This is a genomic window from Pseudomonas sp. B22(2017) (genome assembly GCF_002113105.1).
GTDB lineage: Bacteria > Pseudomonadota > Gammaproteobacteria > Pseudomonadales > Pseudomonadaceae > Aquipseudomonas > Aquipseudomonas asiatica.
In genome coordinates, this window is record NZ_NEJN01000007.1 from 170,865 (window position 1) to 226,691 (window position 55,827).

The window sequence follows — 55,827 nt, forward strand, 5'->3', positions numbered from 1 at the left end:
GTGCCGCGCAGAACCGTCTGACCAGCACCATCAACAACCTGCAAAACATCAACGAAAACGCCGAAGCTGCTCGTGGCCGTGTACAGGACACCGACTTCGCTGCTGAAACTGCCCAGCTGACCAAGCAGCAGACCCTGCAGCAAGCTTCCACCTCGGTTCTGGCCCAGGCCAACCAGCTGCCGTCGGCAGTACTGAAGCTGCTGGGCTAATCTGCCTGGTTGCTGGCGGGGAAGTGCTGGTAAGGCACTTCCCCGCCTTTTCATTGCGAGGTGGTGGGCATGGACATGAGCGTCAAGCTGAACCTGTCTTATCCGGCCGCACGTCCGGCCGAGCAGGTTGCCGAAAAACCGGTTGCCCGGTCGACGGAAAACGTAAAACCCGAAGACGACAAGAAAGACGCCAAGGCGGTGCAGGATGCCGACAAGGTCAAACATGCCGTTTCGGAGATCGAAAAGTTCCTGAAGGCGTCGCAGCGTAATCTGGAATTTTCCACGGATGAAGAATCCGGCAAGATCGTGGTCAAGGTCATCGCGACCGACAGTGGTGAACTGATTCGCCAGTTGCCCTCGGAAGAGGCCCTGCGGATCGCTCACAGCCTGAGCGATGTCAAAAGTGTTCTGTTCGACGCCAAGGTATAGTTGGCGGCGAACACCAATGAAGTGATGCATGTCTGTCCCGCAGGAGCGGGTTGACGCGTTGATGAGAGGGACTACAGCATGGCAAGCCCGATTACTTCCAGTACAGGCCTAGGTTCTGGTCTCAACATTACCGAGATCGTGACCGCGTTGGTCAAGGCCGATACATCCGCCAAGCAGGCGCAGATCACTCGGCAAACCAGCAACAACACTGCGATGATTTCGGGTATCGGCTCGCTGCGCAGTGCCCTCACGGCATTCCAGGACGCCATGAAGGCGCTCAACAACAAGGATGCACCGTCGTTCAACGCCTATGCAGCGACCTCGGCCAACGAGTCGGTGGTCAAGATCAAGTCGAGCAACTCGGCGGTAGCGGGTAGCTATGACATCGTGGTAGACAAGCTGGCCACCAGCTCGAAAGTGGCCAGCCAGCAGTTCAGCGGTGGGGCCACCAGCCCGATCAGTGCTGGCCAGCTGACCATCAGCCAGAACGGCAAGACCTACAACCTGGACGTGGCCAGTGGTGCGACGCTGCAAAGTGTGCGCGACCAGATCAACAAGGAAATGAGCGCGAACGGCATTTCCGCCAACATCGTCAACGAGGAAGGCGGCTCGCGCCTGGTGCTCAGCTCTACCACCACAGGTGCGGGGACTGACATCTCCCTGAGCGGTATCGCCGAGCTGGCAATCGATGGCACCACGCAGATGTCCGGGACCGGTGCGGGCTTCATCACTGCCAAGGCCCAGGATGCCGAACTGACCATCGATGGCTTGAAGGTCAAGAGTGCCTCCAACACGCTCGATAGCGCCATCAGCGGCATGACCCTGGAGTTGACCGGGGTCAGCCCCAAGGCCAGCGGAGCTACCACTGGTACGCCGACTGCGGTCACCGTTGCAGCGGACAACGATGGCCTGAAGAAGTCGGTGCAGAGCTTCGTCGATGCCTACAATACGCTGCAGAAGGCGATCACTTCGCTGACGTCGACCAGCCGTGATGACGATGACAAGCTGGTGCTCGGCCCGCTCACCAACGACCCTACCACCCGCTCTTTGCTGGGTGATGTGCGCAAGGTACTGAGTGAGGTAGGGGCCGGCGACCAGCTGACCACGCTGAGCCAGTTGGGTATCAACACCCAGAAGGATGGCACGCTCGAATTCAACAGCAGCAAGTTCACCGCCGCGATGAACGACAAGAAGCTCGGCCCGGAAGTGCAGGAGCTGTTCACCGGTACCGACGGCATCTTCGAGCGCATGAACAAGGCCATCGATCCTTACAACAAGACCGATGGCAGCCTTGCAACGCGCAAGTCGAACCTCGACAAGGCGATCTCGGAGCTGGCGAACCAGCAGGCCGCGCTTGATCGCCGCACCGAGTCCCTGACCGAATCGCTGACCAAGAAGTACGTGGCCCTGGACACCGCCCTGGGCAAGATGAAAGCCCAGGCCGACCAGATCACCTCGATCTTCGAAGCGATCAACGCCCAGGCCAAGAAATCCTGATCGGCTGAGCATGCCAAAAGCCCGGCGGCGTCCGCGAGACGCCCCGGGCTTTTTGCTTTTCCCCTAAAGTTTTTTGACGTACAGGCGATACAGCAGGTACAAGCAACTTTTTACCGCAGCAACGAGGCAGATCCATGAACCCGATGTTGGCCCTTCGGCAGTACCAGAAAGTCAACGGCGCAGCGCAGACGTCCGAAGCCAGCCCGCACCGCCTGGTGCAGATGCTCATGCAGGGCGGCCTTGATCGCATGGCGCAGGCCAAGGGAGCCATTGCCCGCAACGACATCGCGCAAAGAGGCATCCTCATCGGCAAGGCCATCGACATCATCGGTGGCCTGCGTGAAGGCCTGGACCTGGAAAACCATGCCGATAGCCTGGCTGAGCTGGACAGCTTGTACATGTACATGAGCCGTCGCCTGATCGAGGCCAACGTCAAGGGTGACCCGGCCATCATCGACGAGGTCGCGCGCCTGCTGATCACTGTGAAGGAAGGTTGGGACGCAATCGGCGATCAGTCGTCGGCTTCCTGATAAAGGAGGATGACATGAGCGAAGTAATCGCCCGGATCGAGCAGACCCGGGAAATGCTGCTGGCGGCGCTGGCCGAGCGCAACTGGGAAGCGGTGGGGGAGCTGGACCTGGAATGCCGCTTGCGCATCGGTGACATGGTCAGTGAGGCGAAGGGCAACGAGGCCGATGTCAGTGCCAGCCTTGAGCAGTTGTTGGCCGTATACCGTCAACTAATCGAAGTTGCAAGTGGCGAACGTCAATCCTTGGTGGATGAAATGACGAAAATCCGTCAGGCGAAGAACGCGGCAAAGGTATACCATTTGTTCACCTGACCACAGATGTTGCCAAAAGCCATGCGCCATTAATTTGACTGGCTGGTGTTTTTTGACTTTACTAGTGGCTGTTTTCGAATTTCAGACGTCCGAACACTGACCATTCAGTCGGAATGATGTCGAGCACGCCCTCGGGCGCCGATATGACTAGGGAAGTTGCTATTGCATGTGGCGTGAAACCAAGATTCTGCTGATCGACGACGACAGCGCACGCCGCCGCGACCTGGCGGTGGTGCTTAACTTCCTCGGCGAAGAAAACCTCGCTTGCTCCAGCCAGGACTGGCAGCAAGTGGTCGAGCCGTTGTCTTCGAGTCGCGAAGTGCTGTGCGTGCTTATTGGCACTGTAAATGCCCCGGGCAGTGTGCTTGGGCTCGTTAAGACAGTGACTGGGTGGGATGAGTTCCTTCCGGTTCTGCTTTTAGGTGAAATTTCTTCTGCGGAGTTCCCGGAAGACCTTCGCCGCCGGGTGCTTTCCAACCTGGAAATGCCGCCAAGCTACAGCCAGCTGCTGGATTCGCTGCACCGTGCCCAGGTCTATCGCGAGATGTACGACCAGGCGCGCGAGCGTGGTCGCCAGCGCGAACCCAACCTGTTCCGCAGCCTGGTCGGCACCAGCCGTGCCATTCAGCACGTGCGGCAGATGATGCAGCAAGTGGCCGATACCGATGCCAGCGTGCTGATCCTGGGTGAGTCCGGCACCGGCAAGGAAGTGGTCGCGCGCAACCTGCACTACCATTCCAAACGCCGCGAGGCGCCGTTCGTGCCGGTCAACTGCGGTGCGATCCCGGCCGAGCTGCTGGAAAGCGAACTGTTCGGCCACGAGAAGGGTGCCTTCACCGGGGCGATCACCAGCCGTGCCGGGCGTTTCGAGCTGGCCAACGGCGGTACCCTGTTCCTCGACGAAATCGGCGACATGCCGTTGCCGATGCAGGTCAAGCTGTTGCGCGTGCTGCAGGAGCGTACCTTCGAGCGCGTGGGCAGCAACAAGACCCAGAGCATCGATGTGCGCATCATTGCCGCGACTCACAAGAACCTCGAGACCATGATCGAGGAGGGTACGTTCCGCGAAGACCTGTACTACCGCCTGAACGTGTTCCCTATCGAGATGGCGCCGCTGCGTGAGCGGGTGGAAGACATCCCGCTGCTGATGAACGAGCTGATCTCGCGTATGGAGCACGAGAAGCGCGGGTCCATCCGCTTCAACTCCGCGTCGATCATGTCGCTGTGTCGCCACGGCTGGCCGGGTAACGTGCGCGAGCTGGCCAACCTAGTCGAGCGTATGGCGATCATGCACCCGTACGGGGTGATTGGCGTTTCCGAGCTGCCGAAGAAATTCCGTTACGTCGATGACGAAGACGAGCAGATGGTCGACAGCCTGCGCAGCGACCTGGAAGAGCGCGTGGCGATCAATGGCCATACGCCGAACTTCAGCAACCACGCCATGCTGCCACCTGAAGGCCTGGACCTGAAGGACTATCTGGGCAGCCTGGAGCAGGGCCTGATCCAGCAAGCGCTGGACGATGCCAACGGTATCGTTGCGCGTGCGGCTGAACGTTTGCGCATTCGCCGCACCACCTTGGTCGAGAAGATGCGCAAGTATGGCATGAGCCGCCAGGGCGGCGAGGAACAGGCGGAGGATTGACGGCTGGGGCGGGGTGTTCGGCTTGGCGTTGATGGTGTCTGTTAGGTCGAGCGCCGCCCGCGCGGCGGTTCTCGAGTGTTTGCCGTTGTACTTTCTGCGCCTGTGAGACCGAGCGCCGCCCGCGCGGCGCTTCGCGGGACAAGCCCGCTCCCACATTTGTTGCAACGTGCCGAACCTGTCAGGCCATGGTTGTCAGCCTTGTTGCCTTGACGCGGTTTCCCGGCTGGCGCTACCGCCGTCTCTCCAGTCTCAAACTCTCCGCCAAAGCGGGCAACGCCTCTCCCACAGGCATGGCCACGTTGCAACAAATGTGGGAGCGGGCTTGTCCCGCGAAGCGCCGCGCGGGCGGCGCTCGGTCTCACAGGCGCAGAAAGTGTCAAGGCGAATACCCGCGAAGCGCCGCGCGGGCGGCGCTCGGCCTCACAGGCGCAGAAAGCGTCAAGGCGAATACCCGCGAAGCGCCGCACGGGCGGCGCTCGATCGCACCCCATACACTCCACATTCCGCAATACTTTTCAATGCTCCAATCCGTCGCATGCGCCTATGTTTCCTGAGCCTTTGTGCGAGGAAACCACATGGAGCGTGCTCAATCCCATCTCTTGCGCCGTGGCCGCTTCTCCATACCCGGCGGCCTGTATCTGTTAACAACCGTAACGAATAATCGAAAGCGAATGTTCACGGATTTTTGGCTGGCCCGAGCGGTGATTCAGCAACTTCGGCAGGCTGAGCGCGAAGGTGCGTGTCAGTCATTGGCCTGGGTTGTGATGCCGGACCATCTCCATTGGTTGATTCAGCTGAACGACTCGACATTATGTAGCTTGATGCGACGATTTAAGTCGCGCAGCAGTCATGCGCTGTATCACCGAGGAATGCGGCGCGAAAAAGTGTGGCAAGCGGGCTATCAGGACCATGCCATTCGGCGAGAGGAAGACATTCGCAGGGTGGCGAAATATGTAATTTGCAACCCATTGCGGGCGGGGTTGGCAAGCAGGGTCGGTGATTATCCACATTGGGACGCCGTATGGGTCTGAGTCATCTGGAAGCGGTGAGCGCCGTCCGCGCGGCGCTTCGCGAGTGTTTGCCGTTGTACTTTCTGCGCCTGTGAGATCGAGCGCCGCCCGCGCGGCGCTTCGCGGGGCAAGCCCGCTCCCACATTTGTTGCAACGTGCCGAACCTGTCAGGCCATGGTTGTCAGCCTTGGTGGGATGGCTGTATTTCTGGGTTGGCACTACTGCCGCCCCATTGCCTCAAGCCTTGCACCAAGGCTGGCAACGCCTCTCCCACAGGCATGGCCACATTGCAACAAATGTGGGAGCGGGCTTGTCCCGCGAAGCGCCGCGCGGGCGGCGCTCGATCTCACAGGCGCAGAAAGTGTCAAGGCGTATATACCCGCGGCGGCGCACGATATGCGCCCCACCAAAATCTCAAACCCTGCATTAAACCCCATCTCCGGCACGGCTATTGCTACACCGCTGGCAACACACCGTTTTTATGACGGTCAGCCATGCGAGAGAGCAACATGCCCCAGGCCGCCCACATATCCCTAGCCCCCGGTCCGCAGGGGCAGCCCCCGATCGAGCAGGACAGCCGCCAGGGTGTCGAGCAGGCCTTCGCTCTGTTCAATCAGGTCTCGAGCCAGCTGAGCCAGTCCTATAGCCTGCTGGAAGCCCGGGTCAGCGAACTCAAAGGCGAGCTGGCGGTGGTCAGCGCCCAGCGCATCGATGAACTGAGCGAAAAGGAACGCCTGGCCAACCGCCTGCAGAACCTGCTGGACCTGCTGCCCGGCGGGGTGATCGTGATCGATGGCCAGGGCCTGGTACGCGAAGCCAACCCGGCCGCCTGCGAATTGCTCGGCGAGCCGCTGGTCGGCCAGCTGTGGCGCCAGGTGATCGCTCGCAGCTTTGCCCCGCGCAAGGATGACGGTCACGAAGTCTCGCTGCGCGACGGCCGCCGTCTGTCCATTGCCACTCGCTCGCTGGATGCCGAGCCTGGCCAGTTGGTGTTGCTCAACGACCTGACCGAAACCCGTCGCCTGCAAGACCAGCTGGCTCGCCACGAGCGCCTGTCTTCGCTGGGGCGCATGGTCGCCTCGCTGGCGCACCAGATCCGCACGCCACTGTCGGCGGCGATGCTCTACGCCAGCCACCTGGCTGATCCCGAACAAGACCTGAGCGCGGAAACCCGCCAGCGCTTTGCCGGGGCCCTGAAAGAGCGCCTGCACGAATTGGAACACCAGGTGCGCGACATGCTGGTATTCGCTCGGGGTGAGCTGCCGCTGAATGATCGAGTCACGCCAAAAGCCTTGTTCCAGGCCCTGCAGCAGGCTGCCCAGGCGCATGTGCAAGGGCACGCCGTGCGCTGGCAGTGCGACAGCCACCTGGGTGAGCTGCTGTGCAACCGCGACACCCTGGTTGGTGCATTGCTCAACCTGATCGAAAATGCGCTGCAAGCCAGCGACGGCCCGGCGCGACTGAAGGTGCACCTGTTCCGTCGCGAGCGCAGCCTGCACCTGTGTGTAAGCGACGCCGGCAGTGGCATCGATGGCGACCTGCTCGGCCGCCTGGGCGAGCCGTTCCTGACCACCAAGGCCACTGGCACCGGCCTGGGCCTGGCCGTGGTCAAGGCCGTGGTGCGCGCGCACCAAGGTGCGCTGCGCCTGCGCTCCAGGGTTGGCCGTGGCACCTGTGTGCGGGTGGAGCTGCCGTTGATCGACGGGCAGCTGGCGGAGGGCATGTAATGACGATCAAGGTGCTGCTGGTCGAGGACGACCGCGTATTGCGCCAGGCGCTGGGCGATACCCTGGAAATCGGCGGCTTCGCCTACCAGGCGGTGGGCAGTGCCGAAGAAGCGCTGGAAGCGGTGCTGGAGGAGGCCTTCAGCCTGGTAGTCAGCGATGTGAACATGCCAGGCATGGATGGGCACCAACTGCTAGCCCAGCTGCGCCGCCAGCAACCGCAACTGCCCGTGTTGCTGATGACGGCGCATGCCGCGGTGGAGCGTGCCGTCGAGGCGATGCGCCAAGGCGCCGCCGACTATCTGGTCAAGCCGTTCGAGCCCAAGGCGTTGCTCAGCCTGGTCGAGCGGCATGCCGCCGGGCGCGTGGCTGAAGAAGAAGGCCCGGTGGCCTGCGAACCAGCCAGTCGACAGTTGCTGGAGCTGGCCGCGCGGGTGGCGCGCAGTGACTCGACCGTGCTGATTTCGGGCGAGTCCGGCACCGGCAAGGAAGTGCTGGCGCGCTTCATTCATCAGCAATCGTCGCGGGCGGCGCAGCCCTTCGTGGCGATCAATTGTGCTGCCATCCCCGACAACATGCTCGAGGCCACGCTGTTCGGCCACGAAAAGGGTGCCTTCACTGGCGCCATTGCCGCCCAGGCCGGCAAGTTCGAGCAGGCCGAGGGTGGCACCTTGCTGCTTGATGAGATCTCGGAGATGCCGATGGCCTTGCAGGCCAAGCTGCTGCGGGTGCTGCAGGAGCGCGAGGTGGAGCGGGTGGGTGGGCGCAAGCCGATCAGCCTGGATATCCGTGTGCTGGCTACTACCAACCGTGACCTGGCTGGCGAAGTGGCGGCCGGGCGTTTCCGTGAAGACCTCTACTACCGCCTTTCGGTGTTCCCCCTGGCCTGGCGCCCACTGCGCGAACGCCCGGGTGACATCCTGCAACTGGCCGAGCGCCTGTTGGCGCGTCACGTGGCCAAGATGAAGCACGCCCCGGTGCACCTGTCGCCCCAGGCCCGGGCCTGCCTGCAGGCGTATGCCTGGCCGGGCAACGTACGCGAACTGGACAACGCCCTGCAGCGGGCGCTGATCCTGCAGCAGGGCGGGGTGATCGAGGCGGCGGATTTTTGTCTGGCAGGCGCCATTCCATTGTCAGCTGGCATCGAGCCATCACCTGAGGTGGTGGCCGAGCCTGGCGGGCTGGGCGATGACATGCGTCGTCATGAGTACCAGATGATCATCGACACCCTGCGCGCCGAGCGCGGCCGCCGCAAAGAGGCGGCCGAACGCCTGGGGATCAGCCCGCGTACCTTGCGCTACAAGCTGGCGCAGATGCGCGATGCCGGGTTTGACGTCGAGGCCAGCCTGTTCGGCTGACAAAAACCTCAGAGCTTGCGCAGCCTTTGTAGGAGCAGCCTTGTGCTGCGAAGAGGCCAGCAAGGCAGAAGGTGGTCTGTTGCATCAAAGGCCCCTTTCGCAGCACAAGGCTGCTCCTACAGTGAACCGAGGTGCGCGTGCCAAGGCTGGCACCTTTGTTGCTTTACGTTGGCTATCCGCCGCATCACTGTCAAAAAAATGCGGCCGCAGGAGAGAGAAGGGTCATGAGCCAAGGTGTTGAATTCAATCGTCTGATGCTGGACATGCGGGCCATGCAGGCCGATGCCATGTCGCTGCCCAAGGTGGCCGCCGCTCCCGAGCTGGCACCGGGGCAGAGTACCTTTGCCGACATGCTCGGCCAGGCCATCGGCAAGGTGCATGAGACTCAGCAGGCTTCGACCCAGCTGGCCAACGCCTTCGAGATCGGCAAAAGTGGTGTCGACCTGACCGATGTGATGATCGCTTCGCAAAAGGCCAGCGTGTCGATGCAGGCCCTGACCCAGGTACGCAACAAGCTGGTCCAGGCGTACCAGGACATCATGCAGATGCCGGTTTGAGGACGGACGTAAACCATGGCTGAAGCAGTCGTCGACAACGCCCCTGCCAAGAGCGGCCCGCCCGCGGCCAAGCCGCCGCTGTTCGGCATGGCGTTTCTGGAAAATATCGCGCAGATGCCCATGCTGCGTCAGATCGGCCTTCTGGTCGGCCTGGCCGCCAGCGTGGCGATCGGCTTTGCCGTGGTACTGTGGTCGCAACAACCTGATTACCGTCCGCTGTACGGCAGCCTGGCGGGCATGGACACCAAGCAGGTCATGGATACCCTGGCCGCTGCCGACATCCCCTACAACGTCGAGCCCAACTCCGGGGCTCTGCTGGTCAAGGCCGACGACCTCTCCCGTGCGCGCCTGAAACTGGCGGCCGCCGGCGTGGCGCCAAGCGATGGCAACGTCGGTTTCGAATTGCTCGACAAGGAGCAGGGCCTGGGCACCAGCCAGTTCATGGAAGCCACCCGTTACCGTCGCAGCCTGGAAGGCGAGCTGGCGCGTACCGTGTCCAGCCTGAACAACGTCAAGGGCGCGCGCGTGCACCTGGCCATCCCGAAAAGCTCGGTGTTCGTGCGTGACGAACGCAAGCCCAGCGCCTCGGTACTGGTCGAGTTGTACCCGGGCCGTGCCCTGGAAGCCGGGCAGGTGATGGCCATCGTCAACCTGGTCGCCACCAGCGTGCCGGAACTGGACAAGTCCCAGGTCACCGTGGTCGATCAGAAGGGCAACCTGCTGTCCGAGCAGATCCAGGACACCGCCCTGACCCAGGCAGGCAAGCAGTTCGACTACAGCCGCCGGGTAGAAAGCATGCTCACCCAGCGGGTACACAACATCCTGCAGCCGGTGCTGGGCAATGACCGCTACAAGGCCGAAGTGTCTGCCGACCTCGACTTCAGCGCGGTCGAGTCCACCTCCGAGCAGTTCAACCCCGACCAGCCGGCACTGCGCAGCGAGCAGTCGGTCGACGAACAGCGTGCCAGCAGCCAGGGGCCGCAAGGTGTCCCCGGCGCACTGAGCAACCAGCCGCCAGGCCCGGCCTCGGCACCGCAGACCACCGGTGGTGCCGCTACCCCGGCCGCGGCCATCCAGCCTGGCCAGCCGCTGGTGGATGCCAACGGCCAGCAGATCATGGACCCGGCCACCGGCCAGCCGATGCTCGCGCCGTACCCGTCGGACAAGCGCCAGCAAAGTACCAAGAACTTCGAGCTGGACCGCTCCATCAGCCACACCCGCCAGCAGCAGGGGCGCATGACCCGCCTGTCGGTGGCGGTGGTGGTGGACGACCAGGTCAAGATCGACCCGGCCACCGGCGACGCCACCCGTGCGCCATGGGGCGCCGAGGACCTGGCACGCTTCACTCGCCTGGTACAGGACGCGGTCGGCTTCGATGCCAGCCGTGGCGACAGTGTGACGGTGATCAACGTGCCGTTCGCCGCCGACCGTGGCGAAGAGATCGCCGATATCGCCTTCTACCAGCAGCCGTGGTTCTGGGACATCGTCAAGCAAGTGCTGGGCGTGGTGTTCATCCTGGTGCTGGTGTTCGGTGTGCTGCGCCCGGTGCTGAACAACATTACAGGGGGCGGCAAGCAGGCTGCCTCGGATAGCGACATGGAGCTGGGCGGCATGATGGGTCTGGATGGCGAACTGGCCAACGACCGCGTCACTCTGGGTGGCCCGACAAGCATTCTGCTGCCTAGCCCGAACGAGGGTTACGAGGCACAGCTCAACGCAATCAAAGGCCTGGTGGCCGAAGACCCGGGCCGCGTTGCCCAGGTCGTGAAAGAGTGGATCAACGCCGATGAGTGATAACCGAGCCGTTACCGCCAAGCTGAGCCGCGTCGACAAGGCGGCGATCCTCCTGCTTTCGCTGGGCGAGACCGATGCCGCCCAGGTGCTGCGGCACATGGGGCCCAAGGAAGTGCAGCGTGTGGGTGTGGCCATGGCGCAGATGGGCAATGTGCACCGTGAACAGGTCGAACAGGTGATGAGCGAGTTCGTCGAAATCGTCGGCGACCAGACCAGCCTGGGCGTGGGCTCCGATGCCTATATCCGCAAGATGCTCAATCAGGCCCTGGGCGAGGACAAGGCCAACGGCCTGGTCGACCGCATCCTGCTCGGTGGCAACACCAGCGGCCTGGACAGCCTGAAGTGGATGGAGCCGCGCGCCGTTGCCGACGTGATCCGCTACGAGCACCCGCAGATCCAGGCCATCGTGGTTGCCTACCTCGACCCCGACCAGGCCGGCGAAGTGCTGAGCAACTTCGACCATAAGGTGCGCCTGGACATCGTCCTGCGCGTGTCGTCGCTGAACACCGTGCAGCCGGCGGCGCTGAAGGAGCTGAACCAGATCCTCGAGAAGCAGTTCTCGGGCAACTCCAACGCGGCGCGTACCACCTTGGGTGGCATCAAGCGCGCTGCCGACATCATGAACTTCCTCGACAGCTCGGTGGAAGGTGCACTGATGGACGCGATCCGCGAAATCGACAGCGACCTGTCGGAGCAGATCGAAGACCTGATGTTCGTCTTCAACAACCTGGCCGATGTCGACGACCGTGGCATCCAGGCGCTGCTGCGCGAAGTCTCGTCCGATGTGCTGGTGGTGTCGCTCAAGGGCGCCGACGAGCGGGTCAAGGACAAGATCTTCAAGAACATGTCCAAACGTGCCTCGGAGCTGTTGCGCGACGATCTGGAGGCCAAGGGGCCGGTACGGGTCAGCGATGTGGAAACGGCGCAGAAGGAAATCCTCACCATCGCCCGCCGCATGGCCGAGGCCGGCGAGATCGTGCTCGGCGGCAAGGGTGCCGAGGAAATGATCTGAGGTATTCGCGATCTGAAGGCCGACGCCGCCCCTTGTGGGAGCGGGTAAACCCGCTCCCACAAGGACCGTGTCGGCTGAACATGGTTTGAGAACATGACAGCATGCCCACCAAAGAACATCACCCCAGCGACCTGATCCGCGCCCGCGACCTCGAGGGCGTGGACGTATGGGCGCTGCCCAGCTTCGACCCGGAACCCGAGCCTGAGCCCGAACCGGAGCCGGAACCCGAGGTAGTCGAGGAAGAAGTCGAGGAAGTACCGCTGGAAGAAGTCCAGCCGCTGACCCTGGAAGAACTCGAGGCCATCCGCCAGGAAGCCTACAACGAAGGCTTTGCCACCGGTGAGCGCGAGGGCTTCCATAGCACCCAGCTCAAGGTCCGCCAGGAAGCCGAAGAGGCCCTGAAGACCAAGCTGGAAAGCCTCGACCGGCTGATGACCAACCTGATGGAACCGATCGCCGAGCAGGACACGCAGATCGAGAAGGCACTGGTCCACCTGGTCGCTCACATGACCCGCCAGGTAATCGGTCGCGAACTGCGGAGTGATTCCAGCCAGATCACCCAGGTACTGCGCGAAGCGCTCAAGCTGCTGCCCATGGGCGCTGACAATATCCGCATCCATCTCAACCCGCAGGATTTCGAGCTGGCCAAGGCCCTGCGCGAGCGCCATGAGGAAAGCTGGCGGCTGCTAGAAGACAGCGCGCTGCTGCCGGGCGGCTGCCGTATCGAGACCGCGCACAGCCGCATCGACGCGACCATGGAAACCCGCATCGAGAAAGCCGTGGCGCAACTGTTCGATCAGTTGCACGACCATTCGCTGCACCCGGCGGCAGCCGATATGTCCATTGACCTGGACAGCCTGGTGGATACCCCGGATGCACCTTGAACGCACCAGCTTCGGCAAACGCCTGGGCAGTTATGCCGAGGCCATCGAACTGCCGGCCCAGCCCATCGTCGAAGGCCGCCTGCTGCGCATGGTTGGCCTCACCCTGGAAGCCGAAGGCCTGCGCGCTGCAGTCGGCAGCCGCTGCCTGGTAATCAACGACGACAGCTACCACCCGGTGCAGGTGGAGGCCGAAGTCATGGGTTTTGCCGGGCCCAAGGTATTCCTCATGCCGGTCGGCAGCATTGTCGGCATCGCCCCCGGCGCGCGGGTGGTGCCGCTGGATGACAGCGGCCGTCTGCCCATGGGCATGAGCATGCTCGGCAGGGTGCTCGACGGCGCCGGTCGCGCGCTGGATGGCAAGGGCGGGATGAAGGCCGAGGACTGGGTGCCGATGGACGGCCCGGTGATCAACCCGTTGAACCGCGACCCCATCAGCAAGCCGCTGGACGTGGGAATTCGCAGCATCAATGGCCTGCTCACGGTCGGTCGCGGCCAGCGCTTGGGCCTGTTCGCCGGTACCGGTGTGGGCAAGTCGGTGTTGCTGGGCATGATGACCCGCTTCACCGAAGCCGAAATCATCGTCGTCGGCCTGATCGGCGAGCGGGGCCGCGAGGTCAAGGAATTCATCGAGCATATCCTGGGTGAGGAAGGCCTCAAGCGCTCGGTGGTGGTCGCTTCGCCCGCCGACGATGCGCCGCTGATGCGTCTGCGCGCCGCCATGTACTGCACACGTATTGCCGAGTACTTCCGCGACAAGGGCAAGAACGTGCTGTTGCTGATGGACTCGCTGACCCGTTTCGCACAGGCCCAGCGTGAAATCGCCCTGGCCATCGGCGAGCCGCCGGCCACCCGGGGTTACCCGCCGTCGGTGTTCGCCAAGCTGCCCAAGCTGGTGGAGCGGGCCGGCAACGGCGAGCCAGGTGGTGGTTCGATCACCGCGTTCTATACCGTGTTGTCCGAGGGCGACGACCAGCAGGACCCGATTGCCGACGCGGCGCGCGGTGTGCTCGATGGCCACTTCGTGCTGTCGCGGCGGCTGGCCGAAGAAGGTCATTACCCGGCCATCGACATCGAAGCCTCGATCAGCCGGGTCATGCCCCAGGTGGTCGATGCCGACCATTTGCGCCAGGCGCAGAAGTTCAAGCAGTTGTGGTCGCGCCTGTCGCAGAGCCGCGATCTGATCAGCGTGGGTGCCTACGTGGCGGGTGGCGACCCGGAAACCGACCTGGCCATCGCCCTGCAATCGAAGCTGGTGGAGTTTTTGCGCCAGGGCCTGCGCGAAAGCGTGGGCATGGCGCAAAGCCGCGAACAGTTGGGGGCGATCTTTGCGCCCCCGGCGGCCGGTTGATAGGCCATGGCGCTGCCCGGACGTGCCGCGCGCCTGGCGCCGGTGGTGGACATGGCCGAAGAGGCCGAGCGCCAGGCGGCCCAGCGCCTTGGGCAGTTCCAGCAGCAGGTGGCCGCGGCCCAGGCCAAGCTGGCCGAGCTCGAGCGGTTTCGCGAGGATTACCAGTTGCAGTGGATCAACCGCGGCGGGCAGGGGGTAAACGGTAGCTGGCTGGTCAATTACCAGCGCTTCCTCGGGCAGCTGGAAACGGCCATGACCCAGCAGCGCCAGAGCCTGGTCTGGCACCAGAACAACCTCAACAACGCCCGAGGCACCTGGCAGCAGGCCTATGCCCGGGTGGAAGGCCTGCGCAAGCTGGTACAGCGCTATCTGGAGGAAGCCCGGCGGGCCGAAGACAAGCGCGAGCAGCGCCTGCTCGACGAGCTGTCGCAGCGCCTGCCGCGGCAGAATCACCTATAGCCTGTACTGGCTTTTTCGCGGGTAAACCCGCTCCCACAGGTACGGTGCAGGATTCGAATTTGTGAAGGTCCTGTGGGAGCGGGTTCACCCGCGAAGAGGTCGGGACAGGCAGTCCACATGCTTGCCACCCCCGCCATCGCCTGCTAAACCTTTAAGGAGTTGCATCCGCCATCATCGAAGGAATCGCTAGCATGGCAGTCGAGACGGATTTTTCGCAGGACGGGAAAAAGCTGACAATAAAGATCAAGGGGCGCTTCGATTTCGGCAAGCACCAGGAATTTCGCGACGCCTACGAACGCCAGCCCAACCGGCCAGATTCGGTGGTCGTCGACCTGAAGGACACTACCTACCTCGACAGTTCCGCGCTCGGCATGCTGCTGTTGCTACGTGACCATGCGGGCGGCGATGAGTCGGATGTGCGTGTGGTGCATGCCAGCTCCGACGTGCGCAAGATCCTCGCCATCTCCAATTTCGAAAAACTCTTCGATATCAGTTGAGCGCCGACATGCCGGCCGAACAGGCGTTGACCGTGCTGGTGGCTGAAGACGGTGCCGCCGACCGCCTGCTCCTGGCGCAGATCGTGCGCCGTCAAGGTCATCAGGTACTTACCGCGGAAAACGGCGAGCAGGCGGTGGCGTTGTTCGTCGAGCGTCGCCCGCAACTGGTGCTGCTGGATGCGCTGATGCCGGTGATGGACGGCTTCGAGGCGGCGCGGCAGATCAAGGCCCTGGCCGGCGAAGCGCTGGTGCCGATCATTTTCCTGACTTCATTGAACGAGGAGGAAGGCCTGGTGCGCTGCCTGGAGGCAGGGGGCGACGACTTCATGGCCAAGCCCTACAGTGCGGTGATTCTCGGCGCCAAGATCCGCGCCATGGACCGCCTGCGCCGGCTGCAGGCCACCGTGCTGGAGCAGCGTGACCAGATTGCCCGGCACCACCACCACCTGCTCAACGAGCAGCGGGTTGCCAAGGCGGTGTTCGACAAGGTGGCCCATTCCGGCTGCCTTTCCGCGCCCAACATCCGCTACCTGCAATCGCCGTATGCGCTGTTCAATGGCGACCTGATGCTGGCCGCGTTCACTCCGTCCGGCGACATGCGAGTGCTTCTCGGCGATTTTACCGGCCACGGCCTGCCAGCGGCGGTAGGGGCGATGCCGCTGGCTGAAGTGTTCTACGGCATGACTGCCAAGGGCTACGGCATGGCGCAGGTCCTGCGCGAGATGAACGCCAAGCTCAAGCGCATCCTGCCGGTGGACATGTTCTGTTGTGCGCTGCTGCTCAACCTGAGCATGCAGCGCGGTTCGGTGGAAGTGTGGAATGGTGGCATGCCTGATGGCTATCGCCTGGCAGTAGATGGCCAGGTGCTGTCGGCGCTGGGTTCGCGGCACCTGCCGCTGGGCATCCTGGACGCCGAGCATTTCGATGACAGTACCGAAGTGTTGCCGCTGGCGCCGGGTGAACGCCTGCTGCTGCTGTCGGACGGCGTGCTCGACACGGCCGACGACCAGGAGCGCCTGTTCGGTGTGCAGCGCCTGCACAGGGTGCTGGCCGACAACCGTGACCCGGCGCGGCTGTTCGACGAAGTGATGCAGGCTCTGGAGCGCTTTGGCGGGCGCCCGCGCGATGACATCAGTCTGTGCGACATTCGTATGTTCAGTGCCGAGGAGCGGGTGCCGGCGCCGATGATCTACTCTGATAGCGGCCGCTCCAGCCCGCTGGACTGGTCGCTGGGGTTCGAGGTGCGTGGCGAGAGCCTCAAACGCTTCCACCCGGTGCCGTACCTGGTGCAGTTGTTGCAGGAGATTCACGGCCTGCGTGCGCGCACCGGCAACCTGCACAGTGTGCTCAGCGAGCTTTATTCAAACGCGCTGGAGCATGGCGTGCTGGGCCTGGATTCGCAGCTCAAGCGCGATGGCCAAGGCTTTGCAGACTATTATCAAGAGCGCGCCCGGCGCCTCGGGGTGTTGACCGACGGTTACGTGCGCATCGATTTCAAGGTTGAACCGCATGCCGACGGCGGGCGTCTGATGATCGAGGTCCGTGACAGTGGTGCCGGGTTCGATGTGCAGCGCGTGCTGTCGCGGCCCACGCTGGAGCAGGGGCTGAGTGGGCGTGGCCTGAATTTGGTAAGGCGGCTGGCCAGCAGCGCTTGCTGGAGTGAGGGCGGGCGTTGCGCGCATGTGGAGTTCGTCTGGTGAGCCACGGGTTGGCTCGGGCATAATCTGGCTTGATCAAGGAGTGAACAAGTGACTGACATGCATATTGACCATAAGGTACTCAGCGACCTGCGTGAGGTCATGGAAGATGGCTACCTGCAGTTGGTGCAAACCTTTCTTGACGACTCCGAGCGGCGCCTGGGCCAGCTGCATGCGGCCAAAAGTGCCGAAGAGCTCGGTTCTGCGGCCCACAGTTTCAAGGGCAGCAGCAGCAACATGGGCGCGGTTGCGCTGGCCAGCCTGTGCCAGCAACTGGAGGAGCGCGCGCGGCGGCCTCCGCTGTATGGCATCGAGGACCTGATCAACCGCATCGACCTGGAGTTCGTCGAGGTGCAGCGCTTCTACCGAGGTGAGCAGCAACGCATTTCGGCGGGTTGATACACGACTTGGCGCGAGTCTTGCCTGTCTCTGGCTGGATGATTTTTTTGTTTCTGGCGCGGAGACCGCTCGATGCCTGTCGCACCCAACCCATTGTTGCAAGGCAACGCCATTGCCAATACCTCGCGTTCGGCCACCGCACAGGCCGACAAGCCGCTGCAGGCGCTGGGCGACAAGGGCGACGGCTTCGGCCAGGTGATGGCCAGGCAGGGCCGCGACAAGGCCGCAGGGCAGGACGACAAGGTCGCCCAGGCCAAGCCCAAGGACAAGCCCGAGGCGGCGCAGGGCGGCAAGAAAGCCGCTGCCGACAAACCCGCGGTTGCCGATGACGGCAAACAATTGCCAGCCGACGACCAGGCCCAGACTGACACCGGCTTGCGCGATGCCAGCCTGGTGGCCGGCCAGGTAACCGACGCTCAGCCTGGCGCTCAGCTGATCCAGGCGCAGGCCGAGGCGGTGGCGCCGGTGTTGCAGGCCGCCGCGGCGCAGGTCACCGCCGAGCTGCCCGAGGAGCCGGCCGCCGAGGAAGCCTTCGATCCCGACGCCGATCCTCTGGCCAACCTGCCGACCTTGCGCCTGGCGCTGGAGCAAAGTGCCCAGGCCAAGGGAGCGACCTCGGCGCATGCCCTGGATCCTTCGCAGGCTCAGGGCGAGGAGGGGCAGGCCGCCGTCAATACCTTGGCGAATCTGGTCGAGAATGCCGAGGGTGAAACGGGCGAGCCCGGCGACAAGGCCTTTGCTGCCTTGCTCGAAGATGGCCTGAAGGACACCAAGAGCGCTGGCAGCGATACACGCGTAGACGATTTCGCCAACCGCCTGGCCAACCTGACCCAGGCCGCCACGGCCAAGACCGCCAATGCCGTGCCGGCCAGTGCCAGCCCATTGCACCAACCGCTGCCGATGAACCAGAACGCCTGGGCCGAGGGCCTGGTCAACCGGGTCATGTACCTGTCCAGCCAGAACCTCAAGTCGGCGGATATCCAGCTGGAACCGGCTGAACTGGGCCGCCTGGACATTCGCGTCAATGTTGCGACGGACCAGTCGACCCAGGTCACCTTCATCAGCGGCCACGCCGGCGTGCGTGACGCCCTCGACAGCCAGGTGCACCGGCTGCGCGAGCTGTTCGCCCAGCAGGGGCTGGCACAGCCGGATGTCAACGTGGCCGACCAGTCGCGCGGGCAGCAGCAACAGCAGCAGGGGCAGGCGCAGGGCAGCAACCTGTCCGGGGTGGCGGCGCGCCGGGCCGAGCAGGGCGGGGCAGAGGCAGTCGATAGCGCCCGGCCTGTGGAGCAGCAGGTGGTTGTTGGCGACAGTGCGGTCGATTATTACGCCTGATATTTCTTTTTTCCGAACCGGCCTCTTCGCAGCACAAGGCTGCTCCTACAAAGGAATGCGTTCCCTGTAGGAGCAGCCTTGTGCTGCGAAGAGGTCGGTTCAGGCATTCCAGTTCCATTCTGGCATAACACTTGCTCAAGCCAAGCCATCCTCCCTTGAACCCCCGATGGACGACGGATTATTGGCATGGCGAAGAGCGAAGCAGTCAAAGACCCCGCCACTAAAGGCAAACTCAAGCTGATCCTGCTGGCAGTAGTGGGCCTGTTGCTGGCGATCGGCCTTTCGGTGGGCGCTACCTGGTTCATCATGCACAAGAGCGAGCCAGCCCCAGCCGCCGACCCTGCAGCCAGCAACGTCAAGCCAGCGGCCATCTACGAAGCATTGGCCCCGGCCTTCGTGGTCAACTTCAACCAGAACGGTCGCCAGCGCTACATGCAGGTGAGCATCACCCTGCAAGCGCGCAACCAGGCCGACCTGGATGCGCTCAAGGTGCACATGCCGGTCATCCGCAACAACCTGGTGATGATGTTCTCCGGGCAAGGCTTCGACACCCTGGCCGGTAGCCCGGTGGGACAGGAAATGCTGCGCCAGAAGGCCACTGCAGTGGTCCAGGAAGTGGCGCAGAAGGAAGTCGGCAAGCCGGTCGTCGACCAGTTGCTGTTCACCAATTTCGTATTGCAGTAGGAGTCCGCAATGGCCGTACAGGACCTGCTGTCCCAGGATGAAATCGATGCCCTGTTGCATGGCGTCGACGACGGGCTGGTGCAGACCGAGAGTGCATCCGAGCCTGGCAGCATCAAAAGCTACGACCTGACCAGTCAGGACCGTATCGTGCGGGGTCGCATGCCGACCCTGGAAATGATCAACGAGCGCTTCGCCCGTTACACCCGTATCAGCATGTTCAACCTGCTGCGCCGCTCGGCCGACGTGGCGGTGGGTGGCGTGCAGGTGATGAAGTTCGGTGAATACGTGCACTCGCTGTACGTGCCGACCAGCCTCAACCTGGTCAAGATCAAGCCGCTGCGCGGCACTTCGCTGTTCATCCTCGATGCCAAGCTGGTGTTCAAGCTGGTGGACAACTTCTTCGGCGGCGATGGCCGCCATGCCAAGATCGAAGGCCGCGAGTTCACCCCCACTGAATTGCGCGTGGTGCGCATGGTGCTGGACCAGTGCTTCGTCGACCTCAAGGAAGCCTGGCAGGCAATCATGCCGGTCACCTTCGAGTACATGAACTCCGAGGTCAACCCGGCCATGGCCAACATCGTCGGCCCCAGCGAGGCGGTGGTGGTGTCCACCTTCCACATCGAGCTGGACGGCGGTGGCGGCGACCTGCACGTGACCATGCCGTACTCGATGATCGAGCCGGTGCGAGAAATGCTCGACGCCGGTTTCCAGTCCGACCTGGACGACCAGGACGAGCGCTGGGTCAAGGCCCTGCGCGAGGACGTGCTGGACGTGGCCGTGCCGCTGACCGCCACCGTAGCCCGGCGCCAGCTGAAGCTGCGCGACATCCTGCATATGCAGCCTGGCGACGTGATCCCGGTGGAGCTGCCCGAGCACCTGGTGCTGCGTGCCAACGGCGTGCCGTCGTTCAAGGCGCGCCTGGGTTCGCACAAGGGCAACCTGGCGCTGCAGATCATCGACCCGATCGAACGCCGCTGACGGCGTGCCGGTCGCACATAACGAATTGAATGCCTGTCGAGGAAACCATGGCTAACGAAAACGAGATCACCTCCGCAGAGGACCAGGCACTGGCCGATGAATGGGCTGCGGCACTGGAAGAAACCGGTGCAGCCGGCCAGGCCGATATCGATGCACTGCTGGGTGGTGACACCGGTAGCAGCACCGGCGGCGCGGGCCGCCTGCCGATGGAGGAGTTCGCCAGCTCGCCGAAGCCGAACGAAAACGTCAGCCTCGAAGGCCCTAACCTGGACGTGATCCTGGATATCCCGGTGAACATTTCCATGGAAGTGGGCAGCACCGAGATCAACATCCGCAACCTGCTGCAGCTCAACCAGGGCTCGGTGATCGAGCTCGACCGCCTGGCCGGCGAACCGCTTGACGTGCTGGTCAACGGCACGCTGATCGCCCATGGCGAGGTGGTGGTGGTCAACGAGAAGTTCGGCATCCGCCTGACCGACGTGATCAGCCCCAGCGAACGTATCAAGAAGCTGCGCTGAGTGAAGGGCACGATGCGCGCCATCGCGGCGGCTGCCGCGCTGCTCGCCAGCCAGGCTTGCCTGGCAGCGGCCACGCCGGCGGCAACCCCGGCAACCGCGCCTGGCAGCCTCGGTGGGCAGCTGGCGCAGATGGTCTTCGGCCTGCTGCTGGTGGTCGGCCTGATCTTCTTCCTGGCCTGGTTGCTGCGGCGCATGCAAAGCACGGCGGTAAAGGGCGGGCAGGTGATCGAGATCGTCGGCAGCCGGGCCATCGGCCCGCGTGATCGGCTGCTGCTGGTGCAAGTGGGCAAGGAGCAGATCCTGATTGGCCATACCCCTGGCAGCATCGAGGCCCTGCATGTGCTGGCCGAACCCGTGGAAGTGCCTGAAAACGCCCGCCAGGCGACGCCGGAGTTTGCCCAGCGGCTGATGGAGCTGATGGGCAAGGACCCTAAGGACAAGAAGTGATGAGTGGCGCGCTGCGTGTGTTGTTGACTCTGGCGCTGCTGCTGGCTGCGCCGCTGGCCCTGGGTGCCGACCCGCTGTCGATCCCGGCCATTACCCTGTCCAATACCGCGGACGGGCAGCAGGAGTATTCGGTCAGCCTGCAGATCCTGCTGATCATGACAGCGCTCAGCTTCATCCCGGCGTTCGTCATCCTGATGACCAGCTTCACCCGCATCATCATCGTGTTCTCGATCCTGCGTCAGGCCCTGGGCCTGCAGCAGACGCCGTCGAACCAGCTGCTGACCGGCATGGCGCTGTTCCTGACCATGTTCATCATGGCGCCGGTGTTCGACCGGGTGAACCAGGACGCCCTGCAGCCGTACCTGAAGGAGCAGATGACCGCCCAGCAGGCCATCGACAAGGCCCAAGGGCCGCTCAAGGACTTCATGCTGGCACAAACCCGGCAAAGCGACCTCGACCTGTTCATGCGCCTGTCCAAGCGTACCGACATCGCCGGCCCGGACCAGGTGCCGCTGACGATCCTGGTGCCGGCGTTCGTGACATCCGAGCTGAAGACCGCGTTCCAGATCGGTTTCATGATCTTCATCCCGTTCCTGATCATCGACATGGTGGTAGCCAGCGTGCTGATGGCCATGGGTATGATGATGCTGTCGCCGCTGATCATCTCGCTGCCGTTCAAGATCATGCTGTTCGTGCTGGTCGATGGCTGGGCGCTGATCATGGGTACCCTGGCCAGCAGTTTCGGCGGCGTCTGACGCCGTCAAGGAGAGCCGCCGATGACACCTGAAGTCGCTGTCGACCTGTTCCGTGATGCCTTGTGGCTGACCACCCTGATGGTCGCCATACTGGTGGTGCCCAGCCTGCTGGTAGGCCTGGTGGTGGCCATGTTCCAGGCCGCCACCCAGATCAACGAACAGACCTTGAGTTTTCTGCCGCGCCTGCTTGTAATGCTGGTCACGCTGATCATCGCCGGGCCGTGGCTGGTGCAGAAGTTCATGGAGTACTTCACCAGTCTCTATACCAACATTCCTCAGCTGATCGGTTGACGCGCCGATGCTGGAGCTGACCGACACGCAGATCGGCACCTGGGTCGCGACCTTCATCCTGCCGTTGTTCCGGGTGACGGCGGTGCTGATGACCATGCCGATCTTCGGCACCCGTATGCTGCCGGCGCGGGTGCGCCTGTACGTGGCAGTGGCCATCACGGTGGTGATCGTCCCGGCCCTGCCGCCCTTGCCCGAGTTCGACCCGTTGAGCCTGCGCGGCCTGCTGCTGTGTGCCGAGCAGGTCATCGTCGGGGCGTTGTTCGGGTTGTCGTTGCAGTTGCTGTTCCAGGCTTTCGTGATCGCAGGCCAGATCGTCGCGGTGCAGATGGGCATGGCCTTCGCATCGATGGTCGACCCGGCCAACGGCGTCAACGTCGCGGTGATCAGCCAGTTCATGACCATGCTGGTGAGTGTGCTGTTCCTGCTGATGAACGGCCATCTGGTGGCGTTCGAGGTACTGACCGAAAGCTTCACCACCTTGCCGGTAGGCAACGCGCTGGTGGTCAATCAGTTCTGGGAGCTGGCGGGGCGCCTGGGTTGGGTGTTCGGTGCCGGCCTGCTGCTGATCCTGCCGGCTATCGCCGCGCTGCTGGTGGTGAACATCGCTTTTGGCGTAATGACGCGTGCCGCGCCGCAGTTGAACATTTTCTCCATCGGTTTTCCGCTGACCCTGGTCATGGGCATGTTCATTTTCTGGGTCGGCCTGGCCGACATACTTTCCCATTACCAGGCATTGGCCAGCGAAGCGCTGCAATGGCTGCGTGATCTGGCAAGGGCGCGCTGAGCATGGCGGAAAGCGAAAGCGGTCAGGACAAGACAGAAGAACCCACCGACAAGCGCAAGCGCGATGCCCGCGAGAAAGGCGAGATCGCGCGTTCCAAGGAGCTGAATACGGTGGCGGTGACCTTGGCCGGCGCCGGTGGCCTGCTGGCGTTCGGCGGCCACCTGGCCGAGACACTGCTGGCGATCATGCGCATGAACTTCAGCCTGACCCGCGACTTCATCGTCGATGAGCGCGCCATGGGTGCCTTCCTGCTGGCCTCAGGCAAGATGGCCATCTGGGCGGTGCAGCCGATCTTGATCCTGTTGTTCGTGATTTCCTTCGTCGCGCCGATAGTCCTGGGCGGTTTCCTGTTTTCCGGTAGCCTGCTGCAGCCGAAATTCAGCCGCATGAATCCCCTGTCGGGGATCAAGCGCATGTTCTCGATGAACGCCTTGACCGAGCTATTGAAGGCGCTCGCCAAGTTTTTCGTGATCCTGGTCGTGGCGGTGGTGGTGCTGGTCAACGACCGCCAGGCGCTGCTTGCGATCGCCAATGAGCCGTTGGAGCAGGCGATCATCCATAGCCTGCAGGTGGTGGGCTGGAGTGCGTTGTGGATGTCGGCCGGGCTGCTGTTGATTGCGGCGGCGGACGTGCCGTTCCAGCTGTGGCAGACGCACAACAAGCTGAAGATGACCAAGCAGGAAATCAAGGACGAATACAAGGACAGCGAAGGCAAGCCCGAGGTCAAGCAGCGTATTCGCCAGCTTCAGCGTGAGGCTTCGCAGCGGCGCATGATGGCGGCTGTCCCCGAAGCCGACGTGATCATCACCAACCCGACGCATTATGCGGTGGCCTTGCAATACGACCCTGAGAAAGGCGGGGCAGCGCCGTTGCTGCTGGCCAAGGGGACGGATTTCATTGCCCTTAAGATTCGCGAGATTGGGGTGGAGCACAAGGTCCAGATCCTCGAATCGCCGGCGTTGGCGCGGGCGATCTACTACTCCACCGAGCTCGAGCAGGAAATCCCTGCCGGGCTTTACCTGGCGGTGGCGCAGGTGCTGGCCTATGTGTTCCAGATCCGCCAGTACAGGGCTGGCAAGGGCAAGCGGCCAGAGCCGCTGAAGGACGACCTGCCGATTCCGCCGGACCTGCGTCGCGACAGTTGATGTGTTTGTCGGTGGTTTTTCGGCGCCTGTGAGATCGAGCGCCGCCCACGCGGCGCTTCGCGGGGCAAGCCCGCTCCCACATTTGTTGCAACGAGCCAAACCTGTCAGGCCATGGTTGCCTGCCTTGGTGGGATGACTGGATTTCTGAGTTGGCATTGCTGCTGCATCACCTATCTCAAGCCCTGCCCCCCCCCCGGCTGACAACACCTCTCCCACAGGCATGGCCACGTTGCAACAAATGTGGGAGCGGGCTTGTCCCGCGAAGCGCCGCGCGGGCGGCGCTCGATCTCGCAGGCGATAAAACCCTCAGGGTGAACACCATCGAGCAAAGTTGGAAAGCTTCTTGCAATGCCAGCGCCAGGCGCCCCCTGTGCGTCAAAGTTTTGCATCAAGAGGACTCGCGGTGGATCGCACTCAGTTAATCAGCAACGCCCGTAACAACCTGGCCGGGCTCGGTCGGGGCAACCTGGGTGTGCCGCTGTTGCTGCTGGTGATGTTGGCAATGATGATGTTGCCGATACCGCCGTTCCTGCTCGATGTGTTCTTCACTTTCAACATCGCCCTGTCGATCGTGGTCCTGCTGGTCTGCGTCTACGCCCTGCGCCCGCTCGACTTCGCCGCATTCCCCACCATCCTGCTGGTGGCCACGCTGTTGCGTCTGGCCCTGAACGTGGCCTCCACCCGGGTTGTGATGCTGCATGGGCAGGAGGGCCACGGCGCCGCCGGCAAGGTGATCCAGGCCTTCGGCGAGGTGGTGATCGGCGGTAACTACGTGGTCGGTGCCGTGGTGTTCGCCATCCTCATGATCATCAACTTCGTGGTGGTGACCAAGGGTGCCGGGCGTATTTCGGAAGTGAGCGCGCGTTTCACCCTCGACGCCATGCCCGGCAAGCAGATGGCCATCGACGCCGACCTCAACGCCGGCCTGATCGACCAGGCCCAGGCCAAGCACCGTCGTGCCGAAGTGGCGCAGGAGGCGGAGTTCTACGGTTCGATGGACGGTGCCAGCAAGTTCGTTCGCGGTGACGCCATCGCCGGCCTGCTGATCCTGTTCATCAACCTGATCGGCGGCATGCTGATCGGCATGCTGCAGCACGGCATGAGCTTTGGCGATGCCGGCAAGGTGTACGCCTTGCTGACCATCGGTGACGGTTTGGTGGCGCAATTGCCATCACTGCTGCTGTCGACCGCTGCCGCGATCATGGTTACCCGCGCCTCGGGCTCCGAGGACATGGGCAAGCTGATCAACCGGCAGATGTTCGATTCGCCCAAGGCCCTGGCGGTGTCCGGCGCGCTAATGATCGTCATGGGCCTGGTGCCGGGCATGCCGCACGTGGCCTTCCTCAGCCTTGGCCTGCTGGCCGGGGGTGGCGCGTACCTGGTGTGGAAGAAGCAGCAGAAGGCCAAATCGCAGGCGCTGCAGGAAGCGCAGCGCCAGCAGGACCTGCTGCCATCGCCACAACGCGCGCTGGAAACCAAGGAGCTGGGCTGGGACGACGTCACGCCGATCGACATGATTGGCCTGGAGGTCGGCTACCGGCTGATCCCGCTGGTCGATCGCAACCAGGGTGGCCAGTTGCTGGCGCGGATCAAGGGTGTGCGCAAGAAGCTGTCGCAAGACCTGGGCTTCCTCATGCCCACCGTGCACATCCGCGACAACCTTGACCTGCAGCCCAGCGCCTATCGCCTGACCCTGATGGGGGTGATCCTGGCCGAAGCCGAGATCTACCCGGATCGCGAATTGGCAATCAACCCGGGGCAGGTGTTCGGTACCCTCAACGGCATTGCCGCGCGTGACCCGGCGTTTGGCCTTGAAGCTGTGTGGATCGATGTCGGCCAGCGCTCCCAGGCGCAGTCGCTGGGCTACACAGTGGTCGACGCCAGTACCGTGGTGGCCACCCACCTGAACCAGATTCTGCAGAAGCACTGCCACGAGCTGATCGGCCATGAAGAGGTCCAGCAACTGCTGCAGGTGTTGGCCAAGGCATCGCCTAAACTTGCAGAAGAGTTGGTGCCGGGTGTCATTTCGTTGTCGGGCCTGCTCAAGGTGCTGCAGGCGCTGTTATCGGAACAGGTACCCGTACGCGATATCCGCAGTATCGCCGAGGCGATCGCGAACAACGCCGGCAAGAGTCAAGATACCGCCGCGCTGGTGGCGGCGGTGCGCGTCGGATTGTGTCGCGCCATCGTGCAAAGCATTGTCGGCGTTGAGTCGGAGCTGCCAGTGATTACCCTGGAGCCAAGGTTGGAACAGATTTTGCTCAATAGTCTGCAAAGGGCCGGGCAAGGTCAGGAAGACGGTGTTCTTCTGGAGCCGAGCATGGCCGAGAAGCTGCAGCGTTCGCTGATCGAGGCGGCCCAGCGCCAGGAAATGCAGGGCCAGCCGGCCATCCTCCTGGTCGCCGGCCCGATCCGCGCCATGCTGTCGCGTTTCGGCCGCCTGGCTGTACCGAATTTGCATGTTCTGGCGTATCAGGAAATACCGGACAACAAGCAAGTCACCATCGTTGCCACCGTGGGCCCTAACGGCTGAGGTAGGGGATAATGCAAGTTAAGCGATTTTTCGCCGCCGATATGCGTCAGGCCATGAAGCTGGTCCGTGATGAGCTGGGCGCCGATGCCGCCATCATCGGCAACCGTCGCATCGCCGGCGGTGTCGAGCTGACGGCCGCGCTGGACTACAAGCTGTCCGCCCTGGCTCCACGTGTGCCCAACGCCGAACTGGAAGAAGAGCTGCGCAAGACCCATACGCGCATCGCCACTGCCCAGGCCGAGCTGGGCCACCGCCAGGATAGCAGCGACAACAACCGCCAATTGTTCGCCGGGCAGTCGCTGACCGCCGCCGAGCCGTTGATCGAACCGCATGTCGATGTTCCCGAGGCTGCTGCAGCGCCTGCGTCGGCGCCGGTCGACCCGCGCCTGTTCGATGCCATGCGCTCCGAGCTGTCGGGCCTGCGCGAGCTCCTGGAAGTGCAGCTCGGCTCGCTGGCCTGGAACCAGCTGCAAGGCAGCAAGCCGCAGCAGGCCACCGTCTGGCGCCGGCTGCAGCGTATCGGCCTGTCCGGGCCGATCGCCCGTGAGCTGCTGGACCTGACTGCCGAGATCGACGAGCCACGCCAGGCCTGGCGCATGTTGCTTGCGCATCTGGCGCGGATGATCGAAATCCCCGAGGTCGAGCCGATCGAAGAGGGTGGGGTGATTGCCATGGTCGGCCCGGCCGGCATGGGCAAGACCACCACCCTGGCCAAGCTGGCCGCCCGCTACGTGCTCAAGTACGGCGCGCAGAACCTGGCGCTGGTGAGCATGGACAGCTTCCGCATTGGCGCCCAGGAGCAGCTCAAGACCCTGGGCCGCATCCTCAACGTGCCGGTGACCTACGTCGACCCGGGCCAGTCGCTTGCTGCGGCGCTGGAGCCGCTGCTGCGCAAGCGCGTGGTGCTGATCGATACCGCCGGCCTGCAGGCCAGCGACCCGGCCCTGCGCATGCAACTGGATACCCTGGCCGGGCGTGGCATTGCCGCGAAGAACTACCTGGTGCTGGCCACCACCAGCCAGAAGCAGGTGCTGACCGCCGCCTACCACAGCTACAAGCGCTGCGGCCTGGCCGGTTGCATCCTGACCAAACTCGATGAAACGGCGAGCCTTGGCGACGTGCTGAGCCTTGCCATCAGTCATGAACTGCCAGTGGCCTACCTGACCGACGGGCCGCGCATTCCTGACGACCTGCACCTGCCTCGGGGGCACCAGTTGGTCTCCCGCGCGGTCAATGTGCAGCAGCAGGACGAGCCCAGCGAAGAGGCCATGGCCGATATGTTCGCTGATCTCTATCACAACCCACGGCGAGCGGGTTGATGATGAAATGTGTGCAAGGTAGCTATGCCAAGGGGTACGCAGAATTGCCCTACGTGTGGCCTGAGTCCCAGCGAGACAAGGTAAAGAACAGACATGGGTAGCATGCATCCCGTACAGGTGATCGCCGTGACCGGTGGCAAAGGTGGCGTCGGCAAGACTAACGTTTCAGTGAACCTGTCCCTGGCGCTGGCCGAGCTTGGCCGCAGGGTCATGCTGCTCGACGCCGACCTGGGCCTGGCCAATGTCGACGTGCTGCTGGGCCTTACCCCCAAGCGGACCCTGGCCGATGTCATCGAAGGGCGCTGCGAGCTGCGCGACGTGATGTTGCAGGGCCCCGGTGGTGTGCGCATCGTGCCGGCTGCCTCGGGCACGCAGAGCATGGTGCACCTGGCCCCGGCCCAGCATGCCGGGCTGATCCAGGCGTTCAGCGAAATCGGCGACAACCTCGACGTGCTGGTGATCGACACTGCGGCCGGTATCGGTGATTCGGTGGTCAGCTTCGTCCGCGCCGCCCAGGAAGTGCTGCTGGTGGTATGCGATGAACCCACCTCGATCACCGATGCCTACGCCCTGATCAAGCTGCTCAATCGCGACTACGGCATGAACCGTTTCCGCGTGCTGGCCAACATGGCGCAGAGCCCGCAGGAAGGCCGTAACCTGTTCGCCAAGCTGACCAAGGTCACCGACCGTTTCCTCGACGTTGCCCTGCAGTATGTGGGCGCTGTGCCGTATGACGAGTGTGTGCGCAAGGCGGTGCAGAAGCAGCGTGCCGTGTACGAAGCCTTCCCACGCTCCAAATGCGCGCTGGCCTTCAAGGCGATAGCCCAGAAGGTCGACAGCTGGCCGCTGCCGGCCAACCCGCGTGGCCATCTGGAGTTCTTTGTCGAGCGTCTGGTGCAACCCACCAGCGCGGGTCCAGTGCTATGAACGCCAGCGGTTTCAAGATGTACAGCCGAGCGTCGAAAGACGCCCAGTACGAGCTGATCGAACGCTACGCCCCGCTGGTCAAGCGCATCGCCTACCACCTGCTGGCGCGGCTGCCGGCCAACGTGCAGGTCGAGGACCTGATCCAGGCCGGCATGATCGGCCTGCTGGAAGTGGCCAACAAGTACGACGCCAGCAAGGGCGCCAGCTTTGAAACCTACGCCGGCATCCGCATCCGCGGGGCCATGCTGGACGAAGTGCGCAAGGGCGATTGGGCACCGCGTTCGGTGCACCGCAACACCCGCATGGTCAGCGACGCGATGCGTGCGGTTGAAGCCAGAACCGGCCGTGACGCTAAAGATCATGAAGTTGCTGCCGAACTCCAATTGAGTCTCGATGATTACTACGGGATCTTGAACGATACCCTGGGCAGCCGCCTGTTCAGCTTCGACGACCTGTTGCAGGACGGCGAGCACGAAGGGCTGCATGAGGATGGCGCCAGTGGCCAGGTAGAACCTGCGCGCGGCCTGGAGGACGAGCGCTTCCAGGCCGCCCTGACCGAGGCCATCTCCAACCTGCCGGAGCGTGAGCGCCTGGTGCTGGCGCTGTACTACGACGAAGAGCTGAACCTCAAGGAAATCGGTGAGGTGCTGGGGGTCAGCGAGTCGCGGGTCAGCCAGTTGCACAGCCAGTGTGCCGCGCGCCTGCGCAGCCGCCTGGGGGAATGGCGGGCGCGTTGAGCCCGCTGTCGTTGCAGTCGTTTTCTACGTTGTACCGAATTGTGAATGCGCGCTCGGGGCCGAGCGCGTTTGAGACTGCTTGGAGGTCTACTTGAACAAAGACATGAAAATCCTCATCGTTGACGACTTTTCGACGATGCGGCGGATCATCAAGAACCTGTTGCGTGACCTGGGCTTCACCAACACCGAAGAAGCCGATGACGGCACCACGGCGCTGCCGATGCTGGAGAACGGCCACTACGACTTCCTGGTGACCGACTGGAACATGCCTGGCATGTCCGGCATCGACCTGCTGCGCAAGGTGCGTGCCCACGATCGCCTGAAAACCATGCCGGTGCTGATGGTGACCGCCGAAGCCAAGCGCGACCAGATCATCGAAGCGGCCCAGGCCGGCGTCAATGGCTACGTGGTCAAGCCGTTCACCGCCCAGGTGCTCAAAGAAAAGATCGAGAAGATCTTCGAACGCGTCAACGGCTGAGTCACGTCAGGGGGCGCGCCATGGATTCATCACAAACGTCTTTGGGCGAGTTCGAATCGACCCTGAAGAAGCATGCCCAGGAGCTGGTCGAAAGCCTGGAGCGGGGCCGTTTCGGCGAGGCGGTGCAGCTGATTCACGAGCTGAACCAGACCCGCGACCGCGGCCTGTACCAGGAAGTCGGCAAGCTGACCCGCGAGCTGCACAGTGCCATTGTCAGTTTCCAGATCGACCCGACCATGCCGCAGGCCGAGGAGGTGTCGCAGATAACCGACGCCACCGAGCGCCTGTCGTATGTCGTCAGGCTCACCGAGGGCGCGGCCAATCGCACCATGGACCTGGTCGAGGAAAGCACCCCGGTGCTCAACGACCTGGCCAGCGAGGCCCAGGCACTGAGCACCGACTGGCAGCGTTTCATGCGCCGCGAAGTGGCTGCGCCGGAGTTCCGTGACCTGGTCAAGCGCGTCGACAGTTTCCTGACGCACAGCGCCGAAGGTAACCGCAAGGTCGCCGGCCACCTCAACGACATTCTGCTGGCCCAGGACTATCAGGACCTGACCGGCCAGGTGATCAAGCGCGTCACCACGTTGGTCACCGAGGTGGAAAGCAACCTGCTCAAACTGGTACTGATGGCCAGCCAGGTCGACCGCTTTGCGGGCATCCAGCATGACCACGATCAACTGCGTGCAGAAAAAGATCGAGAAAAACATCCGACTCGGGGTGAAGGTCCGCAGATTCATGCCGATAAGCGTGAAGACGTCGTGTCCGGTCAGGACGATGTCGATGATCTGCTGTCCAGCCTGGGTTTTTAAGGAGCACGTTTGATGAGCTTCGGCGCCGATGAAGAAATCCTCCAGGATTTCCTGGTAGAAGCCGGCGAAATTCTTGAGCAACTGTCCGAGCAACTGGTCGAGCTGGAAAGCCGGCCCGACGATGCCGACCTGCTCAATGCGATCTTTCGCGGTTTCCACACTGTAAAAGGGGGCGCCGGCTTCCTTCAGCTGAACGAGCTGGTGGAGTGCTGCCATATCGCCGAGAACGTGTTCGACGTCCTGCGCAAAGGTGAGCGCCGGGTCGACGCGGAACTGATGGATGTGGTGCTCGAGGCACTGGACACGGTCAACAGCATGTTTGGCCAGGTGCGCGAGCGCGCCGAAGTGACCCCGGCTACCCCCGAGCTTTTGGCGGCGCTGTCGCGCCTGGCCGAGCCGGGGGGCGCCGTGGCCGTTGAAGCGCCTGCCGCCGCGGCACCGGCACCGGTTGCCGAAGCGCCTGCCGAGGAGCAGGACATCACCGACAGCGAGTTCGAACAGCTGCTCGATTCGCTCGATGCGGTCAAGGCGCAAGCTGCGGCCGACGAGCAGATGCAGGGCGAGACCGTGAGCGGTGAAGGTGACGAAATCACCGACGCCGAGTTCGAGTCGCTGCTCGACCAGTTGCACGGCAAAGGCCAGTTCAGCGCCGAAGTTGCCGCGCAGCCGGTTGCCGGCGCGCCGGAACCGGCCAGCGACGAAATTACCGACGCCGAATTCGAATCGCTGCTGGACCAGTTGCATGGCAAGGGCACCTTCCAGGCCGATGCCTTGCCCGCTGCCAAGGCGCTGGCGCCTGCTGCAACTGACACCAGTGCAGCCAGCGATGAAATCAGCGAGCACGAGTTCGAGGCGCTGCTGGACCAGTTGCACGGCAAAGGCAAGTTCGGCGGCGACGTGGCCGCCGTCGAAGCCCCGGCTGCAACCAAGGTGCAAGCGCCAGCTGCGGCCAAGGCCGACAGCCAGCCTGTGGCCAAGCCAGCAGCAGCTACTGCTCCGGCACCGGCGCCGGCGCCTGCCAGCAAACCTGCCGCAGCACCCCGCGCCCCGGCCCCGGCCGCCGACAAGCATGGCGCCAGCGAAGCGGAAACCACCGTGCGGGTCGATACCGCGCGCCTGGACGAGATCATGAACATGGTCGGCGAGCTGGTGCTGGTGCGTAACCGTCTGGTGCGCCTGGGCCTTAACAGCGGTGACGAGGCCATGTCCAAGGCCGTGTCCAACCTCGACGTGGTTACCGCCGACCTGCAGACCGCGGTGATGAAAACCCGCATGCAGCCGATCAAGAAAGTCTTCGGCCGCTTCCCGCGCCTGGTGCGCGACCTGGCCCGCCAGCTCAAGAAAGAAATCAACCTGGAGCTGGTCGGCGAAGAGACCGACCTCGACAAGAACCTGGTCGAGGCCCTGGCCGACCCGTTGGTGCACCTGGTGCGCAATGCCGTCGACCATGGCGTGGAGATGCCCGAGGAGCGTGAAGCCTCCGGCAAGGCGCGTACCGGCCGCGTGGTGCTGTCGGCCGAGCAGGAAGGCGACCACATCCTGCTGTCGATCTCCGACGACGGCAAGGGCATGGACCCCAACATCCTGCGCGCCAAGGCCGTGGAAAAGGGCCTGATGGACAAGGATGCCGCCGATCGCCTGAGCGAGTCGGACTGCTACAACCTGATCTTCGCCCCAGGCTTCTCGACCAAGACCGAGATTTCCGACGTGTCCGGCCGCGGTGTGGGCATGGACGTGGTGAAGACCAAGATCTCCCAGCTCAACGGCTCGATCAACATCTTCTCGGCCAAGGGCCAAGGCTCGAAGATCGTCATCAAGGTGCCGCTGACCCTGGCGATCATGCCCACCCTGATGGTGATGCTGGGCAACCAGGCGTTTGCCTTCCCGCTGGTCAACGTCAACGAGATCTTCCACCTCGACCTGTCGCGCACCAACGTGGTCGACGGCCAGGAAGTGGTGATCGTACGCGACAAGGCGCTGCCGCTGTTCTATCTCAAGCGCTGGCTGGTCCAGGGCCAGGTGCACGAAGAGCAGCACGAGGGCCACGTGGTGATCCTGTCGGTCGGCACCCAGCGCATCGGCTTTGTCGTCGATCAACTGGTTGGCCAGGAAGAAGTGGTAATCAAGCCGCTGGGCAAGATGCTGCAGGGCACCCCGGGCATGTCCGGGGCCACCATCACCGGCGACGGTCGCATCGCGTTGATTCTCGACGTCCCGAGCATGCTCAAGCGTTACGCCGCGCGGCGTATTTGATTTCGGTGGCGCACCCTGGCGGGTTGCGCCGCCTAATGGAGTGTTTATGGCAGTCAAGGTCCTGGTGGTGGATGATTCCGGTTTCTTCCGCCGCCGCGTCTCGGAAATCCTCTCGGCGGATCCGACGATCCAGGTAGTGGGTACCGCGACCAACGGCAAGGAAGCAATCGACCAGGCGCTGGCGCTGAAGCCCGATGTCATCACCATGGACTACGAAATGCCCATGATGGACGGCATCACCGCGGTGCGGCACATCATGCAGCGCTGCCCGACGCCGGTGTTGATGTTCTCGTCGCTGACCCATGAAGGCGCCCGTGTCACCCTCGATGCGCTGGATGCCGGTGCGGTGGATTACCTGCCGAAGAACTTCGAGGACATCTCGCGCAACCCCGACAAGGTCAAGCAACTGCTGTGCGAGAAGGTGCATACCATTTCCCGCAGCAACCGCCGTTTTGGCAGCTACGCCAGCCATGCGCCGGTTGCCGCACCCGTACCCGCGCCGGCAGGCAGCGGTCACGCTGCTGCCAGCAGTTTCGCCAGCCCGGCAGCGGCGCGCACGCCTGCGCCTGCCCGTGCAGCGACCCCGGCAGCGGCGCCAGCGCATTCGCCGGCACCCAAGCGCAAGCCATACAAACTGGTGGCCATCGGTACCTCCACGGGCGGCCCGGTCGCCCTGCAGCGGGTGCTGACCCAGCTGCCGGCCAACTTCCCGGCGCCGATCGTACTGATCCAGCACATGCCAGCGGCGTTCACCAAGGCCTTTGCCGAGCGCCTGGACAAGCTGTGCCGCATCAGCGTCAAGGAAGCCGAGGACGGCGACATGCTGCGCCCGGGCCTGGCCCTGCTGGCCCCAGGTGGCAAGCAGATGATGATCGACGGCCGTGGCGCGGTGAAAATCCTGCCCGGTGACGAGCGTCTGAACTACAAACCGTGCGTGGACATCACCTTCGGCTCGGCGGCCAAGTCGTATGGCGACAAGGTGCTGTCGGTGGTGCTTACCGGCATGGGTGCCGATGGTCGTGAAGGGGCGCGCCTGCTCAAGCAGGGCGGCAGCACGGTCTGGGCCCAGGATGAAGCCAGCTGCGTGATCTATGGCATGCCCATGGCCATCGTCAAGGCCAACCTTGCCGACGCGGTGTACAGCCTGGACGAAATCGGCAAGCACCTGGTGGAGGCGTGCGTCTGATGGACGTGCTCAGCCTGATCGGCCTGATCCTCGCGTTTGTCGCCATCGTCGGTGGCAACTTCCTCGAAGGCGGCCATGTCGGCGCCCTGGTCAATGGCCCGGCGGCACTGATCGTGCTGGGCGGCACCCTGGCGGCGGCCTTGCTGCAGTCGCCGCTTTCGTCGTTCAAGCGCGCCTTGCAGATTCTGCGCTGGATCCTGTTTCCGCCACGGGTAGACCTGGCGGGCGGGATCGACCGCGTCGTCAACTGGAGCCTGACCGCGCGCAAGGAAGGCCTGCTGGGCCTGGAAGGGGTGGCCGACAGCGAGCCTGACCCTTATGCGCGCAAGGGCCTGCAGTTGCTGGTGGATGGTGCCGAGCCGGAGGCCATCCGCAGCATCCTCGAAGTCGACTTCCTGACCCAGGAAAGCCGTGATATCCAGGCAGCCAAGGTGTTCGAGAGCATGGGCGGCTACGCGCCGACCATCGGCATCATCGGTGCAGTGATGGGCCTGATTCACGTGATGGGCAACCTGGCCGACCCGTCGCAGTTGGGCAACGGCATTGCCGTGGCCTTTGTCGCGACCATCTACGGCGTGGCCAGCGCCAACCTGGTGCTGCTGCCGATCGCCAGCAAGCTCAAGGCCATCGTCATGCGCCAGTCGCGCTACCGCGAGATGCTGCTAGAGGGCCTGCTGTCGATCGCCGAGGGTGAGAACCCGCGCTCGATCGAGCTGAAGCTGCAAGGCTTCATGGAGTAACCCATGCGTCGCCGTCGTCATACCGAGGAACACGAAAACCACGAACGCTGGCTGGTGTCCTACGCCGACTTCATCACCTTGCTGTTCGCCTTTTTCGTGGTGATGTATTCCATTTCCTCGATCAACGAGGGCAAGTACAAGGTCATTTCCCAGGCCTTGCTCGGGGTGTTCAACGACCCCGAGCGCAGCATGAAGCCGATCCCCATCGGTGAGGAGCGGCCGCTGAGCGTGCGTCCGGCCGAGCCGTTGGTGAAGGACAGCGAGCAGACCGATGCGGGCCTTGGGGCGACCAGTATCGACCCGCTGAAAACCATCAGCGATGACGTGCGCGATGCCTTTGGCGACCTGATCAAGAGCGACCAGATGACTGTGCGCGGCAATGAACTGTGGATCGAGATCGAGCTCAATTCCTCGTTGCTGTTCGGCAGTGGCGATGCCATGCCCAGCGACAAGGCGTTTGCGATCATCGAGAAGGTGGCCGGCATTCTCAAACCGTTCGCCAACCCGGTGCACGTCGAAGGCTTTACCGACAACCTGCCAATCCGCACTGCGCAGTACCCGACCAACTGGGAGCTGTCTTCGGCTCGGGCGGCAAGCATCGTGCGCCTGCTGGCCATGGAAGGGGTCAACCCGGCACGCATGGCCTCGGTCGGCTATGGCGAGTACCAGCCGGTTGCCAGCAACGACACTGCCGAAGGCCGTGCGCGCAATCGCCGCGTGGTGCTGGTGATTTCGCGCAACCTCGAAGTACGCCGCAGCCTGACTGGCTCGGGCAGTGCCAATGCCACGCCGGATGCTGCATTGCGCCGGGCTGGCACACAAAGTGCACCGGCAACGCCAGCAACGGTGGCGGGGCAGTGATTCGTCAATTCCCCGACGCTGCCAAGTAGTTGAATGTAGCGCGGTCCTCTGTGGGAGCGGGTTCACCCGCGAAGAAGGTGACACGGTGCATGGCACCGGCTGCGCCGGTGTTCGCGGGTAAACCCGCTCCCACACTGATCGCGCCAGCTTTCCGATGTTGAGCAAGACAGTTGCCCCAGCAGTGTCCCTGCCAAATCAATAGATAGAGTTTGCTTGATGAGAGTCTGGGCAGTAGCCAATCAAAAAGGTGGCGTCGGCAAGACCACCACTACCATCGCCCTGGCCGGCCTGCTGGCCGAGGCCGGCAAGCGCGTGGTCGTCGTTGACCTCGACCCGCACGGCTCGATGACCAGCTATTTCGGGCACAACCCCGATGCCCTGGAGCACAGCTGCTACGACCTGTTCCTGCACAAGGGCGCGGTGCCCGAGGGCCTGCCCGGGCAACTGCTGCTGCCTACCAGTGACGAACGCATCTCACTGTTGCCGTCGAGTACCGCGCTGGCGGTGCTGGAGCGCCAGTCACCGGGGCAGAACGGCCTGGGCCTGGTGATCGCCAAGAGTCTGGCGCAGCTGTGGCAGGATTTCGACTATGCCCTGATCGACAGCCCACCCTTGCTCGGTGTGCTGATGGTCAATGCCCTGGCAGCCAGCCAGCAGCTGGTGATTCCGGTGCAAACCGAATTTCTCGCGGTAAAGGGCCTGGAGCGCATGGTCGGGACCTTGGCCATGGTCAACCGCTCGCGCAAGCAGGCGCTGCCGTACCAGATCGTGCCGACCTTGTTCGACCGCCGCACCCAGGCCTCGCTGGCCACGCTCAAGCTGCTGCGTGACACCTACGGCCAGCATGTGTGGCAGGGCTATATCCCGGTGGATACGCGCCTGCGCGATGCCAGCCGCAAGGGCGTCACGCCCTCGCAATTTGACAGCAAGAGCCGCGGGCTGGTTGCCTACAGGGCGCTGCTCAAGCACCTGCTGACCTACAAGACTGCGGCGCAGGTGGCCTGATGACCCAGACCCGGCAAACCAGTACCCGGCCACAGATGGCCCTGCAGTCGTACCTCGACGGCCTGCTGCAGGACGCCACCGAAGCCGAAGACTTGTTCGAGGCGCCAGCGGCGGCGGACGAGTTCGCCGAAGCGGTGCGCGAAGAGCAGGCGCATGATGCCTTGCAGCAAGCCAGGCCGGCGTCAGCCGAAGCAACCGTCAGCCCCGCACCACGGCCGTTCGCCGAGCCCAGGCTGGCGGTGCTGCCACAGGTGATGCCGGTGGAGGCACCGGTAGTGACGGTGGTCGAGCGCGAGGTGGTGGCCGAGGCCAGCATCCCGATGCTGGTCGAGGAGCAGACCGTGGAGCCGGCAGTGCCGCTGGTGGACGTACACCTGCCGGCGCCGCAGGTACCCGTGCCCCCGGCCACGGTCGATGGCCGCCCGGCCTGGGCCGCCGAGCCGTTCGAATGCCTGCTGTTCGACGTGGCGGGCCTGACCCTGGCGGTGCCGCTGGTGTGCCTGGGCTCGATCTACACCCTGGCCGGCCAGGAACTGACACCACTATTCGGCCAGCCGGATTGGTTTCTCGGCATCCTGACCTGCCAGGCCGGCAACCTGAAGGTGCTGGACACCGCGCGCTGGGTGATGCCCGATCGCTACCGCGATGATTTTCGCCAGGGCCTGCAGTACGTGATTTCCGTGCAGGGCTACGAATGGGGGCTGGCCGTACACCAGGTCAGCCGCTCGCTGCGCCTGGACCCGTCCGAGATCAAGTGGCGCAGCCAGCGTGGCCAGCGTCCGTGGCTGGCCGGCACGGTTATTGAACACATGTGTGCGCTGCTCGACGTCGCTGCACTGGCCGAGCTGATCGCCAGTGGTGCGGTCAAGCAGATGCACGCCAAACAGAAATGACACCGAACACACCGCCTGTGGCGGATTTTGAGGGTAGGGGAATGAAAAAGTCGTCTGCACAAGGTTCCGAAGATCCGATCCTGCAGTGGGTTACCTTCCGTCTGGACAATGAGTCCTACGGCATCAACGTGATGCAGGTGCAGGAAGTGTTGCGCTACACCGAGATCGCCCCGGTGCCGGGTGCACCAAGCTACGTGCTGGGCATCATCAACCTGCGCGGCAACGTGGTGACCGTGATCGACACCCGCCAGCGCTTTGGCCTTATGCCGACTGAAGTCACCGACAACACCCGTATCGTCATCATCGAGGCCGACAAGCAAGTGGTCGGTATCCTGGTCGACAGCGTGGCCGAGGTGGTCTACCTGCGCCAGTCCGAGATCGAGACCGCGCCGAACGTGGGTAACGAAGAGTCGGCCAAGTTCATCCAGGGCGTGTGCAACAAGAACGGCGAACTGCTGATCCTGGTCGAACTGGACAAGATGATGACCGAGGAAGAGTGGTCCGAGCTGGAGAACATCTGAGTTGATCCTAGAGGTTGCTGTCATCTTCCTGGCGCTGGTCTGGGCGCTGAGCCTGTGGTTTTTCCTCAACTACAGCAAGCGCCAGCGCGAGCTGGCTGCGCAGCAGGCAGCGGGTGACGCGCTGCGTGACCAGCGCATCAAGGACCTGGCCAAGCGCCTGGACGATTACCAGAACGGTACTGTGCGCATGGGCGAGGCGCTGCATGACTTGCGCGTGGCGGTTGCGCCGCTGCCCGACAAGATCCAGCAACTGGAGCAGCGCGACCCGCACAACGTCACCTTCACCCAAGCGGCCAAGCTGGTGGGCATGGGCGCCAGCGTGGCCGAGCTGACCGAAAGCTGCGGCCTGACCCAGGCCGAGGCAGAACTGATGAGCAAGCTGCATCGCGGCAACTGATTGCCATGAGTCTTGTGCGGCCCCAGGCACAGCGGCCGCGCAAGCCCGACCGGCCGTCAGTAACCCTGAGCGTTCCCTGCCATTGCGACCTCTTCCAGGGGTAGCAACCGCAGCTCTGCACGCCGTTGTGCTGCTTCATCCAGCAGCGCGTCGTAGTTCAGGGTGTGCATGTTTGTCAGGTCCGCCACCTGCCTGAAGGTGTAGAGCTCAGGTAGACGTTGGTCGATTACATGGTTGAGCACCGCGGGCCCGGTCAGCGTGTTGAGCCTTTCGGTATAGGCCTGGAATGCCGCCGCATGCTGCCGCGGCGGTTTGGGAGCCTCGTAGAACGCCTGGCCCTCCGGGGTGAGGTAACGGCCCAGGATCTCGTCCGAAATGGCGTTCAGCACCGGATTGCCGGCACGGCTGCCAATCATGCTGGTGTTGTAGCTGGTATACATGCCCAATTGCGCATTGCACACCGGGCTCCTCAACAGCAGCCCGTCGAGGGGCGTGGTGAGCGGTACGCTGTCGATCTTTGCCCGTAACTGCCCGGTTGCGTCCGGCTCGACCAGCAGATGGTCGTCAATATCCAGGTAGATGCCGCCTTCGCTATGCAGGATGCGGTAGCGCAAAATATCGGAGGCCGAGGAGAAGTTGCTGGCCACACCGCCATTTCCTTCCAGCGCAGCCTGGTACTGGTCGAAGTATTCACTTGCCGCGAATTGATGATAGAAAGTCTGCTGCTCCAGTACTGCAACCTTCAATCCCCTGTCGATGCGGGGCTGCAGCAGGGTCATGTTACGTTCGAATGCCTGAGGGTTGGCGTTGGAGAGGTAGAGTTTGAGCGTGAAATCGCTGTTGCGCAGTGCCTGCACGTTGTTGTCGAGCGCGGCCAGGTAATCACCGGCGATCGTCCTGTCACCCAGCCAGATGTGAAATACCTGCCTGGGGACGGGTATGCCTGGTGCAGTCCCCAGCGCATCGAGGTCGATGGGCAGCTGCAGATCGATACCCAGTGCCCGCAGCGTGCGCGAGCGCGATGCCGGGCTGATTTCCCGCAACGGGTCTGTATCGGGCAGCAGTCGGCTGATCGAGGGCTGCAGCGGATCGGCGCTGGCCACATAGTGCTGGGCGCCGCGTGTGCCGTTGGGGTACTTGAGCACGAAACTGTCCTGTCGGGCGTCGTAGTACAGCGGGTGTGGGCCATTCCCCGCATCGCCGATCAGTTCGTCACCTGTGCCGAATGCCTTGCGCCGCGTTACGCAGCGGGCAACGTGTGAGTCTGCGCCGGGCAAGGTGGTGGCTACTTGGTCACCCGCTACTGCCAAGTCCTGGAAATAGGGTGTCATCGCAGGCCCGGGCCAGCGTGGCGGCGAGACCGGGCTCAGCGGGTAGCCTATGCGGCCATTGAGCCTCACCGGTTTGATGAAGCCAATGGGGCGTTGGCCGAACAGCGCCTTGCTCGCCTTGACCCCGCGCGCCAGCCCCGGGGCTGCGTTCAGCAGGCCGAACACGGCCTGCTCCGCGCCTTCGAGCTGTTGGTTCACATCCTTGCCGTGCAGCGCCTGGTCCAGGCCTACTGTAAATTGGGCCACCCCGGCCACGGCAGCCAGGGGTAGCAGTCCGGGAACCACCAGCAGAAACGGTGTGGCCAGGTTCATGGTCAGGTAGAAATAGCTGCGCCATGCGGCCTTGGTCACTTCACTGTCGCGCGTGATCAGGAAGTCGGCGTCGGATTGGCTGCGTTGACGTTGTGCCACCGTCAATGCCTCGAACAGGTTGTATTCGATGCGTGGGCTGGAGGTTTCTGCCTTGTAGTTGATCAGGGTGTGCGGGTTCCAAACCCTGGCCAGGCGATACACGCTGGTTGCAGGCAGGATGATCTGGCGGGGCGGGAAATCGGCCATGCCCTGAAGTACCCGACGCAACCCCGAGCGGCCAATCCTGTCCGGAATATCGCAGGCCCTGAAGTGGGCAAGCAGGGCTGCCCGTTTGTCGGCGTCGCGGCACTGCCTGGCAAGCCACGCACGCATGGCGCCTGGGTTGGCGAACTCATGCAACGGCGCCGCATTGCCCGGTATGTACAGCAAGGTCAGGCGGCTGCGCATATCGCTCAGGCAGAGGATGTCGCTCGATGGGTAGCCATTGATGTTCAGCAGCCTGGCCTCTACCCCGTTGTCACTGAGGTTGGCGCCGTGGTGCCAGCGTTCCACGCCTGCCGCCCGCCACGCCAGGCTGCGCCCCTGTTCACTGAGGTTGCCCCGCAATGCCTGCCTGTTGCAGGCAGCGAGGAATGCGATGCACGCGCTGACGCTGTACTGGCTGGCGGCATGGGCCCAGAAGTCATCGAGCTGGCGTTTGAATACACCCTGGAAGTCGAGTTGCCAGATGAAGGACTGGAAGGTCGTGGCGTCGAACTGCACATAAGTGCTGGCGTCGTAGCGCATGGGTGCGGTCTGGCGGAAAAGGCCATGGAATTCGGTGTGCACATCGATGTCGTGGTCCAGGCCACTTCCTGGCAATTCATCGACGATCGTCACCTGGCCATTGCTGAAGGCCTGGGCCCAGGGCGCTCGACCGTGTGGCAGGGAAAGCTCTGGCAGTACACCTAGCAGGTCGACGGTGGCCGTCCCGCCTCTTAGCAGCAGCTGCGCGGTTTGCTCGGCAACCTTGGAGTAGCCGCTTTGCTGCCAGTTGCCAAGCAGCGCTTCGGTCAGGCTCATTTGTTGGACGATCTTGGCCAGCCAGCCCCGCTTGGAAACGAATTTGCAATGCAAGGTCACTGCAAGCGTGTTGTCGGGTTCCACGTCCAGCCGCTGCTGGCTGGCCCATTCGCGGATGGCTGCACTGGCACTGCGGTCAGGCCGAGGCACGGAACCCAGCATTGCCTTGACGTAGTCTTGGCCGGCTGCGCCGACCACAGGTTGGCGCGGGTTCATGTTCGGCTCCAGGAATGGTTGCCACCGACAGTGGCGAAGCGGTTCAGGGGCAGGAGCGTACGCACCGAATCGCGCATGCGTGGCAGATCGACGAATCGGTAGGCATTGATGCGCGGCATCCCATAAAGATTGGTGAGCTGGCGCAGGATGCGCAGGCTCGGCAGTTGCCGATCGACCACGTCGCTGAGCAGGGCAGGGCCGGTGAGGTAGCTCAGGCGGCTGGCATACTCATAGAAATTCCCCGGGTCTTCAGCCAGGCTGGGCTTGCTGTCGTAGAAGTCGCGATTGAGCTGGTAGCGTGCGTACATCTCTTCGGAAATGGCCTCCAGGGTGGGGTTGCCGGGGTGGCTGCCGATAAGGCTGGAGTTGTAGAGGCTGTTCATGCCCATCTTTTCATTGGACATGGGCGGTACCAGCAGCAGCCCATTGGCGTCCGTGCTCAAATCGACCTGATCGATGGGTTCACCGGCGGCACCTACCGATTGGCCGTCGATGATCAATGAGTATTCGCCTGGCGCGAGCAAGGTGTCATCGACATCCATGTACAGGCCACCTTCGTGGTGCAGCATCGGGTAGCGCAGCACATCGCATGCCGATGCATAGTTGCGGGCAACGCCGCCGTTGCCATCCAGGGCAGCGTCGTACTGCGCGTAGTACCTGCTTTGGCGGAAAGCCCTGAAGAAGGCCTGCTCTTCCAAGGGCAGCACCTGCAAACCCGGGGCATGACTGGCCAGCAGCTCCAGGTTTTCGGCATAGGCCTGCCGGGCAGTGCTGGAAAGGAACAACCGCATGCTGTATTCGCTACCTTGCAACCGCGCTGCGTTCTGGCCCAAGTTGGCCAGCAGCTCCGGGCCGATGATCTGGTCACCGACCCACAGGCAGGAGATGTGCTTGGGTATTGGCCAACTGCCTGGCGCTCTGGCCGGCACCTGTAGCGGCAATGGCAGGTCCACGCCCAGCGCCCGCAGGGTACGACTGCGCATCGCATGGGTAACCACGCGCCCTTGTGGCGCGGGGCGCAGGTTCCGGCTGCCGGGTACCGCCACGAAGCCGACAGGGTCGACCTGGTTCAGGTCTTCGGCCCGAATGAATACGTCCCGCTCCATGTCGTAGATCACCTTGGCGTTGTAGCCATCGATGTTCGCTGCCAGGGTGTCTGGCTCACCATCGTACTGGGGTGTACGAATGACGGCGTCGGCAACTGCCTGGTCAGCGTCCTCCAGTGGCTCTATCGGGTCGGTGATATGGAAGTAGCTTGCGCCCTCGGGCTCCGGGAAGCGCGGTGGCGAGAGCGGGCTCAGGGGGTAGCCGATCTGTTCATTCAGCCGCGTCGGCGGCGCGAAACCTTCGACCTTGAATTCGAACAACGCCTGGGCCCTTGCGGCAGCGCCTGCCGCCAGGGGCAAGGCGTTGAACAGGCCCCAGGTGATGTTGCCGATGCCTTCCTGCTGCTGCTGAAGTGACTTGCCGTTGATTGCCTGGTCGAGCCCCAGGCCAAGCTGGGCGATACCGCCGACGGCCAGCAGCGGCCCCAGGCCGGGTACTACCAGGCACAGTGGCGCTAGCAGGTTGAGCGTAGTGGCCAGGTAGCCACGCCACCTGGCCTTGATGACTTCGCTGTCAGCCGTGATCAGAAACGCGGCATCGTCGTAGCTGCGCTGACGCTGGCGCTCGGCCAGTGCCTGGAACAGGTCGCCCTTGATTTTGGGGTTGTACTTGGCTGGTCGATAATTGACATAGGTCTGCGGCGGCCAGGTGCCGTCGTCGTTGAAATAGCCGTGTTCGGGCGGCAGCAGGTGCCGTTCAGGGTAGGCGCCCAGCCCCTCCATGGCAGTGTCCAGGCCGCTGAAGTCGAGGCCTTGCGGACAATCTGCCAGGCGAAAGTGCTGTTTCAGGGCCTGGCGCCTGGTCGGGTCTTTGCATTGTTCACCGACCCAGGCCTTCAATTCTCGTTCGCTGCTGAACGTCAGCAACGGTGAGCTGTTGCCAGGTACGTACAGCACCGTCAGGTCGGTGGCGGGGTCGTTCAGGTACAGCAGGTCGGTCGCTGCATAGCCGTAGATGCTCAACGTGCTGCGTCGCAGCCTGTTGCGCCGTGGCATCAGCCCGGCCGCTTGCCAGACCAGTTGCCGTGCAGGTTCGCTGAGGCTGCCCTCGCTGACCTGTCTGTTGCAGGCTGCGATGAAGTTGAGCTTCAGCGCCAGCCTGTGACTGTGCAGATGGTCACGCCAGTAGACATCCAGCGCCGCCTTGAAAGGCTGCTGGAAGTCCAGGTTGTTGATGAACTGCTGGAAGGCTTCGGCGCTTACCGGCAAATGGGTGGAAGCGTCGTAGCGTTGCGCGGTAGTGCGCCGGAACAGTCCGTTGAATACCTCGAAGGGTGCCCCGTAGTGATTGAAGGCGGGGGCCGGGAGGGTGTCCACCAACCGTATCGGACCTGCGGGTAACGCACCGGCCCATGGTGCTTGCAGCAGCTTGCCGAACACGTCACTGGCCGACTCGCCCTGCCAGTTGCCCAGCAGTGCCTGGGTCAGGCTGGTGCGCTGGCTGATCGCGGCCAGCTGGCCACCTGCGCCATCCGAACAGTAGTGGAGGGTAACGACGTCGAGCTGGTCCGGGTCCAGGTCATGGCCTTGCTGCGCAAGCCATTGGCGGATGGCGCGGTTGGCCTCACGATCGGGGCGGGGCACATGGCCAAGGTGGTCTATAACGTAATGCGTGCCCATCACGTTGATGCGGGTCGAATGCATGGGGGGTATACCTTGCGCTGAGATGAGGTCGGCAAGGTTGAAACAGGGGCGCGGGAAAACGGTGGTAGATATTTCGGTACAGGACCTGACCGGTCTCATCGCACCTGGCCTCGGTCGCTGATGGCATTTTGCATGTATGTCACTATCCTTCCGTTTCCTGTCCGGTTCCCTTCTTACCCGGGGTCTTACTTAAACGTTTAAATCCCTGCCTGTACGCACAAGGGATTTACGCAATGAACACCCTCTCTTCAAAGCAGTTGGCCCCCGGCGAACCACAGTTGCAGTGGTTGCGCCAGGCTGACAGCCATACCGCGCCAGCCATCATGCAACTCATCAACAGCACGGTTGGCGATGGCGGTGTTCTGGGTTACGAGCACGAGATGTCTGCCGGGCAGAGCGTCGAATTCACGGCCTCGCTGCAAGAGCGCATCCGTGGCGGCGATACCCACGTCCTGCTCGGCCAGGCAATGGCAGGGCCGGCATGCCTGGTCATCCTTTCGCGCAGCAGCATGCCGAACTGCCGGCATATTGCCGACCTTAGCAAGGGCGTGGTGCATCCGGCCTATCGCGGGTCCGGCCTGGTGGCACGGGCTTTCTGCGAAGTCGTGCGCTTGTGCCAGGCCCAAGGTATCGAGCTGTTGACCCTGGATGTGCGCGAGGGCACTCGTGCACACCGGTTATGGCAATCCTTCGGGTTTCAGACCTACGGCGTGCTTGACGACTACGCGCGGGTCGATGGCGTGAAGCATCGCGGCCATTACATGGCCCAGACCGTGGAAAGCCTTGCGCTGCGACTCAACCTGCACTGAATTGCCCTTCATTGACCCCGCCTGCGGTCATCCCCGTCAACGGCAACTGCTCATTCACCCAAGGAACGCCCCAATGGCCTTATCTACTGCAGATTTTCGCGATCAGTTGGAGCAGAAGCTGCACCACCATCTGACCTTGTCCCACCCGATATTCGAGGAATTGCTTGCGCCTGAGGGCAACCGGCTGCTGCTGCGCAAGGTCGCGCTGCAAGGCTACCAGCTCACCAAGTATTTCCTGACTTATGTCGAGCACTTGTTCTTTCATTGCCCGCTGCCCGCCCACAAGCGGGCATTGATCACCAATTGCTTCGAAGAAGAAACCGGCCGGCTTTCGCGCACCGATAACCATGTCGTGCTCATGCAGAACTTCCTGCGGGCGCTGGGTATCACCGATGCCGAGCGTGATGCCGAGCAACCGCTGCCAGCCACCCGGGAGTTGATCGATTTCCGCCTGCAGGCGGTACGGGACCCGGCGCGTTATCACATTGGTGCAGCAGCAGTGATGATCGCCAGCGAGGGGCAGAACCTCGAGACCGTCGCTGGAGATGCACGGCACGTGTTGCTGGGGCGAGCCTATGGCCTGACCGAACAGGACCTGCTGTTCTTCTCGGTGCACCAGAAGGAAGACGTGGGCCACGTCAATGAAGGCTTGGACCTTGTCTCGCAGTTGTGCACCACCGCGCAGATGCAGGAAGAGGCGTTGCAGGCGGTAGACCACACCTGTCGGCTGTTCTACGCAATGTACGAAAACATGTACCAGGCCTATTGCCGAGTTCCGCAAGCCGAGGCGGTGTAATGCCCACACGATAAGGATTGGCCATGAAACAGAAATTCAGCTCTACCTTGATCGTCTCGGTGCTGGTAGTCGGCTTCGTGGTGATGTTTCTGTCCAGCGCATTGAAAGGGTTGTACCAAGTCTACTTCGTCGACCTGGCCTCGCACTTTGGCGAGGGGCGCGCAGCCTTGGCCACCGCAGGATCGCTGTTCGTCCTGACCATTGGCCTGGTGTCGCCCGTGGTGGGGTGGCTGAGCGACCGGGTTGGCCCCTTGAGCACGGTGGCCCTGGGCAGTCTCAGCGGCGGGGTGGTGCTGCTGGGCGTGACCTTCGCCGGCACGCACCTGCTGGTGTTCACCCTGGTGTATGGCCTGCTTGGAGCCTTTGCCCTTGCGGCGATGACCTATGTACCCATGGGTATTCTGGTCGATCGCCTGGTCGCCGAACGGTTCAAGGCCTTCGCTTTCGCATTCGTCACCAACGGCACGTCCATCGGCTTCATCGTGCTGTCGCCGTTGTGGATCATGCTGCAGCAGAGCGTGCCCTGGCAGTCGGTGTTCTCTTGGGTTGGCCTGATCTTCCTGGTGCCTTTGAGCCTGGCGCTGTATTGGGTATCCCGCACCGTGCTGCTGAAGCCCGACCCGCAGGCGGCAAAGGTCAGGCATCCGGTGATGTTTCTGCTGCGTGACCCGCGCTTCTTCGTGCTGGCGCTCAGTTTCGCCAGTTGTGGTGCCACCATGGCGTTCATCGATGTTCATCTGGTGTCGTTCTGGCAGGGTGAGGCGCTGCCCAGTTCGGTGCAGGCCAGCGGCCTGAGCCTGCTGGGTGTGCTGGAACTGGTCAGCGGCCTGCTGGCGGGTTGGTTGGCCACCCGCTACAACAAGGGCCTGCTGCTGATGATGTTCTACCTGCTGCGAACCGCTGCGGTCATCGTGCTGCTGACCACGCCCGGGCCCCTCGGAACGTACGTGTTCGCTGTGCTGTTTGGCGCCAGTTACCTCGGAACGGTGGTGCTCACGTCTGCCTTCTGCTTCGCGCTGTATGGCGCCGAAATCAAAGGCAAGGTGTTTGGGATGCTGTTCCTGGTACACCAACTTGGCGCCTTGGTAGCCACGCAGCTGGGCGCACTGGATTTCGACCGGCATCAAAGCTACCAGCTGACCTTGGCCGGCCTGGCCACGGCCACGGCGGTGGCTGCCCTGGCATCCTTGTGGCTGGTAGCGGTTCGCCCTTCAAGCGAAACCCTGGCCACTCAACTCGCCGAACCTGAATAGTCCACCGATCAATTGCGCATTGTTCAATGCAAACAAGGAGGCGCATAACCATGCAATCGACCGTGATTGGCCTGGATGATTTCAACGCAACTGATTTCAATGCAACCAGGGCGTTGCATGCTCACCGGGTCAGCGACCTGTCCGATGTGTTCTGTGAGCCGTTGGCCATGACGTCCGCCTATACCTTCGCTTCAGCCAAAGAGGCATGCGAGCGCTTCAGCGGCCAGCAGCAAGGCAATGTATACAGCCGGTTCACCAACCCGACCGTCCAAGCGTTTGAAAGCCGTGTGGCAGCGCTCGAACGCGCTGAAAGCGCAGTGGCGTTCGCTTCTGGTATGGGCGCTTTCACCGCGCTTTGTCACGCCTTTCTCCAGCAAGGCGACAACATCGTCTGCAGCCGGGACGTGTTCGGCACTACGGTCAATGCCTTCAGCTACTACATGGCCCGTTTCGGGATCGAGGCCCGATTCGTCGATTTGACAGACCTGGCGCAGTGGAAGTCAGCAATCGACGGCAGGACCCGCCTGGTGGTGTTGGAGTCGCCATCCAACCCGCTGCTGAAAATCGGTGATATCCGCGCCATAAGCTTGCTGGCACATGAAAAAGGGGCATTGCTGGTGGTGGACAACACCTTGCTGACCCCGGTTTTTCAGCGGCCACACACACTGGGAGCGGACCTGGTCATCCACTCCGCTGGCAAGTACATGGATGGCCAGGGGCGTGCATTGGCGGGCGTCGTGACCGGTTCGCAAAGCCTCCTGCAGGTGTTGCGGGGTGTTCTGCGTACCTTGGGCATTTCTTGCAGCCCGTTCAACGCCTGGCTGCTGCTCAAAAGCCTGGAAACCCTCGAAGTCAGAATGATGCGGGCGCAGGAGAGCGCCTTTGAGCTGGCACGCTGGCTTATGGATCAGGACCTGGTGACTGCAGTCCATTACACCGGCCTTGAACACCACCCCCAGCATGCATTGGCGTGCCGCCAGCAGGACGGCCATGGCGGGCTATTGGCTTTCGAGATCGTCGGGGGCCAGGCCGCAGCCTGGCAATGGATTGACGAACTGCGTTGTGTGGCGCGCTGTACCAACATCGGCGACACCCGCAGCATGGTCACGCATCCGGCCACAACCACACACGGGCGGTTGGACGCACAGGCACGCCAACAGGCGGGTATCACGGATGGTTTGATCAGGTTGTGTGTCGGCCTGGAGCGTGTTGACGATATCAAGGCCGACCTGCAACAGGCCTTCCAGGCCGTGTCCTCGCAAAGGTCCATGGCAGCGACGGCCGGCCGTGCCCGGAACGCGGTGTTCAATGGCTGAACTGCTCGCTTCAGGATTCGGCATCGGCGTGTTCGCCGTGGGGGTGCAGATCCTTGCATTGATCGCGGTATATGGCACGGCCTGCGCGAAGGAAGTGCGTTTTTATGCCGTGGCTTTTGTGCTGGCGAGTTGCGTGATGACAGGCATGGCGATGCTCGACCCGTTGGCATTCACCCAATGGCATGTCGATGGCCTGGCAGTAATGACGATGTGCGGCTGATGCCAGGCGCCGCCAATTTTCGATAACGGGTGAAGGTTCAACACCCGCTCATGACGTTCAGGGGTAACCAGATGTTCAAAGTAATGGCCATCAGCTTGGTGCTGGGCTGTGCGCTTCCGTTCGCAGCGGCCCGGGCTGAGGTCGCCGCCACCGATAGCGGCACCGTTGCCACTGTCAGCAAACGATTGGTTTCTTTCTATAGTCAGCCCCTGCCATCCGCCGGCAAGGCGATACCAATTCGGGTTCCGGCTGTATTGTCGCTGCCGGCCAACGCTGCGGGCCCGGTACCGGCGGTGATCATCCTGCATGGCTCGGCGGGCATGGATTCGCGCGGCCCGTTGCATGGCGGCGACCTCAATGCCCGCGGCATCGCTACGCTGGAGTTGGATATGTGGGGCGCGCGCAGGCTTGCGGGCGGTGCACAAGGGCGGCCACCACGTGTGCACGATACCCTGCCGGACCTGGCAGGCGCCCTGGCTTACCTGGCCAAGCAACCCGGTGTCGATGACAAACGCGTGGGCGTGCTCGGGTTTTCCTGGGGTGGCGTACAGGCCATGCTCGCCGCCTCTGCTCCCATCAATGACGAACTGGAGAAAGCCTCAGGCGTACGCCCCATCTCGATGGCCGCGTTCTACCCCGTGTGTTGGGGTTACAACCGTGTGCCAGGTTATACCTTCAAGCATCTGGCCCCGGCGCGCTTGCTGGTGCTGGTGGGCGAAAACGACCAGTACGACGATGACCCGCGTGCCTGTTCGTCGCTGATTTCAAACCTGCCCAGCGAAGACCAGGCGCGGGCGCAGGTGCTGGTGTACCCCGGCGCAGAGCACGGCTTCAATGGGTTGGAGGCTGCACAGGAGTATCAGGACCCGTTCCTGCACCGTGGCCAGGGAGGCGTGGGGCGTTCGGCACCTGACCCGGCAGCGCGTGACGCTTCGCGCCGGGCCGTGGTGGAGTTCTTCACCGAAAGCTTCGCCCCGACTGCGATAAGCGAGCGGTAGCAGCACAAAGATCTAGGCGCCCTCGTTAGCCAGAGCATGGCGAAACTGCAGTGGCGGCTGCGGCATTTCCTGGCGCCATGCCAGGCGAAAGGCATGGCTGCTGCCGTAGCCGCAACGCTCGGCGATCTGTTCCACGTTGAGATGGCTGCCGCGCAAAAGCTCACGGGCCAGGTCGATGCGTTGGGCGCGCAGGTAGTTCTGCAGCGTTTGGCCGGTATTATCGCGGAACAGCCGCGCCAGGTGCCGGTAGCTCACATTGAACTGGCTGGCCAGTTGTTCGAAGCTGAAGTTGGTACCCAGGTGTGCATCCATGTAGTCCTGGGCTGCATGCACCAACGGGTGGATGTGGTTGCGCGCCAGTTCTGCCGCGCGCAGTTGCACATCTTCGCCGGCGCGGCGACGGTAGATGACCAGTTCCTGCGCCACCTGGTTGGCTACTACCTTGCCAAATTGCAGGCTGACGATGTGCAGCGCCAGGTCGGTTCCGCTGGACACGCCTGCCGAGGTGAACACGCCATCATCCTCGACGAACAGGCGGTTCTCCAGCACCTTGGCTGCTGGGTAGCGCGTTCGCAGCAAGTCGACGTAACGATGGTGCGTGGTGCATTGCCGGCCATCCAGCAAGCCAGCTTCGCCCAGCAGAAACGCACCGGTGCATATGGAGCACAGCTTTATATCCGGCGTTTGCCTGACCACCTGCGCCAGCCACCGGGCTGTGGCGGTCAATATCGCGGTATCGGCGGGTGTCGCAGAGAGCTTGTTGCCCACCACGAACAGCAAGTCCTTCGGTGCCAGCCGGTCAGGCAACTGGTGCAGGCCACTCAGTGTCACGCCCTGAAAACTGCTGACTTGTTGTCTGGCGGCTATGCAACGTACGTTGACCGGAGCCAGCTGGAGTTCTTCAAGGCTCGCCATGATTTGTAACGGGCCGCCGAGATCAAGGATGTGGGTGCCCGGAAGCAGCAAGAACCAGATGGTACGCATTACAGTATTCCTTACATCGCCAAGCGCCTGACCTTGAGCGGCACGTTACCAATATGGCGCAAAAAGGCAATTTGCATGAATACCAGGGTGGTCAGGTGCCTTCGCCTTCTGGCAGCAGCCTTCCCAGGAGCGGTGGCACAGGCCCTGGGGCGGCAGGTTCGTCATCGAAGCCCGCGGGCACCTTGCCCCGCAGGTGCCAGGCAAAGGCGATGATTTCGGCGATGGTCAGGTACAGCGCCTCCGGTATCTGGTCCCCCAGCTCCAGGCGCGCCAGCAGACGCACCAGCTCGGCATTTTCGTAGATCGGCACCTCGTGTTCCCGGGCCAATGCCAGGATGGCCTCGGCCAGCGCATCGTCACCCTTGGCGGTGAGGGTCGGAGCTTGCTGCCCGTCGTAGAACAGGGCAATCGCCTGGCGTGCAGGTTGGTGCGTCATGCGTTCTCATCCACCCAACGTTGTTCTACCCGCGTACGCGGGCCTTGTGGTGGGATACCAGGATGGCATTCCAGATCACCCACATCCAGGCCCCGCGCCAACAGGCGTTCGCGCAAGCTGCCGAGCTGGCTGTCGATCAGCCGGGCTGTCGCCTCGCGTTCCGCCCAAAGCTGGCCACCCAGGCGGCCTTGGCTCAGTTGTGCCTGGACCTGCACCGGGCCAAGGGGCGAGAGGTCGAAAGCCAGCTCGATACGCCACAGGGCTTGCAGCGGGTCGGCTGACTCCTGCTGGCGGTCGGCCTGCTGTTGTGGCGTTTCCTCGCGCTGCAGCTTGACCTGCAACGGGATGAACTCCTGGCCGTGACGGATCGGCACTTCGGTTTGCCAGGTGGTCTGCAGGTTGCCGTTTTCCAGGGTACCGGTTTGTTGCAGGCTGCTCATGGCATGGCTTTGCAGGCGCGATACGGCAGCGGCGGCCAGGCGTAGCAATTGTTGCAGGTCGCCTTCGTCCTCCATGGCCTTGAGCAGGCGCGACGGCAGCGGGAATGCGCCCGGCTGCGGCTTGGGGCTGACCCGTTCGAGCATGCCCAGCGCGCTGCGGGCCAGGGCCGGCATGGTAACGGCCAGGCTGGCGGGCGCCAGGTTGGGCGCCCCGGGTACGCTTGCCGGCGTGTTGGTGATCAGCCGCAGCAAGTGGGCCTTGAGGTCGGTGGCGACGCTGGCCGGGAAACCGCCCAGCAGTTTGGCTTCGAGAAAGGCACCGCTGTTGTTCAGGGCCTGCGCCACTGCCTTGGCATCACCCAGTTGCCGGGCTTCTGGCAGGCTCGCCAGCAGGCGTTCGGCGCTGGCTCGCAATTCGCCATCGGCGCCCGGGTCGCGGGCCACCTGTTGCAGGGCATTGAGCAGGCCGGGCAGCGAAGCCTGGCGGTTTTGTTGGGTCAGCAGCTGCTGGGCAATGCTGAGCTGGTCCTGGCGGCCGCTGAGCGGTACGAAACGCAGCGACTGGTCGCCCTGCACCAGCGCGCTGAGCAGGCTGCCAACGGCCAGCGGGCGCGGGCTGTCCACGCTCAGGGTAGCGCCGGCCTGGGCGCTGTTGAGCAGGCTGACCAGCGCCCGGTAGACGGCTGGCTGGCCGGGCGCCTGGGCCAGCGCCTGGTTGGTCAGGACCTTGCCCTGCAGCAGGGTGCCGACCGGCACTTTGCTGGTGTCCAGGCGGGTGAGGGTGGCGACCTGGCTGGCGCTGGCCTGCTGCAGCATGATCGCCAGGCGGTTGCTTTCAGTCTGGCTGACCGTGACCTGGCTGCCCTGGGGCAGGGGCTGGCTGGCGCTGGCTTGCAGCTGGGTCTGGGTGCCGTTGGCCTGCATCAGCCGCAGCACCAGCTGAAAATCCTGGCCCACCTGGCGCAACGACATGACTTCGGCCTGGGCGGTCTCGCCGGGGGCCATCAAGCCGGGTTGCGGTTGTGTCAGGCGCAGCAGTTCGCCGGTCATGCCCGCCTTGATGGCCTGGGGGCTGATTGCGGTTTGTGCGCCGAGACTATTGATTTCAGTCATGATTGTATACAACCTGTCGAACCCGCCCTCTTGGCAGCGCGGCGGCGCGTGTAATAATGCCGACCGTCCGTCGTTGCCAGTATAACGGCAGCGAGGGGGGCGACTTGAGATACAGGGCTAGAGGTCGGCGTCGCCTGCTTCGCGGGTAAACCCGCTCCTACAAGGGTTTGCGCAGCTTTCAAACCCTGCGTTGAACCTGTGGGAGCGGGTTTACCCGCGAAGCAGGCGACGCCGACCTCTAGCCCTACAAAGATAAGGCGAAACCGTGACCCTTCACCTCCAAGCCGCGGGCCTGGCCTGCGAGCGCGACTGGCGCCTGCTGTTCGAGCACCTCGCTTTCGAGCTGCGGCCCGGCGACATGCTGCAGATCAGCGGCCCCAACGGCAGCGGCAAGACCAGCCTGCTGCGCTTGCTGGCCGGCCTGATGCAGCCGACGGCCGGGCAGATCCTGCTGGGTGGCAAGCCACTGGCCGAGCAGCGCCACGCCCTGGCCAGCATCCTGTTGTGGATCGGCCATGCAGCGGGCATCAAGGACCTGCTCACCGCCGAGGAGAACCTCACCTGGCTGTGCGCCCTGCACCAGCCGGCCAGCCGCGAGGCGATCTGGGCGGCACTGGCGGGCGTCGGCCTGCGTGGTTTCGAAGACGTGCCCTGCCACACCCTGTCTGCCGGCCAGCAGCGCCGCGTGGCCCTGGCCCGGCTGTACCTGGCCAGCCCGCCGCTGTGGATCCTCGACGAACCCTTCACCGCCCTCGACAAGCAGGGCGTGGCGCAGCTCGAGGCGCACCTGGCGGCCCACTGCGAGCAGGGCGGCACCGTAGTGCTGACCACCCACCACACGCTGGAACGCAAGCCCTCCGGTTACCGTGAACTGAACCTGGGGCAATGGGCGGCATGAGCGTATTCATCCTGTTGTTGCGCCGCGAAGCGCGCCTGCTGTTCCGCCGCCCGGCCGAGCTGGCCAACCCGTTGGTATTCTTCGCCATCGTGGTTGCGCTGTTCCCGCTGGCAGTCGGCCCGGAAAGCCAATTGTTGCAAACCTTGTCGCCAGGCTTGGTCTGGGTGGCGGCACTGCTGGCGGTGCTGTTGTCGCTGGACGGCCTGTTCCGCAGCGATTTCGAGGACGGCTCGCTGGAACAGTGGGTGCTGTCGCCGCACCCGTTGGCGCTGCTGGTGCTGGCCAAGGTGCTGGCACACTGGATCTTTTCCGGGCTGGCGCTGGTATTGTTGGCGCCGCTGCTGGCGCTGATGCTGGGGCTGCCTAGCCATTGCCTGCCGGTGCTGCTCGGTTCGCTGCTGCTGGGTACGCCGGTGCTGAGCCTTTTGGGCGCGGTGGGCGCGGCGCTGACAGTCGGTCTGAAACGCGGCGGTTTGCTGCTGGCATTGCTGATTCTGCCGTTGTATATCCCTGTATTGATCCTGGGCAGTGGTGCGTTGCAAGCGGCGTTGCAGAATATGCCGGCAACCGGCCACTTGCTCTGGCTCGCCAGCCTGACGGCCCTGGCCGTGACACTGGCACCCTTTGCGATAGCGGCCGGCCTGAAGATCAGCGTCGGCGAATAACGAGTCCCGGGCTTCCAAGCCCGGCCAATACCCTGGATGTACCCTGATGAAAATAAGCTGGACGTGGTTCCACAAGCTGGGCTCCCCCAAATGGTTCTATGCCATCAGCGGCCGCATGCTGCCGTGGCTTGCCGGCGCTGCCGTGCTCCTGCTGCTGGTCGGCATCACCTGGGGCCTGGCCTTCGCCCCCCAGGACTACCAGCAAGGCAACAGCTTCCGCATCATCTACATCCACGTACCGGCGGCGATGCTGGCGCAGTCCTGCTACGTGCTGCTGGCAGTGGCCGGGGTGGTGGGGCTGGTATGGAAGATGAAACTGGCCGACGTCGCCTTGCAATGCGCCGCCCCCATCGGTGCCTGGATGACCGCCGTGGCACTGGTCACCGGGGCCATCTGGGGCAAGCCCACCTGGGGAAGCTGGTGGGTCTGGGATGCCCGGCTGACGTCCATGCTCATCCTGTTGTTCCTGTACTTCGGCATTATTGCGCTGGGCCAGGCAATCAGTAATCGTGACAGTGCAGCCAAGGCCTGTGCGGTACTGGCGATCGTCGGCGTGGTGAACATCCCGATCATCAAGTACTCGGTGGAGTGGTGGAACACCCTGCACCAGGGCGCCACCTTCACCCTCACCGAAAAGCCGGCGATGCCCGCAGAAATGTGGTTGCCGCTGCTGTGCACGGCGCTGGGCTTCTACTGCTTCTTCGGCGCGGTGCTGTTGCTGCGCATGCGCCTTGAAGTACTCAAGCGCGAAGCGCGCGCCAGTTGGGTCAAGGATGAAGTATTGAACAGCCTGGGGCGGAGGGCCGCACAATGAGTTTCGCCACCTTCGGTGACTTTCTCGCCATGGGCCACCATGGCCTGTACGTGTGGACGGCCTATGGCATCTGCCTGGCGGTGCTGGCGCTGAATGTCGCCACGCCCGTGCTGGCCCGCCGTCGCTACCTGCAAGATGAGGCGCGCCGTTTGCGCCGGGAGAACAACCAGTGAATCCGCAGCGCAAGAAACGCCTGTTGCTCATCGTCGGCCTGCTGGTCGGCGTCGGGGTTGCCGTCGGCTTTGCCTTGAGCGCATTGCAGCAAAACATCAACCTGTTCTACACCCCGACCCAGATCGCCAACGGCGAAGCGCCGCTGGACACCCGCATCCGCGCCGGCGGCATGGTCGAGAAAGGTTCGGTACAGCGTTCGTCCGATTCGCTGGACGTGCGTTTCGTGGTCACCGACTTCAACAAGTCGGTGCCGATCACCTACCGTGGCATCCTCCCCGACCTGTTCC

Annotated in this window: 57 protein-coding genes (2 of these 57 running past the window's edge); 52 read left to right on the top strand and 5 right to left on the bottom strand. The window is 63.3% G+C overall.

Annotated elements, in window-relative coordinates:
• The 41 genes from CAG18_RS16475 to CAG18_RS16680 form a co-directional block, all read left to right on the top strand.
• On the top strand, positions 1 to 209 hold the 3' portion of the coding sequence (locus CAG18_RS16475) for a flagellin domain-containing protein (RefSeq protein WP_015271225.1). 640 nt of this gene lie to the left of the window's left edge; the window shows 209 of its 849 coding nt (coding positions 641-849); its start codon lies beyond the left edge, outside the window; the stop codon is at positions 207 to 209.
• 69 nt (positions 210 to 278) lie between these two features.
• Positions 279 to 638: a flagellar protein FlaG gene (locus tag CAG18_RS16480; protein ID WP_015271224.1), complete on the top strand. Its 360-nt coding sequence runs from the start codon at positions 279 to 281 to the stop codon at positions 636 to 638.
• 78 nt (positions 639 to 716) lie between these two features.
• On the top strand, positions 717 to 2,135 hold the full coding sequence (gene fliD, locus CAG18_RS16485; protein ID WP_085721201.1) for a flagellar filament capping protein FliD: 1,419 nt from the start codon (positions 717 to 719) through the stop codon (positions 2,133 to 2,135).
• A 134-nt stretch (positions 2,136 to 2,269) separates the two neighbouring features.
• The gene (fliS, locus tag CAG18_RS16490; RefSeq protein ID WP_003257284.1) at positions 2,270 to 2,665 is read left to right on the top strand and encodes a flagellar export chaperone FliS; all 396 of its coding nucleotides are present in this window, start codon (positions 2,270 to 2,272) and stop codon (positions 2,663 to 2,665) included.
• 14 nt (positions 2,666 to 2,679) lie between these two features.
• Positions 2,680 to 2,976, top strand: a complete 297-nt coding sequence (locus CAG18_RS16495; RefSeq protein ID WP_085721202.1) for a flagellar protein FliT — start codon at positions 2,680 to 2,682, stop codon at positions 2,974 to 2,976.
• 166 nt (positions 2,977 to 3,142) lie between these two features.
• Positions 3,143 to 4,618: a transcriptional regulator FleQ gene (fleQ, locus tag CAG18_RS16500; RefSeq protein ID WP_015271222.1), complete on the top strand. Its 1,476-nt coding sequence runs from the start codon at positions 3,143 to 3,145 to the stop codon at positions 4,616 to 4,618.
• Positions 4,619 to 5,193: 575 nt separating this feature from the next.
• The gene (locus tag CAG18_RS16505; protein WP_085721203.1) at positions 5,194 to 5,649 is read left to right on the top strand and encodes a transposase; all 456 of its coding nucleotides are present in this window, start codon (positions 5,194 to 5,196) and stop codon (positions 5,647 to 5,649) included.
• A 488-nt stretch (positions 5,650 to 6,137) separates the two neighbouring features.
• The gene (locus CAG18_RS16510) at positions 6,138 to 7,355 is read left to right on the top strand and encodes a PAS domain-containing sensor histidine kinase (protein WP_085721225.1); all 1,218 of its coding nucleotides are present in this window, start codon (positions 6,138 to 6,140) and stop codon (positions 7,353 to 7,355) included.
• On the top strand, positions 7,355 to 8,710 hold the full coding sequence (locus CAG18_RS16515) for a sigma-54 dependent transcriptional regulator (protein ID WP_047595711.1): 1,356 nt from the start codon (positions 7,355 to 7,357) through the stop codon (positions 8,708 to 8,710). The genes CAG18_RS16510 and CAG18_RS16515 overlap by 1 nt, the downstream gene beginning before the upstream one ends.
• Before the next feature lie 224 nt (positions 8,711 to 8,934).
• Complete coding sequence (gene fliE, locus CAG18_RS16520; protein ID WP_013973606.1) at positions 8,935 to 9,267, top strand: flagellar hook-basal body complex protein FliE; 333 nt, start codon at positions 8,935 to 8,937, stop codon at positions 9,265 to 9,267.
• A gap of 15 nt (positions 9,268 to 9,282) precedes the next feature.
• Positions 9,283 to 11,061, top strand: a complete 1,779-nt coding sequence (gene fliF, locus CAG18_RS16525) for a flagellar basal-body MS-ring/collar protein FliF (RefSeq protein ID WP_015271219.1) — start codon at positions 9,283 to 9,285, stop codon at positions 11,059 to 11,061.
• Entirely contained in the window at positions 11,054 to 12,073 is a 1,020-nt protein-coding gene (gene fliG / locus CAG18_RS16530; protein ID WP_003257289.1) for a flagellar motor switch protein FliG, read from the top strand. The genes fliF and fliG overlap by 8 nt, the downstream gene beginning before the upstream one ends.
• Positions 12,074 to 12,174: 101 nt before the next feature.
• Positions 12,175 to 12,957: a flagellar assembly protein FliH gene (gene fliH, locus CAG18_RS16535; RefSeq protein WP_038410041.1), complete on the top strand. Its 783-nt coding sequence runs from the start codon at positions 12,175 to 12,177 to the stop codon at positions 12,955 to 12,957.
• Entirely contained in the window at positions 12,947 to 14,305 is a 1,359-nt protein-coding gene (gene fliI, locus CAG18_RS16540; RefSeq protein WP_085721204.1) for a flagellar protein export ATPase FliI, read from the top strand. The genes fliH and fliI overlap by 11 nt, the downstream gene beginning before the upstream one ends.
• 6 nt (positions 14,306 to 14,311) lie before the next feature.
• The gene (gene fliJ, locus CAG18_RS16545) at positions 14,312 to 14,764 is read left to right on the top strand and encodes a flagellar export protein FliJ (protein ID WP_015271216.1); all 453 of its coding nucleotides are present in this window, start codon (positions 14,312 to 14,314) and stop codon (positions 14,762 to 14,764) included.
• 191 nt (positions 14,765 to 14,955) lie between these two features.
• Complete coding sequence (locus CAG18_RS16550; RefSeq protein WP_015271215.1) at positions 14,956 to 15,261, top strand: STAS domain-containing protein; 306 nt, start codon at positions 14,956 to 14,958, stop codon at positions 15,259 to 15,261.
• 8 nt (positions 15,262 to 15,269) lie between these two features.
• Positions 15,270 to 16,961 carry a fused response regulator/phosphatase gene (locus CAG18_RS16555; RefSeq protein WP_085721205.1) on the top strand — a complete coding sequence of 564 codons (1,692 nt, stop codon included), beginning with the start codon at positions 15,270 to 15,272 and terminating at the stop codon, positions 16,959 to 16,961.
• Between the two features lie 48 nt (positions 16,962 to 17,009).
• Entirely contained in the window at positions 17,010 to 17,357 is a 348-nt protein-coding gene (locus CAG18_RS16560) for an Hpt domain-containing protein (RefSeq protein ID WP_025340080.1), read from the top strand.
• A gap of 72 nt (positions 17,358 to 17,429) precedes the next feature.
• Positions 17,430 to 18,692, top strand: coding sequence for a flagellar hook-length control protein FliK (locus CAG18_RS16565; RefSeq protein WP_085721206.1), 1,263 nt, complete (start codon positions 17,430 to 17,432; stop codon positions 18,690 to 18,692).
• Between the two features lie 186 nt (positions 18,693 to 18,878).
• Positions 18,879 to 19,376, top strand: coding sequence for a flagellar basal body-associated protein FliL (gene fliL / locus CAG18_RS16570; RefSeq protein ID WP_015271211.1), 498 nt, complete (start codon positions 18,879 to 18,881; stop codon positions 19,374 to 19,376).
• Positions 19,377 to 19,385: 9 nt separating this feature from the next.
• Entirely contained in the window at positions 19,386 to 20,354 is a 969-nt protein-coding gene (fliM, locus tag CAG18_RS16575) for a flagellar motor switch protein FliM (protein WP_013973595.1), read from the top strand.
• 47 nt (positions 20,355 to 20,401) lie between these two features.
• Positions 20,402 to 20,872: a flagellar motor switch protein FliN gene (fliN, locus tag CAG18_RS16580; protein WP_003257291.1), complete on the top strand. Its 471-nt coding sequence runs from the start codon at positions 20,402 to 20,404 to the stop codon at positions 20,870 to 20,872.
• A 12-nt stretch (positions 20,873 to 20,884) separates the two neighbouring features.
• The gene (gene fliO / locus CAG18_RS16585; protein ID WP_043936227.1) at positions 20,885 to 21,319 is read left to right on the top strand and encodes a flagellar biosynthetic protein FliO; all 435 of its coding nucleotides are present in this window, start codon (positions 20,885 to 20,887) and stop codon (positions 21,317 to 21,319) included.
• The gene (gene fliP, locus CAG18_RS16590) at positions 21,319 to 22,074 is read left to right on the top strand and encodes a flagellar type III secretion system pore protein FliP (RefSeq protein WP_003257293.1); all 756 of its coding nucleotides are present in this window, start codon (positions 21,319 to 21,321) and stop codon (positions 22,072 to 22,074) included. The genes fliO and fliP overlap by 1 nt, the downstream gene beginning before the upstream one ends.
• A gap of 21 nt (positions 22,075 to 22,095) precedes the next feature.
• Positions 22,096 to 22,365 carry a flagellar biosynthesis protein FliQ gene (fliQ, locus tag CAG18_RS16595; RefSeq protein ID WP_003257294.1) on the top strand — a complete coding sequence of 90 codons (270 nt, stop codon included), beginning with the start codon at positions 22,096 to 22,098 and terminating at the stop codon, positions 22,363 to 22,365.
• Positions 22,366 to 22,372: 7 nt separating this feature from the next.
• Positions 22,373 to 23,149 carry a flagellar biosynthetic protein FliR gene (gene fliR / locus CAG18_RS16600; RefSeq protein WP_015271209.1) on the top strand — a complete coding sequence of 259 codons (777 nt, stop codon included), beginning with the start codon at positions 22,373 to 22,375 and terminating at the stop codon, positions 23,147 to 23,149.
• A gap of 2 nt (positions 23,150 to 23,151) precedes the next feature.
• Entirely contained in the window at positions 23,152 to 24,294 is a 1,143-nt protein-coding gene (gene flhB, locus CAG18_RS16605; RefSeq protein WP_015271208.1) for a flagellar biosynthesis protein FlhB, read from the top strand.
• 403 nt (positions 24,295 to 24,697) lie between these two features.
• Complete coding sequence (gene flhA, locus CAG18_RS16610) at positions 24,698 to 26,827, top strand: flagellar biosynthesis protein FlhA (RefSeq protein ID WP_085721207.1); 2,130 nt, start codon at positions 24,698 to 24,700, stop codon at positions 26,825 to 26,827.
• An 11-nt stretch (positions 26,828 to 26,838) separates the two neighbouring features.
• On the top strand, positions 26,839 to 28,146 hold the full coding sequence (flhF, locus tag CAG18_RS16615) for a flagellar biosynthesis protein FlhF (protein ID WP_015271206.1): 1,308 nt from the start codon (positions 26,839 to 26,841) through the stop codon (positions 28,144 to 28,146).
• Positions 28,147 to 28,239: 93 nt separating this feature from the next.
• Positions 28,240 to 29,073, top strand: a complete 834-nt coding sequence (gene fleN, locus CAG18_RS16620; RefSeq protein WP_003254408.1) for a flagellar synthesis regulator FleN — start codon at positions 28,240 to 28,242, stop codon at positions 29,071 to 29,073.
• A complete protein-coding gene (gene fliA / locus CAG18_RS16625; RefSeq protein ID WP_003257298.1) occupies positions 29,070 to 29,810 on the top strand; it encodes an RNA polymerase sigma factor FliA in 741 nt (246 codons plus the stop codon). The genes fleN and fliA overlap by 4 nt, the downstream gene beginning before the upstream one ends.
• 103 nt (positions 29,811 to 29,913) lie before the next feature.
• Positions 29,914 to 30,288, top strand: a complete 375-nt coding sequence (locus CAG18_RS16630) for a chemotaxis response regulator CheY (protein WP_161551427.1) — start codon at positions 29,914 to 29,916, stop codon at positions 30,286 to 30,288.
• 20 nt (positions 30,289 to 30,308) lie between these two features.
• Positions 30,309 to 31,097: a protein phosphatase CheZ gene (locus tag CAG18_RS16635; protein WP_015271204.1), complete on the top strand. Its 789-nt coding sequence runs from the start codon at positions 30,309 to 30,311 to the stop codon at positions 31,095 to 31,097.
• Between the two features lie 12 nt (positions 31,098 to 31,109).
• The gene (locus tag CAG18_RS16640; protein WP_085721208.1) at positions 31,110 to 33,350 is read left to right on the top strand and encodes a chemotaxis protein CheA; all 2,241 of its coding nucleotides are present in this window, start codon (positions 31,110 to 31,112) and stop codon (positions 33,348 to 33,350) included.
• 46 nt (positions 33,351 to 33,396) lie between these two features.
• Positions 33,397 to 34,536 carry a chemotaxis response regulator protein-glutamate methylesterase gene (locus CAG18_RS16645; RefSeq protein WP_085721209.1) on the top strand — a complete coding sequence of 380 codons (1,140 nt, stop codon included), beginning with the start codon at positions 33,397 to 33,399 and terminating at the stop codon, positions 34,534 to 34,536.
• Entirely contained in the window at positions 34,536 to 35,276 is a 741-nt protein-coding gene (locus CAG18_RS16650; RefSeq protein ID WP_003257303.1) for a flagellar motor protein, read from the top strand. The genes CAG18_RS16645 and CAG18_RS16650 overlap by 1 nt, the downstream gene beginning before the upstream one ends.
• A gap of 3 nt (positions 35,277 to 35,279) precedes the next feature.
• The gene (motD, locus tag CAG18_RS16655) at positions 35,280 to 36,137 is read left to right on the top strand and encodes a flagellar motor protein MotD (RefSeq protein ID WP_013973579.1); all 858 of its coding nucleotides are present in this window, start codon (positions 35,280 to 35,282) and stop codon (positions 36,135 to 36,137) included.
• Positions 36,138 to 36,353: 216 nt separating this feature from the next.
• A complete protein-coding gene (locus CAG18_RS16665) occupies positions 36,354 to 37,142 on the top strand; it encodes a ParA family protein (protein ID WP_013973578.1) in 789 nt (262 codons plus the stop codon).
• The gene (locus CAG18_RS16670; protein ID WP_085721210.1) at positions 37,142 to 38,035 is read left to right on the top strand and encodes a CheW domain-containing protein; all 894 of its coding nucleotides are present in this window, start codon (positions 37,142 to 37,144) and stop codon (positions 38,033 to 38,035) included. Before CAG18_RS16665 ends, CAG18_RS16670 begins: the two co-directional genes overlap by 1 nt.
• A gap of 41 nt (positions 38,036 to 38,076) precedes the next feature.
• Entirely contained in the window at positions 38,077 to 38,556 is a 480-nt protein-coding gene (locus tag CAG18_RS16675) for a chemotaxis protein CheW (RefSeq protein WP_003254393.1), read from the top strand.
• A 1-nt stretch (position 38,557) separates the two neighbouring features.
• Positions 38,558 to 38,953, top strand: a complete 396-nt coding sequence (locus tag CAG18_RS16680; protein ID WP_015271199.1) for a DUF2802 domain-containing protein — start codon at positions 38,558 to 38,560, stop codon at positions 38,951 to 38,953.
• Positions 38,954 to 39,009: 56 nt separating this feature from the next.
• Here the strand turns inward: CAG18_RS16680 and CAG18_RS16685 are convergent, their stop codons facing one another.
• Positions 39,010 to 41,874: a dermonecrotic toxin domain-containing protein gene (locus CAG18_RS16685; RefSeq protein ID WP_085721211.1), complete on the bottom strand. Its 2,865-nt coding sequence runs from the start codon at positions 41,872 to 41,874 to the stop codon at positions 39,010 to 39,012.
• Positions 41,871 to 44,624, bottom strand: a complete 2,754-nt coding sequence (locus CAG18_RS16690) for a dermonecrotic toxin domain-containing protein (protein WP_085721212.1) — start codon at positions 44,622 to 44,624, stop codon at positions 41,871 to 41,873. The genes CAG18_RS16685 and CAG18_RS16690 overlap by 4 nt, the downstream gene beginning before the upstream one ends.
• Before the next feature lie 233 nt (positions 44,625 to 44,857).
• Here CAG18_RS16690 and CAG18_RS16695 point away from each other — a divergent pair, with 233 nt between their 5' ends.
• From CAG18_RS16695 to CAG18_RS16720, 6 genes are all read left to right on the top strand, one after another.
• Positions 44,858 to 45,433: an N-acetyltransferase gene (locus tag CAG18_RS16695; protein ID WP_085721213.1), complete on the top strand. Its 576-nt coding sequence runs from the start codon at positions 44,858 to 44,860 to the stop codon at positions 45,431 to 45,433.
• 73 nt (positions 45,434 to 45,506) lie between these two features.
• Complete coding sequence (locus CAG18_RS16700; RefSeq protein WP_085721214.1) at positions 45,507 to 46,229, top strand: TenA family transcriptional regulator; 723 nt, start codon at positions 45,507 to 45,509, stop codon at positions 46,227 to 46,229.
• 23 nt (positions 46,230 to 46,252) lie between these two features.
• Positions 46,253 to 47,482, top strand: coding sequence for an MFS transporter (locus CAG18_RS16705; RefSeq protein ID WP_085721215.1), 1,230 nt, complete (start codon positions 46,253 to 46,255; stop codon positions 47,480 to 47,482).
• A 50-nt stretch (positions 47,483 to 47,532) separates the two neighbouring features.
• Positions 47,533 to 48,798: an aminotransferase class I/II-fold pyridoxal phosphate-dependent enzyme gene (locus CAG18_RS16710; protein ID WP_085721216.1), complete on the top strand. Its 1,266-nt coding sequence runs from the start codon at positions 47,533 to 47,535 to the stop codon at positions 48,796 to 48,798.
• Positions 48,791 to 49,018 carry a hypothetical protein gene (locus tag CAG18_RS16715; RefSeq protein ID WP_015271192.1) on the top strand — a complete coding sequence of 76 codons (228 nt, stop codon included), beginning with the start codon at positions 48,791 to 48,793 and terminating at the stop codon, positions 49,016 to 49,018. The genes CAG18_RS16710 and CAG18_RS16715 overlap by 8 nt, the downstream gene beginning before the upstream one ends.
• A gap of 71 nt (positions 49,019 to 49,089) precedes the next feature.
• Entirely contained in the window at positions 49,090 to 50,016 is a 927-nt protein-coding gene (locus CAG18_RS16720; RefSeq protein WP_085721217.1) for a dienelactone hydrolase family protein, read from the top strand.
• A gap of 12 nt (positions 50,017 to 50,028) precedes the next feature.
• Here the strand turns inward: CAG18_RS16720 and CAG18_RS16725 are convergent, their stop codons facing one another.
• The 3 genes from CAG18_RS16725 to CAG18_RS16735 form a co-directional block, all read right to left on the bottom strand.
• Positions 50,029 to 51,000 carry a GlxA family transcriptional regulator gene (locus CAG18_RS16725; RefSeq protein WP_085721218.1) on the bottom strand — a complete coding sequence of 324 codons (972 nt, stop codon included), beginning with the start codon at positions 50,998 to 51,000 and terminating at the stop codon, positions 50,029 to 50,031.
• 91 nt (positions 51,001 to 51,091) lie between these two features.
• Entirely contained in the window at positions 51,092 to 51,436 is a 345-nt protein-coding gene (locus tag CAG18_RS16730) for an EscU/YscU/HrcU family type III secretion system export apparatus switch protein (protein WP_015271189.1), read from the bottom strand.
• The gene (locus tag CAG18_RS16735) at positions 51,433 to 52,989 is read right to left on the bottom strand and encodes a flagellar hook-length control protein FliK (protein WP_085721219.1); all 1,557 of its coding nucleotides are present in this window, start codon (positions 52,987 to 52,989) and stop codon (positions 51,433 to 51,435) included. Before CAG18_RS16735 ends, CAG18_RS16730 begins: the two co-directional genes overlap by 4 nt.
• Before the next feature lie 265 nt (positions 52,990 to 53,254).
• On the opposite strand from CAG18_RS16735, the gene ccmA reads away from it, so the two are divergent.
• The 5 genes in view from ccmA to ccmE are tightly spaced (at most 46 nt apart) and all read left to right on the top strand, a layout consistent with a single transcriptional unit that may run on beyond the window.
• Complete coding sequence (ccmA, locus tag CAG18_RS16740) at positions 53,255 to 53,887, top strand: cytochrome c biogenesis heme-transporting ATPase CcmA (RefSeq protein WP_054573515.1); 633 nt, start codon at positions 53,255 to 53,257, stop codon at positions 53,885 to 53,887.
• Positions 53,875 to 54,552, top strand: a complete 678-nt coding sequence (gene ccmB, locus CAG18_RS16745; protein ID WP_013973563.1) for a heme exporter protein CcmB — start codon at positions 53,875 to 53,877, stop codon at positions 54,550 to 54,552. The genes ccmA and ccmB overlap by 13 nt, the downstream gene beginning before the upstream one ends.
• 46 nt (positions 54,553 to 54,598) lie before the next feature.
• Positions 54,599 to 55,366 (top strand): heme ABC transporter permease, encoded by a 768-nt coding sequence (locus CAG18_RS16750; RefSeq protein ID WP_012273476.1) that lies wholly within the window; start codon positions 54,599 to 54,601, stop codon positions 55,364 to 55,366.
• Positions 55,363 to 55,539, top strand: coding sequence for a heme exporter protein CcmD (ccmD, locus tag CAG18_RS16755; RefSeq protein ID WP_003257324.1), 177 nt, complete (start codon positions 55,363 to 55,365; stop codon positions 55,537 to 55,539). Before CAG18_RS16750 ends, ccmD begins: the two co-directional genes overlap by 4 nt.
• On the top strand, positions 55,536 to 55,827 hold the 5' portion of the coding sequence (gene ccmE, locus CAG18_RS16760; RefSeq protein ID WP_015271187.1) for a cytochrome c maturation protein CcmE. 164 nt of this gene lie beyond the right edge of the window; only the first 292 of its 456 coding nucleotides appear in the window; it begins with the start codon at positions 55,536 to 55,538; its stop codon lies beyond the right edge, outside the window. The genes ccmD and ccmE overlap by 4 nt, the downstream gene beginning before the upstream one ends.

Coding starts and splice junctions, on each gene's coding strand:
- CAG18_RS16480 (WP_015271224.1), top strand. CDS start 279: ATGGACATGAGCGTCAAGCTGAACCTGTCTTATCCGGCCGCACGTCCG.
- fliD (WP_085721201.1), top strand. CDS start 717: ATGGCAAGCCCGATTACTTCCAGTACAGGCCTAGGTTCTGGTCTCAAC.
- fliS (WP_003257284.1), top strand. CDS start 2,270: ATGAACCCGATGTTGGCCCTTCGGCAGTACCAGAAAGTCAACGGCGCA.
- CAG18_RS16495 (WP_085721202.1), top strand. CDS start 2,680: ATGAGCGAAGTAATCGCCCGGATCGAGCAGACCCGGGAAATGCTGCTG.
- fleQ (WP_015271222.1), top strand. CDS start 3,143: ATGTGGCGTGAAACCAAGATTCTGCTGATCGACGACGACAGCGCACGC.
- CAG18_RS16505 (WP_085721203.1), top strand. CDS start 5,194: ATGGAGCGTGCTCAATCCCATCTCTTGCGCCGTGGCCGCTTCTCCATA.
- CAG18_RS16510 (WP_085721225.1), top strand. CDS start 6,138: ATGCCCCAGGCCGCCCACATATCCCTAGCCCCCGGTCCGCAGGGGCAG.
- CAG18_RS16515 (WP_047595711.1), top strand. CDS start 7,355: ATGACGATCAAGGTGCTGCTGGTCGAGGACGACCGCGTATTGCGCCAG.
- fliE (WP_013973606.1), top strand. CDS start 8,935: ATGAGCCAAGGTGTTGAATTCAATCGTCTGATGCTGGACATGCGGGCC.
- fliF (WP_015271219.1), top strand. CDS start 9,283: ATGGCTGAAGCAGTCGTCGACAACGCCCCTGCCAAGAGCGGCCCGCCC.
- fliG (WP_003257289.1), top strand. CDS start 11,054: ATGAGTGATAACCGAGCCGTTACCGCCAAGCTGAGCCGCGTCGACAAG.
- fliH (WP_038410041.1), top strand. CDS start 12,175: ATGCCCACCAAAGAACATCACCCCAGCGACCTGATCCGCGCCCGCGAC.
- fliI (WP_085721204.1), top strand. CDS start 12,947: ATGCACCTTGAACGCACCAGCTTCGGCAAACGCCTGGGCAGTTATGCC.
- fliJ (WP_015271216.1), top strand. CDS start 14,312: ATGGCGCTGCCCGGACGTGCCGCGCGCCTGGCGCCGGTGGTGGACATG.
- CAG18_RS16550 (WP_015271215.1), top strand. CDS start 14,956: ATGGCAGTCGAGACGGATTTTTCGCAGGACGGGAAAAAGCTGACAATA.
- CAG18_RS16555 (WP_085721205.1), top strand. CDS start 15,270: ATGCCGGCCGAACAGGCGTTGACCGTGCTGGTGGCTGAAGACGGTGCC.
- CAG18_RS16565 (WP_085721206.1), top strand. CDS start 17,430: ATGCCTGTCGCACCCAACCCATTGTTGCAAGGCAACGCCATTGCCAAT.
- fliL (WP_015271211.1), top strand. CDS start 18,879: ATGGCGAAGAGCGAAGCAGTCAAAGACCCCGCCACTAAAGGCAAACTC.
- fliM (WP_013973595.1), top strand. CDS start 19,386: ATGGCCGTACAGGACCTGCTGTCCCAGGATGAAATCGATGCCCTGTTG.
- fliN (WP_003257291.1), top strand. CDS start 20,402: ATGGCTAACGAAAACGAGATCACCTCCGCAGAGGACCAGGCACTGGCC.
- fliO (WP_043936227.1), top strand. CDS start 20,885: ATGCGCGCCATCGCGGCGGCTGCCGCGCTGCTCGCCAGCCAGGCTTGC.
- fliP (WP_003257293.1), top strand. CDS start 21,319: ATGAGTGGCGCGCTGCGTGTGTTGTTGACTCTGGCGCTGCTGCTGGCT.
- fliQ (WP_003257294.1), top strand. CDS start 22,096: ATGACACCTGAAGTCGCTGTCGACCTGTTCCGTGATGCCTTGTGGCTG.
- fliR (WP_015271209.1), top strand. CDS start 22,373: ATGCTGGAGCTGACCGACACGCAGATCGGCACCTGGGTCGCGACCTTC.
- flhB (WP_015271208.1), top strand. CDS start 23,152: ATGGCGGAAAGCGAAAGCGGTCAGGACAAGACAGAAGAACCCACCGAC.
- flhF (WP_015271206.1), top strand. CDS start 26,839: ATGCAAGTTAAGCGATTTTTCGCCGCCGATATGCGTCAGGCCATGAAG.
- fleN (WP_003254408.1), top strand. CDS start 28,240: ATGGGTAGCATGCATCCCGTACAGGTGATCGCCGTGACCGGTGGCAAA.
- fliA (WP_003257298.1), top strand. CDS start 29,070: ATGAACGCCAGCGGTTTCAAGATGTACAGCCGAGCGTCGAAAGACGCC.
- CAG18_RS16630 (WP_161551427.1), top strand. CDS start 29,914: ATGAAAATCCTCATCGTTGACGACTTTTCGACGATGCGGCGGATCATC.
- CAG18_RS16635 (WP_015271204.1), top strand. CDS start 30,309: ATGGATTCATCACAAACGTCTTTGGGCGAGTTCGAATCGACCCTGAAG.
- CAG18_RS16640 (WP_085721208.1), top strand. CDS start 31,110: ATGAGCTTCGGCGCCGATGAAGAAATCCTCCAGGATTTCCTGGTAGAA.
- CAG18_RS16645 (WP_085721209.1), top strand. CDS start 33,397: ATGGCAGTCAAGGTCCTGGTGGTGGATGATTCCGGTTTCTTCCGCCGC.
- CAG18_RS16650 (WP_003257303.1), top strand. CDS start 34,536: ATGGACGTGCTCAGCCTGATCGGCCTGATCCTCGCGTTTGTCGCCATC.
- motD (WP_013973579.1), top strand. CDS start 35,280: ATGCGTCGCCGTCGTCATACCGAGGAACACGAAAACCACGAACGCTGG.
- CAG18_RS16665 (WP_013973578.1), top strand. CDS start 36,354: ATGAGAGTCTGGGCAGTAGCCAATCAAAAAGGTGGCGTCGGCAAGACC.
- CAG18_RS16670 (WP_085721210.1), top strand. CDS start 37,142: ATGACCCAGACCCGGCAAACCAGTACCCGGCCACAGATGGCCCTGCAG.
- CAG18_RS16675 (WP_003254393.1), top strand. CDS start 38,077: ATGAAAAAGTCGTCTGCACAAGGTTCCGAAGATCCGATCCTGCAGTGG.
- CAG18_RS16685 (WP_085721211.1), bottom strand. CDS start 41,874: ATGAACCCGCGCCAACCTGTGGTCGGCGCAGCCGGCCAAGACTACGTC.
- CAG18_RS16690 (WP_085721212.1), bottom strand. CDS start 44,624: ATGCATTCGACCCGCATCAACGTGATGGGCACGCATTACGTTATAGAC.
- CAG18_RS16695 (WP_085721213.1), top strand. CDS start 44,858: ATGAACACCCTCTCTTCAAAGCAGTTGGCCCCCGGCGAACCACAGTTG.
- CAG18_RS16700 (WP_085721214.1), top strand. CDS start 45,507: ATGGCCTTATCTACTGCAGATTTTCGCGATCAGTTGGAGCAGAAGCTG.
- CAG18_RS16705 (WP_085721215.1), top strand. CDS start 46,253: ATGAAACAGAAATTCAGCTCTACCTTGATCGTCTCGGTGCTGGTAGTC.
- CAG18_RS16710 (WP_085721216.1), top strand. CDS start 47,533: ATGCAATCGACCGTGATTGGCCTGGATGATTTCAACGCAACTGATTTC.
- CAG18_RS16715 (WP_015271192.1), top strand. CDS start 48,791: ATGGCTGAACTGCTCGCTTCAGGATTCGGCATCGGCGTGTTCGCCGTG.
- CAG18_RS16720 (WP_085721217.1), top strand. CDS start 49,090: ATGTTCAAAGTAATGGCCATCAGCTTGGTGCTGGGCTGTGCGCTTCCG.
- CAG18_RS16725 (WP_085721218.1), bottom strand. CDS start 51,000: ATGCGTACCATCTGGTTCTTGCTGCTTCCGGGCACCCACATCCTTGAT.
- CAG18_RS16730 (WP_015271189.1), bottom strand. CDS start 51,436: ATGACGCACCAACCTGCACGCCAGGCGATTGCCCTGTTCTACGACGGG.
- CAG18_RS16735 (WP_085721219.1), bottom strand. CDS start 52,989: ATGACTGAAATCAATAGTCTCGGCGCACAAACCGCAATCAGCCCCCAG.
- ccmB (WP_013973563.1), top strand. CDS start 53,875: ATGGGCGGCATGAGCGTATTCATCCTGTTGTTGCGCCGCGAAGCGCGC.
- CAG18_RS16750 (WP_012273476.1), top strand. CDS start 54,599: ATGAAAATAAGCTGGACGTGGTTCCACAAGCTGGGCTCCCCCAAATGG.
- ccmD (WP_003257324.1), top strand. CDS start 55,363: ATGAGTTTCGCCACCTTCGGTGACTTTCTCGCCATGGGCCACCATGGC.